This is a genomic window from Nonomuraea sp. NPDC050383 (assembly GCF_044459125.1).
In the GTDB taxonomy this organism is placed as follows: Bacteria; Actinomycetota; Actinomycetes; order Streptosporangiales; family Streptosporangiaceae; genus Nonomuraea.
The window spans coordinates 169,253-224,206 of record NZ_JBITIP010000007.1 but is presented as its reverse complement, the minus strand read 5'-3'; the positions used below and the strand labels follow the sequence as shown (position 1 = coordinate 224,206).

At 72.3% G+C, this 54,954-nt stretch carries 52 protein-coding genes and 1 pseudogene (2 of these 53 only partly in view); 26 read left to right on the top strand and 27 right to left on the bottom strand.

The window, feature by feature from the left end; genetic code table 11:
• A protein-coding gene (locus tag ACIBG4_RS19630; protein ID WP_397202960.1) for a BTAD domain-containing putative transcriptional regulator crosses the window boundary here: on the top strand, window positions 1-2,439 show its 3' portion. It extends 1,014 nt beyond the left edge of the window; only the last 2,439 of its 3,453 coding nucleotides appear in the window; its start codon lies off the left edge, out of view; it ends in the stop codon at window positions 2,437-2,439.
• Between the two features lie 4 nt (window positions 2,440-2,443).
• On the opposite strand, the gene ACIBG4_RS19625 is transcribed toward ACIBG4_RS19630, so the two are convergent.
• Window positions 2,444-4,822, bottom strand: a complete 2,379-nt coding sequence (locus ACIBG4_RS19625) for a DPP IV N-terminal domain-containing protein (RefSeq protein ID WP_397202959.1) — start codon at window positions 4,820-4,822, stop codon at window positions 2,444-2,446.
• Window positions 4,823-5,068: 246 nt separating this feature from the next.
• Between ACIBG4_RS19625 and ACIBG4_RS19620 the strand changes: the two genes are divergently transcribed.
• On the top strand, window positions 5,069-5,530 hold the full coding sequence (locus tag ACIBG4_RS19620) for a pyridoxamine 5'-phosphate oxidase family protein (protein ID WP_397202958.1): 462 nt from the start codon (window positions 5,069-5,071) through the stop codon (window positions 5,528-5,530).
• A gap of 48 nt (window positions 5,531-5,578) precedes the next feature.
• Complete coding sequence (locus ACIBG4_RS19615; protein WP_397202957.1) at window positions 5,579-6,430, top strand: alpha/beta hydrolase; 852 nt, start codon at window positions 5,579-5,581, stop codon at window positions 6,428-6,430.
• Here ACIBG4_RS19615 and ACIBG4_RS19610 read toward each other — a convergent pair.
• Window positions 6,412-7,728, bottom strand: a complete 1,317-nt coding sequence (locus ACIBG4_RS19610; RefSeq protein ID WP_397202956.1) for an FAD-dependent oxidoreductase — start codon at window positions 7,726-7,728, stop codon at window positions 6,412-6,414. The two genes, ACIBG4_RS19615 and ACIBG4_RS19610, sit on opposite strands and share 19 nt — an antisense overlap.
• 96 nt (window positions 7,729-7,824) lie before the next feature.
• On the opposite strand from ACIBG4_RS19610, the gene ACIBG4_RS19605 reads away from it, so the two are divergent.
• Window positions 7,825-8,316 carry a MarR family transcriptional regulator gene (locus ACIBG4_RS19605; protein ID WP_355448669.1) on the top strand — a complete coding sequence of 164 codons (492 nt, stop codon included), beginning with the start codon at window positions 7,825-7,827 and terminating at the stop codon, window positions 8,314-8,316.
• Window positions 8,317-8,378: 62 nt separating this feature from the next.
• On the opposite strand, the gene ACIBG4_RS19600 is transcribed toward ACIBG4_RS19605, so the two are convergent.
• Window positions 8,379-8,888, bottom strand: a complete 510-nt coding sequence (locus ACIBG4_RS19600) for a MarR family transcriptional regulator (RefSeq protein ID WP_355448672.1) — start codon at window positions 8,886-8,888, stop codon at window positions 8,379-8,381.
• Window positions 8,889-8,944: 56 nt separating this feature from the next.
• On the opposite strand from ACIBG4_RS19600, the gene ACIBG4_RS19595 reads away from it, so the two are divergent.
• Entirely contained in the window at window positions 8,945-9,664 is a 720-nt protein-coding gene (locus ACIBG4_RS19595) for an SDR family NAD(P)-dependent oxidoreductase (protein WP_397202955.1), read from the top strand.
• Between the two features lie 36 nt (window positions 9,665-9,700).
• Here the strand turns inward: ACIBG4_RS19595 and ACIBG4_RS19590 are convergent, their stop codons facing one another.
• The 3 genes from ACIBG4_RS19590 to ACIBG4_RS19580 form a co-directional block, all read right to left on the bottom strand.
• On the bottom strand, window positions 9,701-11,977 hold the full coding sequence (locus ACIBG4_RS19590; RefSeq protein WP_397202954.1) for an ATP-binding cassette domain-containing protein: 2,277 nt from the start codon (window positions 11,975-11,977) through the stop codon (window positions 9,701-9,703).
• A gap of 98 nt (window positions 11,978-12,075) precedes the next feature.
• The gene (locus ACIBG4_RS19585; protein WP_310715260.1) at window positions 12,076-12,537 is read right to left on the bottom strand and encodes a MarR family transcriptional regulator; all 462 of its coding nucleotides are present in this window, start codon (window positions 12,535-12,537) and stop codon (window positions 12,076-12,078) included.
• A 41-nt stretch (window positions 12,538-12,578) separates the two neighbouring features.
• Window positions 12,579-13,922, bottom strand: a complete 1,344-nt coding sequence (locus tag ACIBG4_RS19580) for an NAD(P)/FAD-dependent oxidoreductase (RefSeq protein WP_397202953.1) — start codon at window positions 13,920-13,922, stop codon at window positions 12,579-12,581.
• Between the two features lie 195 nt (window positions 13,923-14,117).
• On the opposite strand from ACIBG4_RS19580, the gene ACIBG4_RS19575 reads away from it, so the two are divergent.
• The 5 genes from ACIBG4_RS19575 to ACIBG4_RS19555 all read left to right on the top strand — a co-directional run bounded on the left by ACIBG4_RS19575 (window position 14,118) and on the right by ACIBG4_RS19555 (window position 22,637).
• Window positions 14,118-16,190, top strand: coding sequence for an ATP-binding protein (locus ACIBG4_RS19575; protein WP_397202952.1), 2,073 nt, complete (start codon window positions 14,118-14,120; stop codon window positions 16,188-16,190).
• On the top strand, window positions 16,187-18,775 hold the full coding sequence (locus ACIBG4_RS19570) for a LuxR C-terminal-related transcriptional regulator (RefSeq protein ID WP_397202951.1): 2,589 nt from the start codon (window positions 16,187-16,189) through the stop codon (window positions 18,773-18,775). Before ACIBG4_RS19575 ends, ACIBG4_RS19570 begins: the two co-directional genes overlap by 4 nt.
• A 96-nt stretch (window positions 18,776-18,871) precedes the next feature.
• Window positions 18,872-20,389, top strand: coding sequence for a sugar ABC transporter ATP-binding protein (locus tag ACIBG4_RS19565; protein WP_397202950.1), 1,518 nt, complete (start codon window positions 18,872-18,874; stop codon window positions 20,387-20,389).
• Complete coding sequence (locus ACIBG4_RS19560; protein ID WP_397202949.1) at window positions 20,389-21,411, top strand: ABC transporter permease; 1,023 nt, start codon at window positions 20,389-20,391, stop codon at window positions 21,409-21,411. Before ACIBG4_RS19565 ends, ACIBG4_RS19560 begins: the two co-directional genes overlap by 1 nt.
• Window positions 21,408-22,637 carry a substrate-binding domain-containing protein gene (locus ACIBG4_RS19555; RefSeq protein ID WP_397202947.1) on the top strand — a complete coding sequence of 410 codons (1,230 nt, stop codon included), beginning with the start codon at window positions 21,408-21,410 and terminating at the stop codon, window positions 22,635-22,637. Before ACIBG4_RS19560 ends, ACIBG4_RS19555 begins: the two co-directional genes overlap by 4 nt.
• 61 nt (window positions 22,638-22,698) lie before the next feature.
• Here ACIBG4_RS19555 and ACIBG4_RS19550 read toward each other — a convergent pair whose 3' ends face one another.
• Window positions 22,699-23,592 (bottom strand): hypothetical protein, encoded by an 894-nt coding sequence (locus ACIBG4_RS19550; RefSeq protein ID WP_397202946.1) that lies wholly within the window; start codon window positions 23,590-23,592, stop codon window positions 22,699-22,701.
• 232 nt (window positions 23,593-23,824) lie between these two features.
• On the opposite strand from ACIBG4_RS19550, the gene ACIBG4_RS19545 reads away from it, so the two are divergent.
• On the top strand, window positions 23,825-24,166 hold the full coding sequence (locus ACIBG4_RS19545; RefSeq protein WP_310709211.1) for an STAS domain-containing protein: 342 nt from the start codon (window positions 23,825-23,827) through the stop codon (window positions 24,164-24,166).
• A 106-nt stretch (window positions 24,167-24,272) separates the two neighbouring features.
• Window positions 24,273-25,394: a glutamate--cysteine ligase gene (locus tag ACIBG4_RS19540; protein ID WP_397202945.1), complete on the top strand. Its 1,122-nt coding sequence runs from the start codon at window positions 24,273-24,275 to the stop codon at window positions 25,392-25,394.
• Between the two features lie 267 nt (window positions 25,395-25,661).
• Here ACIBG4_RS19540 and ACIBG4_RS19535 read toward each other — a convergent pair whose 3' ends face one another.
• The 4 genes from ACIBG4_RS19535 to ACIBG4_RS19520 all read right to left on the bottom strand — a co-directional run bounded on the left by ACIBG4_RS19535 (window position 25,662) and on the right by ACIBG4_RS19520 (window position 28,258).
• Window positions 25,662-25,838: a hypothetical protein gene (locus tag ACIBG4_RS19535; RefSeq protein ID WP_397202944.1), complete on the bottom strand. Its 177-nt coding sequence runs from the start codon at window positions 25,836-25,838 to the stop codon at window positions 25,662-25,664.
• A 97-nt stretch (window positions 25,839-25,935) separates the two neighbouring features.
• A complete protein-coding gene (locus ACIBG4_RS19530; protein ID WP_397202943.1) occupies window positions 25,936-26,742 on the bottom strand; it encodes an LLM class flavin-dependent oxidoreductase in 807 nt (268 codons plus the stop codon).
• Window positions 26,743-27,172: 430 nt separating this feature from the next.
• Window positions 27,173-27,697 carry a tetratricopeptide repeat protein gene (locus ACIBG4_RS19525; protein WP_397203138.1) on the bottom strand — a complete coding sequence of 175 codons (525 nt, stop codon included), beginning with the start codon at window positions 27,695-27,697 and terminating at the stop codon, window positions 27,173-27,175.
• 147 nt (window positions 27,698-27,844) lie between these two features.
• On the bottom strand, window positions 27,845-28,258 hold the full coding sequence (locus tag ACIBG4_RS19520; protein WP_397202942.1) for an MFS transporter: 414 nt from the start codon (window positions 28,256-28,258) through the stop codon (window positions 27,845-27,847).
• Window positions 28,259-28,786: 528 nt separating this feature from the next.
• Here ACIBG4_RS19520 and ACIBG4_RS19515 point away from each other — a divergent pair.
• Complete coding sequence (locus ACIBG4_RS19515; RefSeq protein ID WP_397202941.1) at window positions 28,787-29,221, top strand: DUF6196 family protein; 435 nt, start codon at window positions 28,787-28,789, stop codon at window positions 29,219-29,221.
• Window positions 29,222-29,694: 473 nt separating this feature from the next.
• Here the strand turns inward: ACIBG4_RS19515 and ACIBG4_RS19510 are convergent, their stop codons facing one another.
• The 4 genes from ACIBG4_RS19510 to ACIBG4_RS19495 form a co-directional block, all read right to left on the bottom strand.
• A complete protein-coding gene (locus ACIBG4_RS19510) occupies window positions 29,695-30,051 on the bottom strand; it encodes a YybH family protein (RefSeq protein WP_397202940.1) in 357 nt (118 codons plus the stop codon).
• 564 nt (window positions 30,052-30,615) lie between these two features.
• Window positions 30,616-31,776 (bottom strand): epoxide hydrolase family protein, encoded by a 1,161-nt coding sequence (locus ACIBG4_RS19505; RefSeq protein WP_397202939.1) that lies wholly within the window; start codon window positions 31,774-31,776, stop codon window positions 30,616-30,618.
• A 61-nt stretch (window positions 31,777-31,837) separates the two neighbouring features.
• Window positions 31,838-34,051, bottom strand: coding sequence for an HAD-IA family hydrolase (locus ACIBG4_RS19500; RefSeq protein ID WP_397202938.1), 2,214 nt, complete (start codon window positions 34,049-34,051; stop codon window positions 31,838-31,840).
• 504 nt (window positions 34,052-34,555) lie between these two features.
• A complete protein-coding gene (locus ACIBG4_RS19495; protein WP_397202937.1) occupies window positions 34,556-36,010 on the bottom strand; it encodes an MFS transporter in 1,455 nt (484 codons plus the stop codon).
• A 129-nt stretch (window positions 36,011-36,139) separates the two neighbouring features.
• On the opposite strand from ACIBG4_RS19495, the gene ACIBG4_RS19490 reads away from it, so the two are divergent.
• Window positions 36,140-36,493, top strand: a complete 354-nt coding sequence (locus tag ACIBG4_RS19490) for a helix-turn-helix domain-containing protein (protein WP_310709176.1) — start codon at window positions 36,140-36,142, stop codon at window positions 36,491-36,493.
• A gap of 296 nt (window positions 36,494-36,789) precedes the next feature.
• On the opposite strand, the gene ACIBG4_RS19485 is transcribed toward ACIBG4_RS19490, so the two are convergent.
• From ACIBG4_RS19485 to ACIBG4_RS19470, 4 genes are all read right to left on the bottom strand, one after another.
• Entirely contained in the window at window positions 36,790-37,266 is a 477-nt protein-coding gene (locus ACIBG4_RS19485; protein WP_397202936.1) for a MarR family winged helix-turn-helix transcriptional regulator, read from the bottom strand.
• 155 nt (window positions 37,267-37,421) lie between these two features.
• Window positions 37,422-37,775: a pentapeptide repeat-containing protein gene (locus tag ACIBG4_RS19480; RefSeq protein WP_397202935.1), complete on the bottom strand. Its 354-nt coding sequence runs from the start codon at window positions 37,773-37,775 to the stop codon at window positions 37,422-37,424.
• 23 nt (window positions 37,776-37,798) lie between these two features.
• Window positions 37,799-38,020, bottom strand: coding sequence for a hypothetical protein (locus ACIBG4_RS19475; RefSeq protein ID WP_397202934.1), 222 nt, complete (start codon window positions 38,018-38,020; stop codon window positions 37,799-37,801).
• A gap of 189 nt (window positions 38,021-38,209) precedes the next feature.
• Window positions 38,210-39,124, bottom strand: a complete 915-nt coding sequence (locus tag ACIBG4_RS19470) for a DMT family transporter (RefSeq protein WP_397202933.1) — start codon at window positions 39,122-39,124, stop codon at window positions 38,210-38,212.
• Between the two features lie 73 nt (window positions 39,125-39,197).
• On the opposite strand from ACIBG4_RS19470, the gene ACIBG4_RS19465 reads away from it, so the two are divergent.
• Window positions 39,198-40,226, top strand: a complete 1,029-nt coding sequence (locus ACIBG4_RS19465) for a LysR family transcriptional regulator (protein ID WP_397202932.1) — start codon at window positions 39,198-39,200, stop codon at window positions 40,224-40,226.
• A 169-nt stretch (window positions 40,227-40,395) separates the two neighbouring features.
• On the opposite strand, the gene ACIBG4_RS19460 is transcribed toward ACIBG4_RS19465, so the two are convergent.
• Window positions 40,396-40,707, bottom strand: a complete 312-nt coding sequence (locus ACIBG4_RS19460) for a LysR substrate-binding domain-containing protein (protein WP_397203137.1) — start codon at window positions 40,705-40,707, stop codon at window positions 40,396-40,398.
• Between the two features lie 10 nt (window positions 40,708-40,717).
• Here ACIBG4_RS19460 and ACIBG4_RS19455 point away from each other — a divergent pair, with 10 nt between their 5' ends.
• Entirely contained in the window at window positions 40,718-41,305 is a 588-nt protein-coding gene (locus tag ACIBG4_RS19455) for a hypothetical protein (protein ID WP_397202931.1), read from the top strand.
• A gap of 357 nt (window positions 41,306-41,662) precedes the next feature.
• Window positions 41,663-41,878 (top strand): hypothetical protein, encoded by a 216-nt coding sequence (locus tag ACIBG4_RS19450; protein ID WP_397202930.1) that lies wholly within the window; start codon window positions 41,663-41,665, stop codon window positions 41,876-41,878.
• A 151-nt stretch (window positions 41,879-42,029) separates the two neighbouring features.
• Here ACIBG4_RS19450 and ACIBG4_RS19445 read toward each other — a convergent pair whose 3' ends face one another.
• Window positions 42,030-42,410, bottom strand: a complete 381-nt coding sequence (locus ACIBG4_RS19445) for a winged helix-turn-helix transcriptional regulator (protein WP_397202929.1) — start codon at window positions 42,408-42,410, stop codon at window positions 42,030-42,032.
• Between the two features lie 83 nt (window positions 42,411-42,493).
• Here ACIBG4_RS19445 and ACIBG4_RS19440 point away from each other — a divergent pair, with 83 nt between their 5' ends.
• On the top strand, window positions 42,494-42,928 hold the full coding sequence (locus tag ACIBG4_RS19440; RefSeq protein ID WP_397202928.1) for a nuclear transport factor 2 family protein: 435 nt from the start codon (window positions 42,494-42,496) through the stop codon (window positions 42,926-42,928).
• Here the strand turns inward: ACIBG4_RS19440 and ACIBG4_RS19435 are convergent.
• Window positions 42,918-43,157, bottom strand: a pseudogene (locus ACIBG4_RS19435) (transposase); the annotation flags it as partial. The gene ACIBG4_RS19440 and the pseudogene ACIBG4_RS19435 sit on opposite strands and share 11 nt — an antisense overlap.
• A 201-nt stretch (window positions 43,158-43,358) precedes the next feature.
• On the opposite strand from ACIBG4_RS19435, the gene ACIBG4_RS19430 reads away from it, so the two are divergent.
• Entirely contained in the window at window positions 43,359-43,526 is a 168-nt protein-coding gene (locus ACIBG4_RS19430) for a hypothetical protein (protein ID WP_397202927.1), read from the top strand.
• Between the two features lie 64 nt (window positions 43,527-43,590).
• Here ACIBG4_RS19430 and ACIBG4_RS19425 read toward each other — a convergent pair whose 3' ends face one another.
• On the bottom strand, window positions 43,591-44,070 hold the full coding sequence (locus tag ACIBG4_RS19425) for a MarR family winged helix-turn-helix transcriptional regulator (RefSeq protein ID WP_397203136.1): 480 nt from the start codon (window positions 44,068-44,070) through the stop codon (window positions 43,591-43,593).
• A 69-nt stretch (window positions 44,071-44,139) separates the two neighbouring features.
• Between ACIBG4_RS19425 and ACIBG4_RS19420 the strand changes: the two genes are divergently transcribed.
• The 5 genes from ACIBG4_RS19420 to ACIBG4_RS19400 all read left to right on the top strand — a co-directional run bounded on the left by ACIBG4_RS19420 (window position 44,140) and on the right by ACIBG4_RS19400 (window position 49,731).
• Window positions 44,140-44,943 carry an NAD(P)H-binding protein gene (locus ACIBG4_RS19420; protein WP_397202926.1) on the top strand — a complete coding sequence of 268 codons (804 nt, stop codon included), beginning with the start codon at window positions 44,140-44,142 and terminating at the stop codon, window positions 44,941-44,943.
• Window positions 44,944-45,595: 652 nt separating this feature from the next.
• Window positions 45,596-46,534 carry an endonuclease/exonuclease/phosphatase family protein gene (locus ACIBG4_RS19415; protein WP_397202925.1) on the top strand — a complete coding sequence of 313 codons (939 nt, stop codon included), beginning with the start codon at window positions 45,596-45,598 and terminating at the stop codon, window positions 46,532-46,534.
• 143 nt (window positions 46,535-46,677) lie between these two features.
• Window positions 46,678-46,977 (top strand): hypothetical protein, encoded by a 300-nt coding sequence (locus ACIBG4_RS19410; RefSeq protein ID WP_397202924.1) that lies wholly within the window; start codon window positions 46,678-46,680, stop codon window positions 46,975-46,977.
• 788 nt (window positions 46,978-47,765) lie between these two features.
• Complete coding sequence (locus ACIBG4_RS19405; RefSeq protein ID WP_397202923.1) at window positions 47,766-48,746, top strand: zinc-binding dehydrogenase; 981 nt, start codon at window positions 47,766-47,768, stop codon at window positions 48,744-48,746.
• 76 nt (window positions 48,747-48,822) lie between these two features.
• Window positions 48,823-49,731, top strand: coding sequence for an NmrA family NAD(P)-binding protein (locus tag ACIBG4_RS19400; RefSeq protein WP_397202922.1), 909 nt, complete (start codon window positions 48,823-48,825; stop codon window positions 49,729-49,731).
• Here the strand turns inward: ACIBG4_RS19400 and ACIBG4_RS19395 are convergent.
• Window positions 49,679-50,224 (bottom strand): DUF2637 domain-containing protein, encoded by a 546-nt coding sequence (locus ACIBG4_RS19395; RefSeq protein ID WP_397202921.1) that lies wholly within the window; start codon window positions 50,222-50,224, stop codon window positions 49,679-49,681. The two genes, ACIBG4_RS19400 and ACIBG4_RS19395, sit on opposite strands and share 53 nt — an antisense overlap.
• Before the next feature lie 125 nt (window positions 50,225-50,349).
• On the opposite strand from ACIBG4_RS19395, the gene ACIBG4_RS19390 reads away from it, so the two are divergent.
• On the top strand, window positions 50,350-51,024 hold the full coding sequence (locus ACIBG4_RS19390) for a response regulator transcription factor (RefSeq protein ID WP_397202920.1): 675 nt from the start codon (window positions 50,350-50,352) through the stop codon (window positions 51,022-51,024).
• Between the two features lie 40 nt (window positions 51,025-51,064).
• Here ACIBG4_RS19390 and ACIBG4_RS19385 read toward each other — a convergent pair whose 3' ends face one another.
• From ACIBG4_RS19385 to ACIBG4_RS19375, 3 genes are all read right to left on the bottom strand, one after another.
• Window positions 51,065-51,766, bottom strand: a complete 702-nt coding sequence (locus ACIBG4_RS19385; RefSeq protein ID WP_397202919.1) for a carbon-nitrogen hydrolase family protein — start codon at window positions 51,764-51,766, stop codon at window positions 51,065-51,067.
• Window positions 51,767-51,835: 69 nt separating this feature from the next.
• Complete coding sequence (locus tag ACIBG4_RS19380) at window positions 51,836-53,500, bottom strand: serine hydrolase (RefSeq protein ID WP_397202918.1); 1,665 nt, start codon at window positions 53,498-53,500, stop codon at window positions 51,836-51,838.
• A 56-nt stretch (window positions 53,501-53,556) separates the two neighbouring features.
• Window positions 53,557-53,985: a VOC family protein gene (locus ACIBG4_RS19375; protein ID WP_397202917.1), complete on the bottom strand. Its 429-nt coding sequence runs from the start codon at window positions 53,983-53,985 to the stop codon at window positions 53,557-53,559.
• Window positions 53,986-54,081: 96 nt separating this feature from the next.
• Between ACIBG4_RS19375 and ACIBG4_RS19370 the strand changes: the two genes are divergently transcribed.
• Window positions 54,082-54,954: the 5' portion of a helix-turn-helix transcriptional regulator gene (locus tag ACIBG4_RS19370; RefSeq protein WP_397202916.1), read on the top strand. 108 nt of this gene lie beyond the right edge of the window; only the first 873 of its 981 coding nucleotides appear in the window; its start codon is at window positions 54,082-54,084; the stop codon falls past the right edge of the window.

The window sequence follows — 54,954 nt, the reverse complement described above, 5'->3', positions numbered from 1 at the left end:
GTGCGGGAGGAGGCCGAGGTTCCGCGGGCTGTGCTGGCCGCGCTGCGGATCGGTGAGCAGGCGTGGGGAGGGCCCGTGCCCGAGGGCGACCCTGCCGACCGGCTCGTGGCCGCACTCCGAACCCGGGACCTGCTGCTCGTCCTGGACAACTGCGAGCACCTCGCCGACGCGGTGGCGGCGCTCGCCGACCGGCTGCTCGGCGAGTGCCCGCAGCTGCGGATCCTGGCCACCAGCCGTGAGCCGCTGGGGCTGACCGGCGAGGCGCTGTGGCCGGTCGAGCCGCTCGCCCTGCCGCCGGAGGGCGCGGGTGCCGCCGAGGCGATGAGGTACCCGGCGGTCAGGCTGCTGGAGGAGCGGGCGCGGGCGGCGAACCCCGGGTTCGAGGTGAACGAGGGCACGGCGGCGGCCGTGGTGCGGATCTGCCGGGCGCTGGACGGCATGCCGCTGGCCATCGAGCTGGCGGCGGCACGGCTGCGCACGATGACCGCCGAGCGGCTGGCCGAACGGCTGGGCGACCGGTTCCGGCTGCTCACCGGCGGCAGCCGGGTCGCGCTGCCCCGGCACCGTACCCTGCGGGCGGTGGTGGACTGGAGCTGGGACCTGCTCTCGGACGAGGAGCGGGCGCTGCTGCGGCGGCTCGCCGTCTTCTCCGGCGGCGCGACACCGGAGGCCGCCGAGCAGGTCTGCGCGGACGACGGCACAACACCCGAGGCCGCCGAGCAGGTCCGCGCGGACGACGGCACAACACCCGAGGCCGCCGAGCAGGTCCGCGCGGACGACGGCACAACACCCGAGGCCGCCGGGCGGGTCCGCGCGGACGACGGCCTCGTCACCGGGCGGGCGGCGGGAGAGGCCGGGGGTGGGGAGCGGGTGCTCGGGCTGCTGTTCGGGCTGGCCGACAAGTCACTGCTGGTGGTCTCCGACGACGAGGGGCCGCGGTTCGGGATGCTGGAGACGATCCGGGAGTACGCCCTGGAGCGGCTGCGCGAGGCCGGCGAGCTGGAGCGGGCGCGCCGCGCCCACGCGGCCTGGTTCGCCGCGTTCGCCGAGGCCGCCGACCCCCGTCTGCGCCGCGCCGGCCAGGCCGTGTGGCTGCGGCGGCTCGCCGCCGAGCGCGCGAACGTGGACGCCGCCGTGCGCGACGCCCTCGCCGCGCGCGACCACGCGACCGCGGTACGGCTGGTGGCGGCGATGGGCTGGTGCTGGTTCCTCGACTGGTCGCTGAGCGGCCACAAGGCGGAGGGGGCACGACTGGCCGCCGAGGTGCTGGCCATGCCCGGCCTGGGCCTCCCGTACGAGGGCCCGGTCGAGGGAGCGGTGGAAGGAGCGGTGGAAGGAGCGGCGGACGGCAGGGTCGTGGCGGCGGCCTGTGCCGTCGCCGCACTGTTCGAGCTGAACGGGCACGGTGACGAACGGCGGGCCGGGGAGTGGATCCGGGCGGCCGAGGGGATCGCGGCGCGGACGTGGTGTCCCCACCCGCTGGCCCGGCTGATCGGGCCGCTCAGCCGCATGCCGGCCGACTCCGGCGCCTTGGCGGCGGGCGCGCTGGAGGGGCTGTTCGCCGACGAGGACCCGTGGGTGCGGGCCATGGCGCGGATGAACCAGGCCCTCACCTGGATCGAGGCCGGGCGCCGGCACGGTGAGGCGGAGGCGGCGCTGGAGAGCGCCCTGGCCGGGTTCCGGGCGATCGGGGAGCGGTGGGGCGTCTCCTCCGCGCTCACGGCGCTGGGCGGGCTGGCCTCCTGGCGGGGCGACCTGGAGGAGGCGGCGGGTCGTCACGAGGAGGCGATCGCCGTGGTCACCGAGGTGGTGCCCGGCGAGGACGTGTGGCAGATGCGGCTGAAGCTGGCCCACCTGCGGTGGCTGGGCGGCGACGCGGACGGCTGCGCGGCGGCCCTGGCGCGGGCCGAGCGGGACACCGAGCGGATCGGGCTGCCCGACGGGCGGGTGGCGGTCGCGTACACCAGGGCGGAGCTGGCCCGCTGGGCCGGTGACCCCGGCGCGGCCCGCGCGTACCTGGCCCGGGCCGAGGACCTGGCGCGGGGCATCCCGGTGAGCTGGGGGTTCCGGGCGATGGTGCTGGACTCGCTGGCGTACCTGGACGCGCTGGCCGGTGACCTGGAGTCGGCGCGCGCCCATCGCGCCGCCGCGCTGCCCTGGGCGTTGCGGTCGATGAGCGCCCCGGCGGTCGGGCTGCTGCTGGTGGGCGTCGCCGACCTGGCCCTGCGGCGCGGGCGGCCGCGCGAGGCGGCGCGGCTGCTCGGGGCGAGCCGCGCCGTGCGGGGCACGCCGGACCTGTCGCAACCCGACGCGGCGCGCGTGGAGGCGGCCGTCCGGGACGCGCTCGGCGACGCGGGGTACACCGAGGCCGAGCGGGACGGCAGGGACGCGACGTTCGCGACGGTCCGGGAGCTCGTCGAGCCCACCCTGACCCCTTGAGAGGCTAGCTGCCCGGGGGCACCGGGGTGAGGCGGTGGTCCCGCGGCGGCTCGACGCCGAGCAGGTGCCGTACGAGGAAGTCCCACTTGCGGCGGTTGACGTAGTGCTCGTACCCGGCGAACACGTGGTCGGCCCCTGGCACCACCAGCAGCTCGAAGTCCTTGTCCGCGGCGATGAGCCGCTCGGCCAGGCGCAGCGTCTGGTGCGGTGAGACCTGCGTGTCGAGGCCGCCGTGGACGAGCAGCAGCCTGCCGGCGAGCCGGTCGGCGAGGTCCACGTTGGACGCGGCGGCGTACGTCTCCTCGTCGTACGGCCCGTTGTACGCCTCCGTCGTGCCCGGATCGCCGAACCGGGCGTCGTGCGGACCGGCCTCGGCCACCCCCACCGTGAAGACGTCCGGATGGCCGAGCATGGCCCGGACGGCGGCGTGACCGCCCGCGGAGATGCCGAACACCCCCACCCGATCGAGGTCCATCCACGGGCGGTCCCCGCCGAGCTCGCGCAGGGCAGCGACGTGGTCGTCCAGACCGCCGTCGCCGAGCCGCCGGTACGACGCGTCGTGGAACTCCTTGCTGCGCCCCGGCGTCCCGCGCCCGTCGAGGGCGATCACGACGAACCCGAGCGCCGCCACCGCCTCGGCGTCGTAGCCGTGCCAGCCGGGATCGAACGAGGGGCTCACCCGGGTCACGGCCGGGAAGGGGTACAGGTGGTGCAGCACCGGATACCGCCGGGCGGGGTCGAACCCGTGCGGCCGGTGCAGCACCCCGTACACGTCGGTCCGCCCGTCCGCCGCCTTGACGCGGAACCGCTCGGGCGCGCTCCAGCCGGCCGCGACGAGCCCGGTGATGTCGGCGCGCTCCAGCTCGACCAGCACGCTCCCGTCCCGGCCGAGCACGCGGGTCACAGGGGGCGTGCCGGTGGTGGAGGCGGTGTCCACGACGTACCCGCCGCCGGGCGGCACGACGGCCGCGTGGTCCAGGTCGTCGCCGGTGATCCGCTCCACGCCGGAGCCGTCCAGCCCGGCCCTGCACACGGTACGGCGGTACGGGTCGTCGGGGACGAGCCCGGAGGCGGTGAAGGTGACGACCCGGCGCGCCTCGTCCACGTGCAGGATCTCCTGGACCGCCCACTCCCCCGACGTCACCTGGTGGCGGAGCTCGCCGGTGCGCGCGTCGTACAGGTAGAGGTGGCCCCAGCCGTCACGCTGCGAGTACCACAGCACCTCGTCCCCGCCGGAGCCGCCGCCGAAGCCGCCGCCGAAGCCGCCGCCGGAGTCCCTGCCGGAGTCCCCGCCGGACAGGACGCGCACGAGGTGGGGCCGGTCGAGCCGCTGCGACGGCTCCACCCGCGTGGCCCCGCTCTCCTCCACCAGGGTCGTCACCTCGCCGGTGGCCGGGTCGAGCCGGCGCAGCCGCAGGGTCCGCGCGTCCCGGGAGCGGCTCAGGTAGTGGACGGCCGAGCCGTCCTCCGACCACCACGCCCATCTCAGCAGGATCGGCGACATCGTCGGCATGGCCTCAGGCTCCGCGCGGGCGGGCACGGCCGCGCCCGTGGCCACGTCGAGCACGACCAGCTCGGCCTCCGGAAGCCTCTCGTCACCGGGGTACGGCTGGCGCAGCGTCACCAGCCGCGGCTCGCCGCCGTCCGCCGGCGCTGCCTCGACCAGGTGCGTGAGCCGTACGCCGTCCTGGACGGTGCGGTGCGTCAGCACGCGGGTGGAGTCGGGGGACCAGGCCACCGCGGGAGGCGCGTGCGGCAGGCCGAGGCGCTTCAGGAACGGGGAGTACATGAAGAAGTCGGGGCTCGCGCCGTAGTCGTGGTCGGCGTCGCCGTCGGAGGTCAGCGGCCGTTCCCCGCCGTCCTCCAGGGAACGCACCCACAGGTCGTGGCCGCGGCGGAACACCGCGAGCCGCCCGTCGGGCGAGCGCGCCTCCAGGGGGCCGGTCGGCGGCGGGCCCGGGACGCGCTCGCACGCCGAGCCGTCGGCCCGGCACCGCCAGCGCTCCCCGAACGCGTCGAACTCGACATCCCCGCTCCCCCCGCTGTCCCCGCCCGGCGGGCCGGTGCGGACGTCGAGGGCGGCGATCGGCAGCGCGCGGGCGTCCACCTGCTGTCCCGACGCCTCCGCGAGCGCGGCCGCGACCTTGTCGTGGTCGAACGCGGGCTCCCGCGTGCCCGCCTCCGGGTCCACGAGGACGAACCGCGCGCCCTCGGCGGCGTCCACCGCGTACCAGAAGCGGGCTCCCCCGTCGATCCACCGGGGCGTGATCTTGCCGCCGCGGACGAGCCGGCGGCGGTTGTGGCGGAGCAGCAGCTCGGCGGCCCGGTAGGCGGACGCGTCCAGGCGTGCCGGGGTGCCGGGCGAGATGTGGGGCGGCGTCATGGCGGTCGTTCCTCTCCTGCGGGACCGCGTCGTGTCCGCGGCCCCCTCTGGCGGGTCACCGTGATGCTCGCGGAGGCCGCCGACAGCCGCCTGAGCGATCGTTGACAGATCGCTGACACGCTCGCGCGGACGGCGGGCGGGGGCCGTCACATGCGCTCGCGCGGACGGTGAGCGGGAGCCGTCACATCCGCCCGCCCGGATGTGCCAGAGTCATGACGGCACACGCGCGTGAAGGAGAACACACCGATGACCCCGGCTCCGCCCCGTACCGCACTCCGGCGCAAGCAGGACGTCCTCGACCGGCTCGCCGGTGACGTCGACGCCTGGGTGTCCACCGCCGGCCCCGACGGCTGGCAGCCGCACCTGGTGCCGCTGTCGTTCCTGTGGGACGGCGCCACCCTGCTCCTGTCCACGGCGGCGGACAGCCCCACGGGCCGCAACCTGCGGCACAGCGGGCGGGTCCGGCTCGGGCTCGGCCACACCCGCGACGTGATCGTGATCGAGGGGTCCGTCGAGACCGTGCCGCCCGCCAGGCTGCGGGAGGAGGAGGGCGACGCCTTCGCCGTCAAGACGGGCTTCGACCCGCGCGCGCTCCCGACGCCGTACCTCTACTTCCGCGTCACGCCGCTGCGGATCCTGGCGTGGCGGGAGGAGAACGAGCTGAAGGGCCGCGAGCTGATGCGCGAGGGCCGCTGGACCGTGACCTGAGGCACCGTACCCGCATCTCCCGGGCGGCGGCCTCTAGGATGGCGCGTCATGACCGTTCCAGACGTCTCCCAGCTGCGCAGGGACTCGGCCCTGCGGGCGGCCCGGCGCCCCCGGGGGCCGGAGCTGGCCGCCGTCGGCGACATGGAGGGGCCCGGCGGGCTCCGGCTCCGCCACTACCGGCCCTCCCCCGAGGCACGGCCGCTGGTGGTGTTCCTGCACGGCGGGGCCTGGGTGATCGGCGACCTGGACACCCACGACCGCACCTGCCGGCGCCTCGCCGCGCGCTGCGACGTCGAGGTGCTGGCCGTGGACTACCGGCGCGCCCCCGAGCACCCCTACCCCGCGGCCGTGGACGACGCGGTCGCGGTCCTGCGGTGGGCCCGGCCGGCGGCGGTGGCCGGTGACAGCGCGGGCGGGTACGTGGCGACGATGGCGTGCCTGCGGCTGCGGGACGAGGGCGGGCCGCTGCCGGCCGGGCAGATCCTCATCTGCCCGAACACCGACCTGACGCTGTCGATGCCCAGCGTCGCGGAGAAGGGGTCCGGGTACGGGCTCGACGCCGGTTTCCTGTCCTGGGCGGTAAGCCAGTGGACGTCCGGCCCGGAGGTCCGTGACGACCCGCGGGCGAGCCCTCTGACGGCCGCGGACCTGCGCGGCATGCCGGACAGCATCGTCGTCACGGCCGAGCACGACCCGCTGCGCGACGAGGGCGACGCGTACGCGCGGCGGCTGGCCGAGGCAGGGGTGCGGGTGACGCACCGGCAGGAGCCGGGGCTCGTCCACGGCTTCATCCAGAACATGGACCTCACCTCGCCCGAGGCCGCCGCCGCCCACGAGCGGCTCTTCCAGGACATCGCCGGCATGCTGGGCGGCCGGGAGGGTCACTCGGCCCCGCGGTAGGCGTACAGGTCGTCGACGAACTTGCGCTTGAGGGCCGGCACGCGGTCCACCACGGTGAAGTAGCCGCGCATCCCGGCCAGCAGGGCGCGGCCGATGACCGGCTTGTGCGCGGCGCCGTCGCCGTCCATGCGGCTCAGCGAGTCCTTCACGCGGGCGAAGCCGTACGGGATCATCTGGCGTTCGTAGGCGGCGACGGCGTCGAGCACCGGCTTGCCGCCGGCCAGCTCCCGGCACAGCAGCATGGCGTCGCGCAGCGCGGTGTTGGCCCCGACGCCCTGGCCGGGGGTCATCGTGTGGATCGCGTCGCCGAGCAGCGTGACGTTCGTGGTGGGCCAGGGGTCGACCGGGACGGAGGTGCGGATGTTGATCGGGAAGCAGCTCCCGGGGTCGGCCAGCGTGAACAGGCGGCGCAGGTCCGGGTGCCAGTCCCCGGTCATGCCGAGGGCGACGTCCACGAGGTCGGCGCCCCGCAGGTCCATGATCCCGGCGGGGAAGCGGGAGGCGGCGGCCGACAGGCCCCAGTTGATGTAGTCGCGTGTGTTGTCGTAGAGCAGGCCCGGCCAGCGCTCGATCAGCTCCCGTTCGCTGCCGCCCACGTCATGCTTGATCCCGCCCTCGCGGCCCCACTTGAACTCCATGACGTGCCAGATGCAGAACATGCCCCTGGGCGCGAACATCGCCGAGATGCCGTAGAACATCTCCGGCGTGAGCAGCCGCCGCGTCTCCTCGGTGATCGGCACCTTGGCGGAGATGGCGATGATGCCGCTGTCCTTGATCCGGGCGTGCGGGAGGTACTGCCGGCGCACGCGGGAGCCGGTGCCGTCGGCGGCGACGAGCACGTCCCCGGTCGCGCTGCTGCCGTCGGCGAAGAAGGCGGTGACGGTGCCGTCGGCATTGCGCTCGTAGCGGGTGAACTCCTTGCCGAAGTGGACGACGTCCTCCATGCCGGTCAGCAGCACCTGGCGCAGCGTCATCCGCGACACCGAGCGCTCGGTGTTGACCGGGTCGTCGTCCTCGGGGCGGAGCGGGAAGGACGCCGTGGTGCCGCGCTTCTCGGTGAGGACGTTGAAGAAGCGCGGGGCGCGGGCGCAGGTGGCGGCGAAGGTGTCGAACAGCTCGGGCGGCAGGCACTCCTTCAGCGCCCGGTTGCCGGTGGGGTCGATGCCGACGCGGTAGCCGTGCAGGCCGTCGGCGCGGGTGCGGTCGCGCTCGTAGACGGCCACGGGGACGCCGGCCCGGCGCAGGCCGTGGGCCAGGCACATGCCGCCGGTGCCGGCGCCGATGATGATGACACGCATGACAGGTCCTCTCCGAGGCACAAGGAAGGGATTCGTCTCGTTCGTCATGTATCTTGATGTTCGAGACGTCTTTATCTTGAAGTTCGAGAGGCTTGAATGTCAAGGAGAATTCCGGGCGAGCTCCGCGACGCCGTGGGCGAGGAGATGCGGCTGATGCAGGCCGCGGTCGACTCCTTCGACGAGGCGGCCGCCGGCGTCCTAGGCGTGAACCGTACGGACCTGAGGTGCCTGGAGATCCTCGCCCAGGGCCCGGTCATCCCGAGCGTGCTGGGGCCGGCGCTCGGCCTGACCACGGGCAGCGTCACCGCGATGCTCGACCGGCTGGAGAAGCTCGGCTACCTCACCCGCTCCCCCGACCCCTCCGACCGCCGCAAGGTCGTCGTGCGGATCACCGAGGAGGCCGGCGCCAGGACGTGGGACCTGTACGGCCCGTTCGTCGCCGAGGGCGAGACCATGATGGAGGACTTCACGCCCGAGGAGCTGGAGCGGGTGGCCGCCTTCCTGCGCCGCTCACGCGAGATGTACGAGCGGCACGTGGAGCGGGTGCGCGCCCAGCCGGTGGCCAGACGGCGGGGCGCGCGCCGGTAGCCGCACCACGCGGAGAAGGCGCGCCCTCGCGCCGGAATGGTGGTGGCCGGCGGCACGCCGCGCTACAGCCCCTGTCGTCGCCGCACGTCGGTCGTGAGCTTCGCCAGCAGGCGCACGAGCGTGGCCCGTTCGTCCTCGGACAGGCCCGCGACCAGGCCGGCCTCACGGCTGAGCACCGAGTCGACCGATCGCTCGATCAGCGCGTGTCCCTCGTCCGTCAGCGACACGTCGACGCTCTTGCGCCCCGTCGCGCCCGGTGCCCGCCGCACCAGACCGTCACGCTCCGCGCGGGCGACGCGCTGGGAGATCGCGCCGGCCGTCACCAGGGTGCGGCCGGCCAGCTCGCGGGTGGACAGCGTGTACGGCGGGCCGGAGCGGCGGATCACCGACAGCAGGTCGAGCGTGGCCGCGTCGATGCCGGCCGCGCGCAGGACACGGACGCGATCGTCGGCGAACATCTTCGCCAGCCGCCAGATGGGCGTGACGATCTCGATGGAGTCCGTGGGCGTGCCCGGACGCTCGCGCTGCCAGGCCGCCGCGATCTCGGCCGGCTCGGCCGGGTTGTCGGTCACTGTCCGCCCTCCGCTATGTTTAGATCTAAACGATAACACCGCCCGAGGGAGGAAGCGTGACCAGAACTGTCCTCGTCACCGGAGGCACCAGCGGCATCGGGCGCGCCGTCGCCGCGCTCTTCGCGGCCGACGGCGCGGAGGTCCACATCACCGGGCGGCGGCCCGACACCGTCGAGCCGGCCGCCAAGGAGCTCGGCGTGCACGGCATCGCCTGCGACGCGACCATGCCCGACCAGGTCGCCGAGCTCGGCGCGCGGCTGGACGGCCCGCTCGACGTGCTCGTCAACACCGCCGGTGGACTGCCGGAGACGCCGCCGGCCGGGATGCCGCCCCTGGAAAGGCTGGCCGCCGAGTGGCAGTCGAGCGTGTCGACCAACCTGTTCACCGCGGTCCTCACCACCGCCGCGGTCCGCGACAAGCTGACCGCGGGCTCCTCGATCATCAGCATCGGGACGATCGGTGCGGAACGCCGCGGCGGATCCTACGGCGCGGCGAAGGCGGCGCTGGCCGCCTGGAACGCCGCGCTCGCCGCCGAGCTCGGCCCGCGCGACATCACCTGCAACGTCATCTCCTCCGGCTACGTGACCGGCACCGGCTTCTTCGGCGGCGGCATGACGGAGGCGCGTCACCAGGCGCTCGTCGAGGAGACGCTGCTCAAGCGGCCGGGCACGCCCGGCGACATCGCGCAGACCGTCTTCTTCCTCGCCTCGCCCGGTGCGCGCCACATCACGGGACAGACCATCCACGTCAACGGCGGCGCCTTCACCACACGCTAGCCTCAGCCGTCAGCCGTTGATTGACGCCAGGGGGGCTCAGGACACGTAGAGCCGCAGGTGATCGGCCGTCAGGGAGGTGCCGGTGGCCACCAGGTCGGCCGGGGTCCCCGAGAACACCACCTGGCCGCCGTCGTGGCCGGCTCCCGGTCCCAGGTCCACGATCCAGTCGGCGTGGGCCATCACCGCCTGGTGATGCTCGATGACGATCACCGTGTTGCCGTCGTCCACCAGCCGGTCCAGCAGCCCGAGCAGCTGGTCCACGTCCGCCAGGTGCAGGCCGGTGGTCGGCTCGTCCAGGACGTACGTCGTGCCGTTGCGGGCCATGTTGACGGCCAGCTTGAGCCGCTGCCGCTCGCCGCCCGACAGGGTGGTGAGCGGCTGCCCGAGCGTGAGGTAGCCAAGGCCGGCGGCGGCGAGCCGGTCGAGGATCGTCCGCGCCTGGCCGGAGCCGAAGAACTCGAGCGCCTGCGCCACCGGCATGGCCAGCACCTCGCTGATGTCGCGGCCCCGCAGCCGGTACGCGAGGACCTCCGACGTGAACCGCCTGCCCTCGCACTCCTCGCACACCGACGCCACCTCGGCCATCATGGCCAGGTCCGTGTAGACGAGGCCGATGCCCTTGCAGGCCGGGCAGGCGCCCTCGGAGTTGGCGCTGAACAGGCTCGCCTTCACCCCGTTGGCCTTGGCGAACGCCGTCCGGATCGGGTCGAGCAGCCCCGTGTAGGTGGCCGGGTTGCTGCGGCGCGACCCGCGGATCGGCGACTGGTCGGCGACCACGACGCCCTCGCGTCCCGCGACGTACCCGTGGATGAGCGAGCTCTTGCCCGAGCCGGCAACGCCCGTGACGACGGTGAGGACGCCGAGCGGGAGGTCCACGCTCACGTCGCGCAGGTTGTGCCGCGTGGCGCCGCGGACGGGCAGGTGACCGGTGGGGCGGCGGGCGTCCTGGCGCAGCTTGACGCGGTGGCTGAGGTAGCGGCCGGTCAGCGTGCCGGAGGCGCGCAGCCCGTCGAGGTCGCCGGCGTAGCAGACGTGACCGCCCTGGGCGCCGGCGCCGGGGCCGAGGTCCACGACGTGGTCGGCGATGGCGATGGTCTCCGGCTTGTGCTCGACGACGAGCACCGTGTTGCCCTTGTCGCGCAGCCGCAGCAGCAGGCCGTTCATGCGCTGGATGTCGTGCGGGTGCAGCCCGGCGGTCGGCTCGTCGAAGACGTACGTGATGTCGGTGAGGCTGGAGGTGAGGTGCCGCACCATCTTGACGCGCTGGGCCTCGCCGCCGGACAGGGTGGAGGACTCGCGGTCCAGGCTCAGGTAGCCGAGACCGATCTCGACGAGCGAGTCGAGCGTCTCCAGGAGCGTGTCGAGCAGCGGCTTGACCGAGGCGTCCCGGATGCCGCGGACGAACGCGGCCAGCTCGTCGATCTGCATGGCCGAGCAGTCGGCGATGCTGCGGCCGGCGACGAGGCTGGCGCGGGCGGCGTCGTTGAGCCGGGTGCCGTCGCAGGCGGAGCAGGGGGCGAGCTTGACCGCCCGGTCGGCGAAGGCGCGCGCCGCCGTCTGCATCGACTCGCGGTCCTTGGCGAGGTACAGGCGCCGGACCTTGGTGACGAGCCCCTCGTAGGTGAACGTGTTGGAGCCCATCTTGATCTTGGTGGCGGGCTTGTGGAGGAAGTCCTCCCACTGCTCCGTGGTGTAGTCGCGCAGCGGGGCGTCCGGGTCGAACAGACCGGTCTTGGCGTAGAGCTGCCAGTACCACGTGTCCTTGGCGAAGCCCGGTGCCTTGATCGCGCCCTCGTTCAGGGACAGGTCGCGGTCCACCAGCTCGTCCACGTCGATCTGGGACGTCTTGCCGAGCCCCTCGCACACGGGGCACATGCCCTCGGCCCGGTTGAAGCTGAAGGCGAAGGGCGGGCCGGCGTGCGGCGCGCCGAGACGGCTGAACATGATCCGCAGCATGGTGTGGCAGTCGGTGGCGGTGCCGACGGTCGAGCGGGCGTTGGCGCCCATCCGCTCCTGGTCCACGATGATCGCGGCGCTGAGGTTGCGCAGCGCGTCGACGTCCGGGCGGGCCTGGGAGGGCATGAAGTTCTGGAGGAACGCGGTGTAGGTCTCGTTGATGAGCCGGCGGGACTCCGCGGCGATCGTGTCGAAGACGAGCGACGACTTGCCGGAGCCGGAGACGCCGGTGAACACCGTCAGGCGCCGCTTGGGGATGTCGAGGGAGACACCCGCCAGGTTGTTCTCCCTGGCGCCGCGCACCTGGATGACGTCGTGGCTGTCGGCGGCCAGCTTGCTGGGGAGGGAGGAAGGCATGCCTGCAAGTGTGTCATTGACCTCCCCGTTGAGACTTTCGGCGCGGGTACCAGGAGAGGCTGGTGCCGAACCCTCAAACCGGGGGACGCCGGGAAGAGTCAGGGCCTGAGACGGGCCAGGGAGTCGGGGGTGAGGCGGGCGGCGAGGGCCTCCAGCAGGGCCGTGACCTCCGTGACCTCGGTGTGGCCGGCGGGCTCCGCGCCGCCCAGCGCGAGCGCCAGCGCGGGCTCGATCGGCGCCGCGCGCACCTCGGCCACCCGGTCGGACAGCTGGGGCGCGTGCCTGATCACGGTCCTGCGCCGGTCGCGGGGGTCGGGCTCGGTCACCACGGCGCCCGCCTCGCGCAGGCGGGCCACAGAGGCCGACACGGCGCTCTGCGGCAGGCCGGTGCGGGCGACGATCTCGCCCACCGAGGTGTCGGGATGGCTCCGGACGTCGCTGACGACGATGAGGACGGTGCGCACGCTCGTGGTCTGCGGCCCGATCCCCTCCGTCGGCATGGCCTCCTCGCCGATCTTCATCAGCGTACGCCCCAGCAGGAACAGGTCCACAGCGTTCATGGCCCCACAATACATCAAATCTGATGGGTTGCCGCGTCCTGTCACGCCGGCGGCCGCGAGGGGGCGGGAGAGTGCTCGGGCGGCGGGTCGATGCCGAGCTGCTCGGCGCGGACGAGCCCGGCCGCGGCGTCGGGAACCAGGCCGAGGCTGACCGTGTTGCGGCCGAGCAGGGCGTTGAGCGCCCAGTCGGTGGCCACGCGCAGCCGGTTGCCCGCGCCGGGCAGGGCGTACAGGTGGTAGCCGCCGGTGACGGCCTTGGCCGGCGGACCGGTGACGGGCAGGCCGAGCGGCGCGGCGGCGGCCTGGGCCCCGCCGAGGTCCGCGACGGTGCCGAGGTCGCGGTGCCGGTACGGCCGGGCCCTGCCGTGTCCCAGGCTCGCCGCGACGTTGCGGGCCGCGGCCCGGCCCTGGCGCATGGCGTGCTGGGCCGTCTGCGGGCACACCGAGCCGGGGCGGCCGAGGTCGGGCACGGCCGCGGCGTCGCCCAGTGCGAAGACGTCCGGGTGCCCCGGCACGGCCAGGTCGGCGCCCACGGTGAGCCGGCCCCTGTCCAGGGGCAGCCCCAGGTCCTCGACGAGCGGGCTGCCGGTGACGCCCGCCGTCCACACCAGCAGCCGGCACGGCACCGTGGTGCCGTCGCTGAGGTGCGCGGTGTCGGGGGTGAGCCGGTCCACCAGGGTGCTCAGCCGCACCTCGACGCCGCGCGAGCGCAGCACGGCCAGCGCGTGGTGCGACAGGCGCGGCGGCAGATGCTCCAGGACGCCGTGGCCGTGCTCGACGAGGATCCAGCGGATGTGCTCGGCCCGCAGCCGCGGGTAGGCGCGCAGCGCGGACGCCACGAACAGCCGCATCTGCGCGACGTACTCCGTCCCGGCCAGCCCCGCGCCGACCACGACGAACGTGGTGCACGCCTGCCGCTCCGGCCCGTCGGGCAGGCCGTCGGCCCGCTCCAGCTGGGCCAGGACGCGGTCGCGCAGGTACACCGCCTCGATGACGGTCTTGAAGCCGTGGGCGTACTCGCGCAGCCCCGGCACGTCGCGGATGCGGGTGACGCTGCCCGGCGCGAGCACCAGGCGGTCCCAGGAGAGGGTGGACTGGCCGCCGTCGTGGTGGCGGACGGTCACCGTGCGGCTGCCCAGGTCGGCGCCGGTGACCTGACCGGTCCACAGGCGGGTGCGCCGCAGCGACCGCAGCGGCACGGCGACGTCCGCCGGGTTGACGGTCCCGGCGGCGACCTGCGGCAGCAGCGGCGTGTACAGGTGGTAGTCGGTACGGCTGACCAGCACCAGCTCGGCCGCGCCGGGCGGGAGCAGTCTCTCCAGGCCGCGCAGGGAGTGGTAGCCGCCGAACCCCGCTCCGACGACCACGATCCTGGGCTTGGGCATCGTTTCCTCCCTCCAGGTGCCTGGCCGTCCCGTGGCCGGTTCAACCCCGGCTTGGGGGGATCCATGGCGGCCGTTGGCGTTTCCGGGGCCACCCGCGGGAGGTGGCGACGGGCGGAGTTCTAGGCTGGAAGGCATCGGCCGGTCTGCTCAGCGGGAAGCCTTCCCGGAGGCGCCGGCCGGTGGAGCAGTCAATCCATGGCCGTGGTGAGCGAGTCCACCTTCGTCGGCCGCAGGCACGAGGTGGCCGCGGCTCGGAAGGCTCTTGCCCGGGCCCGGCTGCTCACGCTGACCGGCACGGGAGGCGTCGGCAAGAGCCGCCTGGCGCTCAAGGTCGCCGCCACCCTGCGCGGCGCCTTCCGCGACGGGGTCGAGGTCGTGCAGCTCTCCTCCCTGGCGGCCGGCGAGCTGCTGGCGCCGACGGTCGCCGCGGCGCTGGGGCTGCGCGACGGCGACTCCGACCCCATGGCGCTGCTGGAGGACCACCTGGCCGGGCGGCGGATGCTGCTCGTCCTCGACAACTGCGAGCACCTGCTGGAGGCGTGCGCCCGTTTCGCGGCCCGGGTGCTGCGCGAGGCGCCGAGGCTTCGGCTCCTCATCACGAGCAGGCAGAGGCTGGGCGTGTACGGCGAGCACGTGCTCCCGGTTCCGTCCCTGCCGGTTCCGGACCCGGGGCTGCCGCCGCACGTCATAGCCCGGCACGACGCCGTGCGGCTGTTCGCCGACCGGGCGGCCGACGCCTCGCCGGGGTTCCGGCTGACCCGGGAGAACGCCGCGGACGTGGCCATGCTCGCCCGGCGCCTCGACGGGCTGCCGCTGGCGATCGAGCTGGCGGCGGCCCGGCTGCGCACGGTGCCGCTGGACCGGCTGGCGCGCGAGCTGGACGAGCGTCTTCAGGCCGTGACGTCGCCGGCCACGCTGCCGCCGCGGCAGCGGACGCTGCGCGCGACCATGGAGTGGAGCTACCGCCTGTGCTCGGCCGGCGAGCAGCGGCTCTGGGCCCGGCTCTCGATGTTCCCCGCGGGGGCCGGCCTGGAGACGGCCGAGGCGGTGTGCGCCGGCGGCGAGGTGGACGGGTGCGAGGTGCTCGACCTGGCGGCGGGGCTGGTCGACAAGTCGATCCTCATCGGCGAGCAGGCGGAGGGCTGCGTCAGGTACCGCATGCTGGACACCATCCGCGCGTACGGCTGCGAGCGGCTGGCCGGCGACGAGGAGCGGGACCTGCGCGAGCGCTACCTCGGCCACCACCGGGACCTCGTGGCCCGCAACCGGATCCACGAGACGGTCCCCGACCAGCTGGAGCGCTACCGGCTGCTGCGGCGGGAGCTGCCCAACCTGCGCGCCGCGATCGAGACGTGCCTCGGCGGGCCGGGACCGCCCGCCGTGGGGCTGGAGATGACCGCGTCGCTGTGGTCGTTCTGGCTGCTGTCCGGCTCCGCCACGGAGGGACGGTACTGGCTGGAACGCGGCCTGGAGCGGGTGACCGCGCCGGACCGCGGCCGGGCGACGGCGCTGTGGGTGTACAGCATGCTGGCGCTGCGCCAGGGCGACCCCGCCGCGGCGGCGCCCCGGCTGGAGGAGTGCGGGGCGCTGGTCCGGCGCGAGGGGTTCGCGGACGTGCTCCCGTACGCGGTGCGGACCAGCGGCGTGGCCGCGTTCTCCACCGGCGAGCCGGGGCGCGGGCTCGCGCTGCTGGAGGAGTCGCTGGCGCTGCACAGGGCGGCGGGCGACCTCGACGGGGTGGCGTTCAACCTGTACTACCTGGCGGCGTACGGGGCGAGCCAGAGCCCCGGGCGGGCGGCGGAGTGCGGCGAGGAGATGCTGGCGCTGTGCGAGGAGCACGGGGCGCCCGTGACCCGCTCGTACGCGCAGCTCGTGCTCGGCATCGTGCTGTGGAACCTCGGCGACCTGCAGCGGGCCGAGGAGCTGGTGGGCGAGGCGGCGGAGTTCACCCGCGACATCGACGACAAGTGGTGCCTGACGCAGTGCGTGGAGGTGCTGGCGTGGGCGGCGGGCGCCCACGGCGACCACGGCCGGGCGGCCCGGCTGCTGGGCGCCGCGCACGCCCTGTGGCAGTCCGTGGACGCCTCCCCGTTCCGGCTGTCGTACCACGCGCCGTGGCATGAGCGGTGCGTGGCGCGGGCCCGGCGCGCCCTAGGGGTCCGGGCGTATCAGGCGGCGTTCCGGGAGGGCGCCCGGCTGGGTCTCGATCCGCGGCCCCTCGCAGGTTCCGGCAGGCCGGGGGCTCATCACGCGTCCGGGAGGGTATGACTGAACCCGACATGGCCACGGGGGCGACGACGCGACGGGCAACGGGGAACCTGCCCGTCGAGTTGACCAGTTTCGTGGGGCGCCGGCAGGAGCTGACCGAGGCGCGGCGCCTGCTCTGCGCTGGGCGGCTGCTGACGCTGACCGGCGTGGGCGGCGTCGGGAAGACGAGGCTGGCGCTGCGGCTGGCCGCCGAGACGGTGCGGAGCTTCCCTGACGGGAGCTGGCTGGCCGACCTCGCCCCGCTGGCCGCCGGGGAGCTGCTCGGCGAGACGGTCGCCCAGGCGATCGGCTGCCCCCGCAACGACCTGGAGGGGCTGCGCGAGCACCTGCGCGGCCGGCGGACGCTCCTGGTGCTCGACAACTGCGAGCATCTGCTGCCCGAGTGCGCCGCTCTGGTGGGCGAGCTGCTCGCGGCCGGGCCCGGCGTGCGGATCCTCGCCACCAGCCGGCAGCCGCTGCACGTGGCCGGCGAGAGCGTGCTTGAGGTGCCGCCGCTGACGGTGCCGGGCGCCCCGGGCGCCGTACCGGCTGCCCCGGGGGCCGCGCCGGAAGCCCTGGAGACCGTGCCGGACGAGCTGCCCGGTCCGGCGCTCACCCCCGTCGCTGGACCGGAATCCGGAGCGGCCCCCGAACCCGCGTCCGGCACGAGATCCGGAGTGGCGTCCGGAGCGGCGTCCGGTGGGCCCGGGGTGGTCGCGGCCGGCGCCGGGACGGACGGGGAGGCGGACCCCGGGCCTGGCCTCGGGCCGGCGCCGGAGGTGCTGTCGGAGGCGGTCAGCCTGTTCGCCGACCGGGTGGCGGCCGTGGTGCCGGACTTCACGGTCGACGCGGGCAACAGCGTGGCGGTGACCCGGCTGTGCCGGCGGCTCGACGGGATCCCGCTGGCCATCGAGCTCGCGGCGGTCCGGATGCGCGTGCTGTCGGTCGAGCAGATCCTCGACCGGCTCAACGACCGGTTCCGGCTGCTCTCCCAGGGCAGCCGGGTGGCGATACCGCGCCAGCGGACGCTGCGGGCGCTCGTCGACTGGAGTTACGACCTGTGCACGCCCGGGGAGCGCGCCCTGTGGCGGGAGCTGTCGGTCTTCTCCGGGGGCTGGGACCTGGAGGCGGCGCAGCGGGTCTGCGCCCCGGACGAGATCGCCGGGGCGGCCGTGTCCGACGTGCTGACCGAGCTGGTCGACAAGTCGATCGTGCTCCGCAGGGAGCAGGACCCGGGCTTGGCGGGCCTGCCGCCCGAGGAGCACGGGTACGGTGCCCGCTACGACATGCTGGAGACGCTGCGCCAGTACGGCGAGGAGCGGCTGGCCGAGTCGGGCCGGCGCACGGCCCTGCGGCTGCGCCACCGCGACTGGTGCCGTGAGCTGGCCGAGCGGGCCGAGGCCGAGTGGTTCGGCGAGCACCAGATGCGCTGGCTGGCCCGACTCCGCCTCGAACAGGCCAATGTGCGCGCCGCCCTGGAGTTCTGCCTGAGCGAGCCGGGGCAGGCGTGGGCCGCGCTGGAGATCGGCGCGGCGATGTGGAGCCACCGGCTGTCGTGGACGTCGCCGAGCGAGGGGCACCACTGGCTGGAGCGGGCACTGGCCGCCGAGACCGCGCCCGGCTCCGCGCGGGCCAAGGCGCTCTGGGTGGACGCCTGGCTGGTGCTGCTGCGGGGCGACCCCGCCGCCGCGCGGCCGCTGCTGGAGGAGTGCCGGGCGCTGTCCGAGCGGCTCGGCGACGAGGCCGATCTGGCCGGGGCGGTGCACATCACCGGATTCGCGGCGCTGCTCGCGGGCGCCTTCCCGCGCGCGTTCACGCTGCTGGAGGAGGCGCTGGAGCGGCGGCGGGCGCTCGGCCACCGGGGCCACGCCTGGGTCACGCTGCTCCAGCTCGCGATGGCCGCCGTGTTCATGAACGCTCCCCGCTCGTCCGCGCTGTGCGAGGAGGTCCTGGAGACGGCCCGGCGGGAGCGCGCCGAGTGGTCGGTGTCGTACGGGCTGTGGATCGTGGCCCTGGACCGGTGGCGGCTGGGCGACGCGCCGGCGGCCGCCGCCATGATGCGCGACGCGATCCGCGTCAAGGTGCGCTGCCACGACCACCTCGGTCTCGCCCAGTGCCTGGAGGGGCTGGCGTGGATCCTGGCCGGCGAGGGGGCGCGGCCGCGCGCCGCCGAGCTGCTCGGCGCCGCCCACATGGTGTGGCGGTCGATCGGGACGTCGCTGTCGGGGCTCGGCCACCTGGCGGGCCTGCATGACCGGTGCGAGCAGCTGCTGCGGCGCGGGCTGGGCGACGAGGAGTTCACCGCGGGCTTCCTGCGCGGCTCGGAGCTCACGCTGGACGCCGCGGCGGCGTACGCGCTGGAGGACGGGCTGCTGCTCGACACCGGTGACGCCGAGCAGGAGCCCGGTGTCGCGGCCGTGCTGACCCGCAGGGAACGGGAGATCGCCGAGCTGGTGGCGCGGGGGCTGAGCAACCGGCAGATCGCCGAGACGCTGGTGATCGCGCAACGCACCGCCGAGAACCACGTCGAGAACGTGCTGCGCAAGCTGGGCTTCACCTCGCGCGCGCAGATCGTGCGCGCCTGGAACACTCGTCAGGCCGGCTGAACAAGCCCTTGACCTTTGGTTCTGTACGATGAACGGAACATCGGACGGGCCGTCGCAGCTTGCCCGCCGGGCGATCCGAGCCCCGCGGAGGGGCCTGTGCACGACTGCGCCAGCCACGATCTCGGCAGGGCTGAGCCGGAGCCGCTTGTCCGTGTCCGCGGGCTGCGCAAGCGGTTCGGCGGCATCCCCGCGCTCGACGGCGTCGATCTCGACCTGGCCCGCGGCAGCGTCCTGGCGCTGCTCGGCCGGAACGGCGCGGGCAAGTCCACCCTGATCAAGATCCTGGCCGGGGTGCACCGCGCCGACGCCGGGGAGGTCACGGTGGCCGGGCACCCGCTCGGCGGCCGGGCCGCGGCCGGCCGGATGTCGTTCGTCCACCAGGACCCCGGCCTGGTCGACTGGATGACCGTCGCGGAGAACGTCGCCCTGGGCGCCGGTTACCCCCGCCGCGGCGGCCTCATCTCCGGACGCGGGACGCGCGTGCGCTGCGCGGCGGCGCTCGACGCGGTCGGCGCCCGGGTGGACCCCGGCGAGCGGGCGGGCGATCTCACCCGGGCCGAGCGGGCGCTGGTCGCCGTGGCCCGCGCGCTGGCCCGCGACACCGAGGTGATCGTGCTGGACGAGCCGACCGCGAGCCTGGGCGCGGCCGACCGCGACCGGCTGTTCGGCGTGCTGCGCGGGCTGCGCGACCGTGGCCGCGGCGTCGTGTACGTGAGCCACCGGCTCGCCGAGGTGCGCGAGCTGGCCGACAGCGTGGCCGTCCTGCGCGACGGGCACCTGGAGCGCGCCATCGTGGCGGGCGAGCCCATCGACCACGACGACCTGGTGCGCGCCATCGTGGGCGGCGAGCCCGCCGTTCACCGCCGGCCGCGCCGGGAGCCGGGTGAGGTGGTGCTGAGCGTGCGCGGCCTGCGCACCGCGCTGGCCGGTCCGGTCGGCTTCGACCTGCGGGCCGGCGAGGCGATCGGCCTGACCGGGCTCGCCGGCGCGGGACACGTGGACGTGGGGCGGGCGCTGGCCGGCGTGCGGCCCGTCCTGGACGGGCGGGTGCTGCTGGACGGGCGGCCCTACCTGCCGGCGTCGGCGCCGGAGGCCGTCGAGGCGGGTGCCGGTCTGGTCGCGGGCGACCGGCTGGAGGAGGGCGCCGCCCCCGGCCTCACCGTCCGGGAGAACGTCCTGGCCAACCCGCGCCTGCGCGGCGGCTCACCGCTGACCTGGATCGGGCCTCGCGAGGAGCGGACGCGGGCCGCGGGCCTGCTGGCGCGCCTCGGGGTCCGACCCGCCGACACCGAGCTGCCGTTCACCGCGCTGTCGGGCGGCAACCAGCAGAAGGCGCTGATCGGCCGCTGGCTGTGGACCGGACGGCGGGTGCTGATCCTGGAGGAGCCGACGGCCGGGGTGGACGTCGCGGCCCGGCCCGAGATCTACCGGCTGCTGGACGCCGCCCTGAGCGAAGGTCTGGCGGCCGTGCTGGTCTCGGCCGACGCCGAGGAGATCACACACGTGTGCGACCGCGCGCTCGTCCTCACGCGCGGCGCGGTGACCGCCGAGCCGGCCGGCGACGCCCTCACCGTCACCGGGCTCACCCGCGCCGTCACCGGGACGGACCGCTGATGGCCGCCGGAGGCCGGGCACCCCGGCGCCGGTCCGCACCCGGCAGGCTCGTCGGCGCCTACGGGCTGCTGGCGCTGGCGGTCCTGCTGTTCGCCGTGTTCTCCCTGGTGCTGCCCCAGACCTTCCCCACCCTGGCCAACCTGCGGGTGGTGCTGTCCACGAACGCGATCACCGCGATCCTGGCGCTGGGCGCGATGGTGCCGATCGTCACGGGCAAGTTCGACCTGTCCATCGGGTACGGGATCGGCCTCTGGCACGTCGTTACGCTGAGCCTCATCGTGTCGGCCGGCTGGCCGTGGCCGCTGGCCTGCCTCGGCGTCCTGGCGGGCGGGGCGCTGGCGGGGGCGGTCAACGGGCTGCTCGTCGAGTTCGCCCGCATCGACTCGTTCATCGCCACCCTCGGCACGGGCAGCGTGCTGTACGCGATCACGGGGTGGGTGACCGGGGGCGCGCGGATCGTGCCGGGCCCCGGGGGGCTGCCCGGCGGGTTCACGAGCCTGACCGACGCGACGGCGCTGGGGCTGCCCGTGCCCGCGCTGTACGTCGCGGCGCTGACGGCGGCGCTGTGGGTGATCCTCGAACGCCTCCCCCTCGGGCGCTACCTGTACGTCATCGGCTCCAACCCGCGGGCCGCCGAACTGGCCGGCATCCGCACCCGCCGCCACGTCTGCGCGGCCTTCACCGCCTCCGGGCTGGTGACCGGCTTCGCGGGCGTCCTGCTCGCCGCCCAGAACCAGATCGGCAACCCGAGCGTCGGGCTGGACTACCTGCTGCCTGCGTTCACCGCGGCGCTGCTCGGCTCGTCCGTGATCCGGCCGGGCCGGCCCAACCCGCTGGGCACGGTGGTGGCGGTCGCCATCCTGGCCGTCGGCCTGTCGGGGCTCGGGCAGCTCGGCGCGGAGTTCTGGGTGACTCCGCTGTTCAACGGGCTGACGCTGCTCGTGGCGGTGGGCCTCGTCGGCTTCTCGGCCCGGCGGCGGCTGCGCGCCCGTCCCCCGGCGGAGAGCCGGGGAGCCCCATGAGCCCCGCCCCGCCCGTGAGCGCCGGCTGTTCCAGGCGCGCCACCGCCCGGCCCGTACGCGCGACCACCCCGCCCGTACGCGCGACCGCCCCGCCCGTGCGCGCGACCGCCCGGCTCGTGCGCGCTGTGGCCGCGCTGCTGCTCGCCGTCGTGCTGACCGGCGGCTGCGCGGGCGGCGACGCCCCGGACCCCGGCCGGCCGGCGCGGCCGTGCCCCGCTGTGCTCGCCACGGCCCGGGAGGCCGTCGCCCGCGCCGAGCGCACCGCCCCCTGGGACGGGCCCACGACCGGGCCCCGGGCCGTCCCCGGCAGGAGCATCGTGTACGTGGCCGCCACCATGACCAACCCCGGCGTCGCCGGCACGGCCTCCGCCGTCACCGGGGCGGCCCGCTCGATCGGCTGGAAGGCGCGGGTGATCGACGGCCAGGGCACGCCGGCCGGCGTCCGCGCCGCCTTCGGGCAGGCGATCGCGTTGCGCCCGTCCGGGATCGTGATCGGCGGCTTCGACCCGGGCTCGGTCGCCCAGCAGGTGCGCCAGGCCGATCAGGCGGGCATCACGCTGGTCGGCTGGCACGCGACCCGCTCCCCCGGGCCCAGCGCGAGCCCGAGGCTGTTCGCCAACGTCACCACCCGGGTGGAGGACGTCGCCCGGCTCAGCGCGTACTGGATCATCGCGAGGTCAGGCGGGGGCGCGGGGGTCGTGGTGTTCAGCGACTCCTCGATCCCGTTCGCGCAGTACAAGGCGCGGCTGATCGAGAGGACGCTGCTCGGCTGCCCGGGCGTCACGCTGCTCGCTCGCGAGAACATCCCGCTGCCCGACGCGGGCACCCGCACGGCGCAGGAGGCGTCGTCGCTGCTGTCGCGCCTCGGCGACCGGTGGACGTACTCGGTCGCCGTCAACGACCTGTACTTCGCCGACGCCGCACCGGCGCTGCGCGCCGCGGGCCGGCCGGGCGGCGGCGCCCCGTACGCCATCGGCGCGGGCGACGGCGACCCGTCGGCCTTCGAGCGGATCCGCGCCCGCCAGTACCAGGCGGCGACCGTCCCCGAGCCGCTGGGCGCGCAGGGCCACCAGATCGTCGACGAGCTGAACCGGGCGTTCGCCGGCGTGCCGCCGAGCGGTTACGTCCCGCCCGTCCACCTGACGACGGCGACCAACGTGGGCACCGCCACGTCCTGGGACCCACCCGGCTACCAGGCCGCCTACGAGAGGATCTGGCGGCCTTAGTGGTCCGGCACCGGGTGCCCCGGCGACGGCGATGCGGCAGGTGCGTGCGAGGGACAGCGGTTCACCCCCACACGAGGTCCAATATCGACCCCGCGATGAACAGGACCAGGGCCGCCCATTTGACCGGATCGCCGGTGGCCTGCCGCCCGAGGAGGAACAGGCCCCAGGAACTCAGGACCCGTACGGCGGCCACGGTCACGCGCACATGAGTGTTGATTCTGACCCGCCGATGTTGCAGGGCCATCGCGAAGGCGCTTCCGGCGACGAAGACGGCCCACCCCACGACTGCCGGGATGACCTGTCGCAGGGCGAGGAAGAAAGCGGCGACCCCTGCCGCACCGAGCGTAACCATCAAGGGAATGATGCAGCCGGACAGACCCCCATCGGTGCCGTACCTGCTGTGTTGCGCGGTCAGGAAAGAATGCGCCTGCTCCGACAAGCCGAGCCGGCGAGCGACCTCCTGTACGGCTTCCGTCTCGATGAATATCGCCTGATCAGGGCATATGCGGTCGTCGTGCTGCTCGCTGCACGGGCATTCCGCTCTGATTCGAGTGCTCGCCCGTTCGATGAATTCCTTGACATCGGCGGCGGACAGCAGCGGCGGCACCGCCGCGGGTGGAGAAACGGAGAACCGATACCCCTTGACATGAGGAATGACAGATCCGTTGATAGGAATGGTGCCCGGGACGACGGTGGCCTCGATCGGTGCGCCCAGGATCGTCTCGGCCAGCTGTTTCGGTAGGTGGTCGTACTTCGCGAACTCCCGGATCTCACGAAGTAATGCGCGTTGTCGCGTTGCCCGCTTGTGGGCGCTCCGTAACCGCTCGCGACCGACAAGATCGAGTGCGACCGCCAGTCCGGCGAGAAACTGGAGCAGCTTTCCCGACTTGGCCAACCACCACGCCGCCGGATGCTCACCCGATGCTTGTGACAGTCCATACAGAAGGGTGGACACGCCATCGACCTTACCCAGACGCGCCTCTTGATCTGCCCCCTGCGGGCGTCTTCGGGAGCGGCTTCCGCGGGCTCGGTTTCGCCGCCCGCCACGGGGGTTCGTGGGGACCGTCGGCCAACGGAGGCGCGAATTTTACGGATCCGAGGGTGACAGCTGGGAGACGAATGTGGTGGCCTGCGGTGCAACGCGGCTTTTGTGGAGTCCGCGCCGGCCGATCCATCTGGAGGATGCGATGGAGTCGCTGAACGTCACCGTGGAAACCGAGACCAGGCGCACCGTCGCGCACCTGCGGGGTGAGATCGACCTCGCCACCGCCGAGCTTCTGAAGAAGAGCCTGAACACCATGATCGAGCACCAGTCCGTGTCCGCGCTGGAGGTCGACCTCAGCCAGGTGTCGTTCATCGACTGCTCCGGGCTGCGCGTGCTGATGGCGCTCAAACGATCGTTGCAGAGCAGGGGTGGCACCCTCAGCCTCGCTCATCTGTCCCCGTCGGCCGAGCGGCTGCTCGCCGCCGCGGGGCTGGACGACCATCTCTCGGCGCGCGAGCGCCGCGGCCCGCTCACGCCGGCCTGACGCCCCGGCGCAAAAGGGGGCACGCACCAGGGCGAGGTGCGAAAGCCGCGTTTTCGGGGAGATGACCGGCGCAACGACACGCCGACCAACCCCAGGAGTGGCCCCCATGACGAGTTCCGCACGTGAGATCGCCGTCGGAGTCGAGGAGGAGTTCCACATCGTCGACTCCGGCACCCGGCACCTGGTCTCCCGGTCCGGTGCCCTGCTGGAGCGGTTGCCGGAGGACCGGTTCACGCGGGAGCTCCAGCGGTCGGCCGTGGAGGCCAACAGCAAGCCCGTCACGAGTCTCCAGGACCTGGCGCGGGACCTGATCGAGCTGCGTTCGACGCTGACGGGCGTCGCCGACGAGCTGGGCCTGGGCATCGTCGCGGCGGGCAGCGTGCCGCTGGGCGACGCGGACCGGATGAAGGTCTCCCCCGATCCCCGTTACGAGCAGATGCTCGACGACTACCAGCTCCTCACCCGGGAGCAGCTCATCTGCGGCACGCAGGCGCACGCCGAGGTGGCCGACCGCGACCTGGCCGTGCTGGTGTCGCACCGGGTGACGCCGTGGCTGCCGCCGCTGCTCGCGCTCAGCTGCAGCTCGCCGTACTGGCTGGGGGCGGACACGGGGTACGCGAGCTACCGCACGATGGTGTGGCAGCGCTGGCCCACCGCCGGGCCGATGAGCCGGTACGGCTCCGCCGCCGAGTACGAGGGGATGGTGGAGGACCTGGTGCGCTCCGGGGTGATCAGCGACCCGGGGATGATCTACTTCGACGTCCGGCCGTCGGCGCACGTGCCGACCGTGGAGCTGCGGGTCTGCGACGCGTGCCCGCGGGTGGACGACATCGTGCTGATCGCCGGGCTGTTCCGGGCGCTGGTGGCGCGGGAGCTGGAGGCCGCCCGGCGTGACCCGCGAGGCGAGGTGCAGCTGGAGCCGGTGCGGGCGGCGACGTGGCAGGCGGCGCGCTCGGGCCTGGAGGGCGAGCTGGTGGACCCCGTCGAGGGCACGCCCCGGCCGGCCGGGGAGGTGGTGCTGCGGCTGGTGGACGACCTGCGCCCGTACCTGGAGGACGCGGGTGACAGGGAGCTGGTGTCGGGGCTGGCGCGGGAGGCGACGGCGCGCGGCAGCTCGGCCGCGCGCCAGCGCGAGGTGCTCGCCCGGCGGGGGCGGATGGAGGACGTGGTGGACTTTCTGATCGCGGAGACGCGGGCCGGCGCGGCCGCCCTGACGGCGGACGCCTGACCACCCGCGCCCCGGCTCGCGGACGCGGTTCCCGACGCCCGTGGGAGGGCAGCGGTGGGGGTCGGGCTCGGTCCTCGGACACGTACTCAATGCACATGTGGAGGTTCCGGTTCGATCCGGGCCTCCACATACTGCTTTTCAGGGTAGTACGTGAGCTTCAGGCCCAGCTGCGTACAGAGCTCGGCCTTATCGTCCGGGTCCGCTTCCGAGACCAGGCGCACCAGGTCGCCGACCTCCCGCAGTCGGCGGGACTCCGCCCGGCGTGGATCACACCTTGGGAATCGATCGTGCACTGAGAGCCAACGCTGATGTCTTCACCAAGGTGACATTGCGTTTCCACCAGGGGGACGTGAGCGCAGCCACGTGCTTCTCCACAGCGGCAATGAACTTCTCCTCCGCCGGCCCGAGGTCCGTAAGATCGACCCGGTCGAGGCCGATGCTCATGCTCTCGTCGTCCTCGAGCCCGAGGCCCTCCACGCCTCTCGCATACTGTGAGCTTGTGCGTCGAGCTGTCCAGAGCCAAGCGCGCATCGCAGGTGCTTCACACGGGCGGGCCCGCCTTGACGCGCCGCACCAGTCGTTCCATCGACCCCCGGTAGCTGTGAAGGTGCTCCAGCCACCACGTGGCGCCCGCGTCGGCGTAGTCCCGGACCGACGAGCCTGGCTCGCTCACCCCGATGACCGCCACGTCGAGGTCGCCCGCGTTTGCCCGGTGCCGGTACAGCTCGCTGGTTTGGGCGGCCAGGGAATCGGGTGAAAGCGTCATGCGCCCCTCCCGGTCATCACCGACGACGATCCAGCCGTCCCAACGGGCGGAACGCCGGCGGGCGGCCGGAACTGTGCCGCCGACCCACACCGGCACCCGGGGCCGCTGGAGGGGCAGCGGCGCGAGTCGCACCCCGTCGACGGTGTAATGAGCGCCCCGGTGGTGCACCTCCTCGCCGGACCAGAGCGAGACCATCACGTCGAGTGCCTCGTCGAGCACGACCCCGTCGGGACGCATTGAGCCGAAGGCAGTGAACTCCTGTCTCACGCCGCCCAGCCCGGCGCCCAGGATCGCGCGGCCGCCGCTCAGCCTGTCGAGCGTCGCCACCGTCTGGGCCAGCCGTTCCGGGCGGTGCCGGGCCACGGCCGTCACCGCCGTGCCCAGCTTGATGTGCGAGGTCGCCTGCGCAGCCGCGGCCAGCGTCACCCGCGGGTCGATCGATGGCATGCCCCAGGTGAAGGCCAAGTGGTCCCACACCAGCACGGCGTCCCACCCAGCGGCCTCGGCCTCCCCGGCGAGGGTGACCAGGTGTGCCGGCTCCGCGAGGTCACCGAGGATCGCGACGTCGATGCCGTAGCGCATGCCCCCCACCCAAGCACCCGGCACCGACAGTTCTGGGGTGCCGCGATCGCGCGGCGCGGCACCGACGAGCGGGTGAGCGCTGCCCAAGAGGAAGCCGTAGAGCAGATCTCGGCAGACCCGCGAGCAAGCCGACGCTGCTGTCGCCGAGCAGGATGTATGGAGTCAGGCAGCCGCCGTACAACAGCAAGCCGAACGAGACCCGTAGCGGTCAGGAGCGCGATCGCGATGAAGTGCTACGGGATGGACGCGTCCGTGCGCGCGTTCACAGGTAAAGACGTGTAGCACCCATCAAGGTGCAGGGAAGCAGCGATCACCACAGGTCGGCGCCGTGGAGCCAGGGGCGGGGACCCGGTCGGTGGCGATGACGATGCCGTCGAGGGCGACGTGTGCCAGGCCCATACGTTTACCAGCTGAGCCAATCTACAGATCATCATGTTGCTGTGAGCAACTGCCGCACGCGCTCCGTCGCTGCATGCTCGGTGCCATAGATTCGCTCAAGCTCGGATAGCAGTGCGGTGAGGGTGCGCCGAGCCCGTTCCAAGAGACCGGCGCTTAGCTCCAGCTCGCCAAGCTGGCGCCTGAGCTCCAGAGCTTGCGGGTCATCTTCTTCTGGAACGTCGGCCACCAGCGCCGTCAAGAGGTGCAGTGCCAGGTCAACGTCGCCTAGGTGAGCGTGACATGTGGCCTCCTGGAGCCGGTAGTGGAACGCCTGACCCGGCTCGCTCGACGCCGCCAACTCGCTGAATCCCTGCGCTGCTCGTCGGTAGTCACCTGCGCCCATATAGGCCTCGGCCAGTTGTTCCCGCAGTCCGGGCGCGTCGGGGGTACGGGCGAGGGCCTCCTCCAGCATCGAGGTGGCTTCGGTGTACCGCGACTCCCTGATCAGGGTTTGGGCGTTGCGGCGGGCACGACGGGTGCGGGACCCTACTCCTACGGCCGGGCGACCTAACGCCATCAACCAACGCGAATGTGATGGACGTAACCGTTCGTCGGGGTGGGCCATGTGCGGTCGGTGGCGCTCGCCCCTCGGACACGTACTCAATGCACATGTGGAGGCCGGGTTGAACCCGAGCCTCCACTAGTTGTTTCTGCGGGTAGTACGTCAGACGCAACCATGTGTCCACATCGGACAGGATTTCGGCCTCACGCAGGTAAACAGTCTTGGGATGATCCACTTCATGAAGGCGGCGGCGAGCAGGACGGGATAGGACTCGCTGAGTGCGAAGGCGACGCCGGCGACCGCCATCAGACATCCGCAGGTGATCAGTGTTCGCCGGCGCCCCCACCTGTCAGCGAACAGGCCGAGCGTCAGGCCGGCGACCACGGAGCCCGCGGACGCGAGGGACAGCAGGAGGCCGGTCTGCCAGGGATCGTCGCCGTCCTGGGCGAGCAGGTCGGCCAGGAGGACGCTGGTGCAGCCGTACCCGAAGGTCCGCAGCGCCCGCGCCGCCACGATCAACCGCCCGCTTCGCCCTGTCTCGGCCAGAAAACGGCTCATGGCCTGCGTGTTCGGCATGTGGCATCATCGCGCGCCCGGCGCGGCGGCCACGCGAGGAACACGACCAGCGCCTGAAAGATCTTCCTGGGCGTCGAGGTTTCCGCAGGGTCCGCGAGGCTCGGCGGCCGGTCATCGGAACACGCCTGTGTGGCCGAGGGAGTAGCGTCCGGGCTGGGGGAAGAAGCACAGGCCGTGCGGTCCCCGGCCGACCTTGATCGTGTGTTGCCGTCCGCCGACACGGGCATCCCACGGCGTCCTCACCGTCGCGGCGCGGATCGACAAGGTTGGTGGTTCATGTCGAGCTCGAAGCGGCCGTACCAGCGGGTCCAGCCGAGATACGAGTGAACCGGCCATGAGTCGATCTTGAGAATGTCAGCGCATACCTGACTCGCCGTGAAGGCGACGGGAATCAGCACGTCGGCGACGGAATCAGCACGTCGGCGGCGATGTTGTGAAGATCGTCGCCAGGGCCGGGAGGCCTTCTACCCAGGCGCGACCGCCAAGATCCCAGAGTGGATCAGCCACATGGAACGAGGAGACCCACCCATGGTCAGCGTCAGCGTGGAGACTGCGGAGCAGACGGAAGCACGCCTACGACGCGTGATCGCGGCAGCCCGGCTCGTCGTGCACAACGGCGTCTGGTGTTTCCAGGAGTCTCCGGCCGACCGCCCGCCAGCCCTTACCGGTGACACACTGGCGGTGGTCCGGGACAACGAGAGCTGGAGCGCCTTGGTCCCGTTCGCCCAGGAGCACGACGGTGTCGAACAATTCGGAGTCTTCTCCTTCCACTTCCCCGCCGACCTGGACAACAGTGGCTTCGTCGGCTGGCTGGCCACCCGTCTCAAAGTTCAGCTGGGGACCGGCGTATTCGTCATCTGCGGCAGCAACCGTGCCAGCGGAGGAATCTACGACTACTGGGGCTGCCCCATCGACCTGGTGGACGACGCTCTTGCAGTCATCAAGGAACTACGTGGCGACTGACAGTGATCCTTCGTGCACTCGCATCAGGCCATCGGGAGCGGGCTGCACATACGCGAGAAGCTGACCGCCCGCATCGATCCCCGCCGGCAGAAACCGCAGATACTTCGGCCGCGACAACGCGCCCACGATCGTCGGCGGCAACCCAGTCCTGCAGGCAGCACCACGACGGGAACTCCCCCACCGTCGCCGTGACCGCATTCGCGGCGGCTGGATCACGGCTACGAATGGGTGGGCGTCCACTGCGCGCCGGCGGTGTGGCAGGTCGACGGTGAGGCGGAAGCGCCGGCTGTCCCGGCCTCTCTGCTGCAGGACGTGCAACCCGTCGACGGGCACCCACGTGGTGGCCTGCCTGGAACGGATGGGGCTCCGGCGTCTGGATGGCGGGAAGGACCCGGATTTTCTCAGCGGCCCGTACATGATCTCGACGGCATGACCAGAGGCCCGAAGAGCCGTTTTCATCGTGACGAGTTGGATCATTGCTGTGGGCCTTCATAGAAGGCATTGACGCGGGCGGCGTGACCGTGCTGGTCCAGTTCGACGACATCGAGGACACGGTTGCCGTTCTCACGGCGGTAAAGCAGTGCGTAGCCGCCCGGGCTGGTCAGCAGCGCTTCCTCGGTGAAGGTCAAACCCGGGGCCAGTTCCAGTCCGAGCTCGAAGTGCCTGCGCAGCTCTGCCTTGCCATGCAATCGGCCATCGGCACGTCCCCAGCGGCGCACCACGGTAGGGGCGACAAAGTCCACGTTCTCCGCGTAGCAGGCCAAGATCGCATCGAGATCGCGCTGCTTCCACGCTGCCAGCCATGCGTCGGCATGGGCTCGAAGATCCATAGCGAAGTATCTCCTACGGGTGCCTGCGTGACTCGACGGGGCCAGTTGCTGGAGCATTCGCCCCCACCACTCGGTCGCCAACGAAGTCTGGGAACGGGGTCCACTGCCGCAGGCTGTAGACCGGACCGGATCGCCGAGGCGTTCCTGGCCGGGCGGGACGACGGCCTGCCGGTGTCCGGCGAAGGTCAGCACGCGCGAGCGGCGCGTGGCGGTTTCCTGCCCAGGTCGGGCAATGGCGGCTGCGTCGATGGTCAGGGGACTGGCTCCGTAGACGTTGGAGGGCCTGATTCGTTCGGTGGTTCCGCCGGCGCTGAGTCGGATGATCTGCCGCAGGGTTTCGGTGCTTCGGCCGGCGAAGCCTCCCGGGACCAGCTGGGCCGTACCAGGAGGTGCCGGGACGGCGGGCTGGGCAGGGGATGGCGAGCCGACCCGGGTAAGTCCCTGGGTGTCGACGGCGGTGCCGGTGTGGTCGAGGAGATGGTGAGCTGAGCTGCTTCGGTCGAGCCCCATGGATCCCAGCGGAGGCCCGCGGCGGTAGGCGTTCGCCACAGCAGCTGTTGGCGGTCAGCGGACCATGCGGAAGAAGGTACGTAGTTCCTCGACGAACAGGCCGGGTTGCTCGAACGCGGCGAAGTGACCACCCTTGTCCGGTTCGTTCCAGTGCAGGATGTTGGCGAAGCGTTTCTCGGCCCACCGCCGGGACGGCCGGGGGTTCTCCTTGGGGAAGATCGAGCATCCTGCCGGGACGGTCACCAGGTCCGTTGTCTCGGTGGTGAAGAGCCGTTGGACGGGCTTGAAGCTCTCCCAGTAGAGCCGGGCGGCGGATGCGCCGGTGCCGGGTAGCCAGTAGAACATGAGGTTGTCGAGGAGTTCGTCGCGGGTGAGGGCGTTCTCGGGGTGGCCGTCACTGTCGGTCCAGGCGCGGAACTTCTCGATGATCCAGGCGCACAGCAGTGCCGGTGAGTCGAGGAGTCCGTAGCCGATGGTCTGTGGCCGGGTGGACTGCTCCAGTGAGTATCCGTCCTCGCTCTCCCGGCCTCGTCTCAGGTCGGCGATGGCGGCCTGCTCGGCGGCGGTGAGATCGTCGAACGTGGCCGGATCCGGGGCCGCCAGCGGCGGGACGAGGTGGATGCCTGCCACGTGGGCGGGATCCCGCAGGCCGATGAGCGTGGTGATGGTCGTGCCCCAGTCGGAGCCCTGTGCGCCGTAGCGGTCGTAGCCGAGGCGAGCCATCAGCGTGATCCAGGCGTCGGCGATCCGCTCGACGCCCCAGCCACGGTGGTCCGGTTTGTCGCTGAAGCCGTAGCCGGGCAGGGATGGGCAGACGACATGGAAGGCGTCGCGGGCGTCGCCGCCGTAGGCGGTCGGGTCGGTGAGCGGTCCGACCACTTTGCGGAACTCCACGATCGAGCCCGGCCATCCGTGGGTCAGGACGATCGGCATCGCGTCCTGGTGTGGCGAGCGGACGTGAAGGAAGTGGATCCCGAGGCCGTCGATGGAGGTGCGGAACTGCGGCAGCGCGTTCAGGCGCCGTTCGGTGGCCCGCCAGTCGTACTCATCGGCCCAGTACCGGCACAACTCTCGCAGGTAGCCCAGCGGGACGCCCTGCGACCAGTCCTCGACCGTCTCCTTCTCGGGCCACCGCGTGCGCCGCAACCGTTCGCGCAGGTCGGCCAGTACGGGCTCGGGGACGTCGAGACGGAACGGGGTCACGTGGTCAGACATGCTGCCTTCCTCGTCGGATCATTCGGTGATGCGCATGGGAGCGGCGTCCAACATGTGGCGGTCATTCTCCGGCCAGGAGGAGCGCCTGCTGCGGCGCGAGGCGGGCGTAGCCGGTCCTGGGCCGGTCGGGGGTGACGCCGGGATCGTCGGTGTCGAACACCGCTGGGGCCGGCAGGTGCAGATCGGCGACAGGGGTGTCCCGGAGGTTCGCCACCGCCCAGAGTGCTCCCCGGCGGTAGGCGGTCACCGGTGCGGCGAGCCTGACTCTGCGCACGTCGTCGGTGGCGGCCAGCACGTGCGTCAGCCGGCGTCTGGTGGCCAGCAACCGGCCGAGGGTGTTCAGGTGCGATGTGGGGTCGTCCTGCTGTGCCGCCACGGTCTCGTCGTCGTCGCGCGCGCCGTCGGGAAGCCAGGGGTGCCCTGTGGTGAACCCCAGCCCCGGGCCGGGCCGCCACGGCATGGGGGTGCGCGCGGCGTCGCGGCTTTCCTCCGGCTGGGCCGCGCCCAGCGGATCGGCGCCGTGGCCGGGCGGCACCCGCCCGTCACCCAGGCCGAGCTCCTCGCCCTGGTACAGCCAGAAGGTTCCCGGCAGCAACGCCATGAGCGCGTGCAGCGCGAGTGAGCGGCGCCGTCCCCGCGGCCCACCGCCGAACCGGGTGACGGCGCGGGAACGATCGTGGTTGCCCTGCACCCAGGACAGCCGCGGCGACGCCAGCACAGCGCTCTCGATCATGGTGTCGATCCGGTCGGCGTCCCAATCGGTCTCCACCAGCCCGAACCAGAACGACGAGTGCAGCCGCTCGCCTTCCACGAAGCGCGCGAGCGCCCGGGGATCGAGCTCGTAGACCTCGCCGACCAGGAAGGCGTCGTGCCGGTCGGCGATCCGCCGCCACCGCTCGTGGATGGCGTGCACGCCGGGCTGGTGGATGTCATGGCGATGCTCCTGGCGGCGCCAGTCCATGGTCACCCCGCGTACCGGCAGGATCCGGCCGGCGGGCAGCGGCGGGTTGTCCCGCAGGTCCGCGTCCTTGACGAGGTAGCCGGCGGTGTCGATGCGGAAGCCGTCCAGCCCGCGGCTCAGCCAGTACTCGGCGATCGCGTCGATCTCGGCCGCCAGCGCCGGGTTGCGCCAGTTCAGGTCGGGCTGTTCGGGACGGAACAGGTGCAGGTAGTACTGGCCGGTCGCCGGGCTGAACGTCCAGGCGGGACCGCCGAAATGGGACAGCCAGTTGTTGGGCGGGCCGCCGTCCGGGGCCGGGTCGCGCCAGATGTAGTAGTCGCGGTGCGGGTCGGCCGCGCAGGAGGAGGCGGCGACGAACCATGGGTGGGCGTCGCTGGTGTGGTTGACAACCAGGTCGCCGATCACCCGCATGCCGCGCCGGTGCGCCTGCGCCAGCAGCCCGTCGAGGGCCGCCTGCCCGCCGAACGACGGGTCCACGGCCCGGTGGTCGGCGATGTCGTAGCCGTGGTCGCGCATCGGCGAGCGGTAGAAGGGGGTCAGCCACACCACCTCCACCCCGAGCCGTTCCAGGTGGTCCAGCCGCGCGCTCACCCCGGTCAGGTCTCCCCAGCCGTCACCGGTGCTGTCCGCGAACGACGGAAGGTACACCTGGTACCCCACGGCGTCGCGCCACCACGGCCGGACCCGCGAGCGCTGCAGCAGGTGAGCCAGCCGGCCGAGGCCGGGCAGGGACAGGTCGCCGTCCAGCCCCCGCAGGGCCGCGGTCGGCATGCCCGCCGCCCGGCCCGCGGCCAGCCCCGGCTCGGAGTCCTCCACCACCAGGCAGGCGGACGGTGCGACGCGAAGGCGGCGCGCGGCCTCCAGGTAGCCCTCGGGATCGGGTTTGCCCGCCCGTACGTCGTCGATCGTGAGCAGGACGGGCGGATCGATCCCCGCCGCGTGCAGGCGTGCCTTCGCCAGCCGTCCGTCGGCGCTGGTCACCACAGCCCACGGCAGCTGGAGCCGGTCCAGCGTGGCGAGCAGGAATCGCGCGCCGGGCGCCGCCGTGACGTCTGCCAGGTCTTCGTACTGCAGGGCGTGCTGCCGCTGCGCCGCTGCCATGACGGCCTCGTCGTCCAGGGCGGGAAGCAGCCGCCGCACCGTACGCGCGGCCGGGCTTCCGTGAGCGATGGCGAGTACCGCGCCGGGGTCGACGCCGTACTCCTCGGCCCAGATCGACCAGGCCCGCTCGACCGAGGCGTCGGAGTCCACGAGAGTGCCGTCCATGTCCAGCAGGATCGCTTCGATCGCCGCGAGATCCGTTCGTCGTGTCACAGCGTCCCCTTCGATTAAACTCGTGCATCGAGCATAAAGAAGGCGACAACACGTGGCAACCCCACGCAACCGGGCCAGGTCCGTGCGCGCCACGGATCTCCGTTGGCGCAGCGCCTTGGCCGTGCTGGACGAGATGCGCCGTGAGCCGGGTGTGACCAGGGCGGCCGTGGCGCGGCGACTCGGTCTCAGCACCGGCTCGGCCACCGAGATCACCTCCCGGCTGCGCGACCTCGCCCTGCTCGCCGAGACCCCCGCCGCCGCAACATCACGGGGCCGTCCGACGAGCGTGCTCGCCCCCCACCCGGACGGCCCCCTCGTCATCGCCGTGGACCTGCGGCACGAAGACTGGCGATGCGCAGTCGCGTCGCTCGACGGAAAGCCCGGCATCGTGGAAACCGGAACGCACCGCAGCCGCCGGGAGCGGCGAGCGTCCTGCACGTCACCGTGGACGTGGGCGTCGGCGGCACCCTGGTCGGAGCACCTGCGGACTGTGCCGTCGGATGCTCAGCCGGTGGCCGCGCGGGACGGCTCGGGTCGCTCGGTGCCGGGGACGTCGCGGCGCAGGCGTGGCAGGGTGAGAGTGATGAGCAGACCGGCGATCATCCCGGCGGCGGTGAGCAGGATGACGAGGAACTCGCCGTCGGCTGTGGCCGCGCGCAGAGCCTGGCCGGTCTTGCCGTCGGTGCCGAGGTCGGCGATGACGGTGAAGACGGCCAGGCCGATGGCGTTGCCGATGTTGAGCGCGGTGGAGGCGATGCCGTTGGCCACGCCCTGCTGATGGGTCGCGGTGCCGGTGGCGGCCGCGATCCACATGGCGGTCCAGACGATGCCCTGGCCGAGGCCGGAGACGATGAGGCCGGGCACCAGAAGCCAGTAGGAGGCGTCGGCGTCGAAGCCGAGTGCCAGGACGGCGGTGCCGGGCACACCGATGGCGAAGCCGATCAGCAGGGAGGCGCGGGTGCCGATCCGGGTGGCCAGCCGCTCGCCTGCCTGGGTGCCGGCGGCGATGGCCAGCGAGGGGATGAGGAAGGCGAGCCCGGTCTGCAGGGCGCTGTAACCGTGGATGCTCTGCATCAGCACGGTGAGGAAGTAGGGCAGGACACCGAAGGTGGCCATGTAGATGAAGGTCACCAGCATGCCGACGGTCAGGCTGCGGTTGCGGAACAGCCGGAAGGGCATGAGCGGGTCGGTACTGCGTGCCTCGACCAGCGCGAAGACCACCAGCAGTGCGGCGGCCAGCACGAAGGCGCCGGCCACCGGGAGGCTGCCCCAGCCCAGCTCGGGCCCCTCCACCAAGGCGAAGACCAGCAGGGTCGATCCGCCGGTGACGCTGAGCGCGCCGGGGATGTCGAACCTGCGCCGCTCCCCCCTGGCGGGGTCGCGGGGGATGACGGCCAGGGCGGCCAGCGCGACCAGCCCGGCCAGGGGGACGTTGACGAAGAAGACGGCGGGCCAGCCGAAGTGCTGGGTGAGCAGGCCGCCGAGCAGGGCGCCGATGGTCAGGCCGCTGGCGCCGGCGCCGCCCCAGACCGCCAGCGCCCGGTTGCGCTGCGGGCCCTCGGCGAACAGGCTGTTGAGCAGCGCCAGTGTGGAGGGCAGCAGCAGCGCGCCGCCGATGCCCTGGACAGCGCGGGCGGCGATGATGACGGCGGGGCTTGTGGCCAGCCCGCCGGCCAGCGAGGAGACGGCGTACAGGGTCAGGGCGAGCACGAAGACGCGGCGGCGGCCGAGCAGGTCGGCTGCCCGGCCGCCGAACAGCAGGAAGCCGCCGGCGAAGACGACGTACGCGCTGACCACGAGTTGCTGGGTCTGGCCGGGGAAGCCGAGGTCGGCGCCGATCTGGGGGAGCGCGACGAACACGATGTTCAGGTCGAGTGCGTAGATGAGCTGGGCCAGGGCGAGCAACGCCAGGGTCAGGCCGAGTCGCGGCCTGGCGTCGCCCAGGGACTGTGTGGACATGGATCGCCCTTCGGAGGGAGCCGGGTGGCGGGCATGCGGAGGCCCGCCCCACGCAACGACTGTACGAGTATTGGCGTACGATCGAACTATGCCACAAGAATCGTTCGAAAGTCGCGGTACAGTCGGACCATGGCCTTCCGTCATCCCGACCGCGAACAGATCCGGATCGAAGACGTGCTGTCGGCGCTGGGGAACGGCGTGCGCCTGGCCGCCGTGCGCATCCTCGACGCGGGCGGCGAGCACAACTGCACCAGCGTGCTGAACACGCTGGGGATCACCGCGAAGTCGACGATGACGCACCACTGGCGGGTGCTGCGCGACAGCGGCGTGATCTGGCAGCGGCCCGCAGGCAGGGAGAACCTGCTCGTCCTGCGCCGAGAGGACCTGGATGCCCGCTATCCCGGGCTGCTCGACGCCATCCTGTCCGGCGCCCGCACCGACGCCGCCCTCGATCGCAGTGACCGCACCGGATCGGCCACCTGACCAGCCGGCCCCCTCCTCTTCGCGCCCGGCCTGATCATCAAAGGGGCCGGCGGCAGCCATTGAGCTGCACAGTGCCCTGAGCCTGGGCGTCGCGGCCGACCAAATCTCATTCCTGGACGAGCCCGAGTGTTTCGGCGCCGTCTTCAGGCGTGCGGCAGTACGATGCCACGAGCCGAGAGGGTGTGGAGCAGCGGCGGCACCGGACTTCTCTGTGTCCGGGCTTCTCCGTGGCCGGACTTCTCCGTGGCCGCAGGTCTACGTCCCGGCGCGGACGGGGCGACGGAACCGTGACGGGCTCATTGCCCTTTCTTGATCGCTTCGCTGAGCGCGCCGAGGCTCGCGGCCAGCAGCTCGATGTCAGCCGGCTCCCAGCCCGCCAGCAGGGCGGCGACGGCTGCCGTGCGCGCCTTCCAGAGTTTGCTGATGGCGAGCTTCCCCGCCCGCGTGACGCTCACCAGTTGTGCCCGGGCATCGGCCGGATCGGGCCGCCGCTCGATGAAGCCGCGTGACTCCAGGCGTTTGGCCGGCGGTGACAGGGTGGACTTGTCCACCTCCATCAGCTCCGCCAGGACCGACAGCCGCACCGGCGCGTGCAGCGACACCTGGGCGAGCAGGGTGTAGTCGCCCAAGGACAGCTCCAGCCCGGAGGAGGCCATGATCTTGCGTCGCGTGGCGGGAGAGAACATCCAGTTGCCCACCGTGGCCAGCGCTGCCGCCACTCCGTCGACGGTCTCACGCTGAGAGCGGGAGAGACCGTCCTTGCCGGCCGACACGTGTTCCATCCTCACACCGTCTCCGAGATGGTTGGTTTGTCAAACCAAATATCTCGCATGAGAGAACTGGATGCAAGCGCATGAGCCCTCGATCTCAGGAGGCCCCTGGCTTGGCGACAGCCGACCGGTGCCGGGATGCCGGCCTGCACGCGGGGCTACGGCGTATCGGTGATCGCGCCATCCAGGCTGGAGCGCTTGAGATCCAGCCTGCTCAGGTCACATCCGTGCAGGTCGACGCTGGTCAGGTCACACTCACGGAACGACGTCTGGTCGAGGATTGCACCGGTGAAGACCGCGCCGGTCAAGGTCGCGGGCTGGATCATCGCACTCCCCAGCCGGGTGAAGGCGATGCTCGCGTTGACCATCTCGCTGTAGCCGAACCCCGCCCCGGTAAGGTCGGCGCCGGCCAGGTTGGTGTCGGTCAGGTCGGCGCCGGAGAAGACAGCGCCGCGTGCGGACACGTGCGACAGATCCTCGTACGGATACATCTCCGCCATCGCCTCCGTCATCGCGAGACGAGTGCTCAGCAGTTTCAGCGCGAGGGCAGCCCTGCTGCAAGCGCGGTTCCCGCGGTGAGGTCCAGAGGGTCCAGCCGTAGGACACCGAGGGGGTTGTCCGTGGCCGACGGCGGTAGCGGCATCCGGCTGGCCACCAGGACCTGGCCCCGAACGGCGGCCTGGCACAGCCGGTCGAACACCTCGCCGAAGCCGGGATCCAGGAAACCCGTGCCGCCCAGGTTCCTCTGCCCAGCCATCGGCCTGAAGCCGCAGCGCGGTCCGCACGTCGGACTCCCTGGCCAGGCCAGGCGATCCGAGCCGTCGCACCTCCGGGCTCATATCGCTTCCACAATCGTCCTCCAGCAGATATGGCGAATTTGATCGATCAAGCCCCATCGACTCGATGGACAGAGGCAGCGACTGATCAGGCGTTGTCCGTCCGCCGATTACTTCTCGGCCTTGTCGAGGAGCGGGGAGGGTGGCTCCGGAGCAGCGGCCGAACGTGCCGTGTGCCGGTGGATCAGGAGGACGCCGACCATGCTGATCAGTCCGCCGACGAGTTCGACCGGGCCCGGTATCTCTCCCAGCCACACGAACGCCACCCCGATGGCGAGCGGCGGAACCAGGTACAGGGCTGCCGTGGACTGCGCGATGGTGTACCGGGCGACCGCGTACCCCCAGGTGACGAAGCCGAGCGCGGATGGAAGCAGGCCCAGGTAGAGGGTGGACACGGCGGCATCGGCCGGGGCCTGGAGCAGGTCGTGCACGGCACCGGGCGCCAGCGGGGTCAGAAACAGCGTGCCCGCCCACATCGCGTAGCAGGCGACCTCCAGACCCGTATACCGCTTCAGCAGCGGCTTGGTGGCGAAATGGTAGACGCCTTGGACGACAGCCGCCGCGAGGATCACCAGCGCGCTGGTGATCCTCGCGGAGCCGGCGGCGTAGGCGATGAGCGCCACGCCGGCAAGGGCCGTGACAGTGCCGGCCACGATGGTCGTCGAGAGGCGTTCGCCGAGGAAGATCGAGGCCAGCAGCACGCTGAACACCGGCGCGGTGGCGATGAGCAGGCTGGCCGTACCGGCCGGGACGTGCACCTCACCCCAGTTGAGCAGCACCTGATAGGCGCTCATCCCGGTGAATGCGCACAGCGCGATCAGCGGAAGGTCGCGTCGGTGCGGCAGTCGGACCCGCAGGATCGGGCTGACCACGGCCAGCGCGACAGAGGCGACCGCCAGCCGCCAGAACGACAGCCCGCCGACACCCAGGCCGTCGACGCCGACCCGGATGGCAGGGAAGGCCGACGCCCAGAGCACAACCGTCGAGATCAGGGACGTCAGGCGCAGCGAGATCGGTTGCTTCACCCCCCGCAGCATTTAACGTAGGATCAGAAAGGTCCAGTTATTGTTTCCTCCTAAATCAAGAAGATGTGCTTACATGTTGGACCTTCGTCGCCTTCGCCTCCTGCGTGACCTGCAGATTTACGGCACCGTCACAGCGACGGCCGAGGCACGGCACCTCAGCGGACCGGCGGTGTCACAGCAACTGGCCGCGCTGGAACGTGAGGCTGGGCTGCCGCTGCTGGAAAAACAGGGACGGCGGTTGCGGCTCACACCGGCAGGCAGCCTGCTGGCCGAGCACGCCGAGGTCATCCTCGGTCAGATCGCCACCGTCGAGGCCGACCTGCGTGCGCTCCAGGAGGGCGGCCAGGGCCTGGTCCGGCTGGCGGTGTTCGCCTCGGCCGCCCGGGTGCTGATGCCCCGCCTGTGGCACCGGATGTCGGCTGACCACGCACCCACGCCGGAGTTGCGCATCACCGAGTGCGAGCCCGACCCGGCGGCCGAGGCGCTGCGCCGCCGGGAGGTCGACATCGCGATCGTCCACGCCTACAGCCTGCTACCGCGTGAACTACCGCCCGGATGCCGGCAGCACCACCTCATGGACGAGCCCGTGTTGCTGGCCATGCCCACCGCCCTGGCCTCCCGCCGCGGGCTGAGCCATGGGCAGTCGGTACACCTGGCCGACTTCGCGCACGAGCACTGGCTGATGCCTGGCACCGAGACCTCCTGTCACGAGATGACCCGCAGGGCCTGTGGCGCCGCCGGTTTCGTGCCCCGTCCCATCGTGACCGCCAACGACTTCTCCGTGTTGAGCGCGCTGGTGGCCGCCGAGGCCGGGATGGCACTCATCCCCCGCATGGCACTGCCCAGCGACGCCGAGGGGATCAGCCTTCACCCGCTGGCGGAACGCGTCGACCGCACGGTGTCGGCCTACACCCGGACCGGCGACGCCCGCCTGCCACGGGTCGCGCTCGTACTGGAGGCAATCCGCAGCGCCGCAGCCGACGTGACGGACGCAGCGGACGACAGAGCCGAGGCTCGGTGCGTGGCCTCCGCCCTCGACAACGTCGACGCCGCCCCGTCCATGGGAGCGGCCTTCCAGCAGGGAAGAGAGCGTCACGAGTAAAGAGCCGGCGCTTCACGTGGTGGCGTTGAAGGGTGCGCCCATGAGATGGGATCAGCGGCAGCTACAAGGGCGCGCCACACCGCCGTCCGCGAAGCGCCGCCTCGAGCAGTTGAGGCGGAGGCTTCTTCACGGGTCGGGTGATCCACCAGGTCGCCGTCGGCGCATGGCGTCAGGCGTTGCCTTGCGCCTGTTCGCGCAGCCAGGACACCAGCGCGGTCACGCGGTCGTCGCGAGCGGGCAGGGGCGTCATCAGCAGATAAGTGCTGCCGTCGGGACGGAAGCCGAGCGGCGCTGTCAGCCGGCCGGCCTCCAGATCGTCGTGGACCAGGGCCCGCGGCCCCATGGCCACGCCGAGCCCGCTGGCCGCGGCCTGCAGGCTCAGGTAGAAGTGCTCGAAGGTCTGTTCAGGTGCGGGTGGAAGGGGCGTGGGGTAGTTCTTCGCCCAGTCGGCCCAGGCTGAGGGCCGGGTGCTGGTGTGCAGTCACGTCGGTGTGGACGCCGCCACCCTCACCGCCCTGCACCGCCGTATCAAGGACACCGGCGCGATCAGCTACCTGGAGGTGGTCAGCACCGACCGGAAGCGAGCTCTCGACTCGGCCCGCATGGCCGCCGACCTGGGGGTCGACTACCTCATGGGCGGAACCTGGGTGAGCGAGACCCTGGAACTGCTCGACGGGACGCCGGTCGGATACTTGCCGTTCCCCGGTACCCCGATCGGACACCCGACCCAACTGGGCGGCACACCCGAGCAGGTGGCCAACCAGTGCCGCCGCTTCGAGGAGGCCGGTTGCGCCGGCGTCGACCTGCTGGCCTACCGCGCCACCGAATCCGCTCCCCTGGACCTGGTGCACAGCGCCCGCCAGGCGACCTCCGGCCGTCTGGTCGTCGCCGGTGACATCGACCGTCCCTCGCGAGTGCGCCGGTTGGCCGAGGCCGGAGTGGACGCGTTCACCGTGGGATCTGCCGCCCTGGCCGGCACCTTCGCACCACACCTGCCGACACTTCGCGATCAGCTCACCATCATTCTCCAGGCCGCGGACCACACCACTCCCGCGGACGCAACCCGAGAGGACCTGTAGCGCTTCAAGAGTCCTAGCAGGGCGCATGACCTGCGGATCGACCGTTCTCCGGGATCTTCACCCCGTTGGAGCAGCCACCCACTCGTCCGTGGTTTCGCCGATGTGTCATCCAGATGGTGGAGAGGCTTGAGATTACCGCAGGTCACAACCTTAGCTCGGGGCCAGGATCGATCAGTGAGCCCTTTTCATCCTGAGTACGCGGCGCCTCATTGCCGATCGTCGAGGTCACCCAGGGATGAGGATCGGACTCGCCATGGCTCAGCGCGCTCAGTCCCCCGAGAGCATGCACGCCGCCCGGCGCGCCGGCGATCCCGACGCCGTGAGTGCTCTGCTCGACCGCCTGACGAGGGCAGAGATGTGGGGGCGATCGCCACGCTGCCGGCGCGCGACCCTGCCGGGCAGGCCGCCTTGGAGCACGCCGCTCACGTAGCCGATCTGCTGATCAGGCTGCACGACGTCGGCGGACGCGACCAGGTCATCAAGCTGGCCGGCCGTGCCGCCGCGCGTTCCCCCCTTGATGACGAGCACGCCCTGGTCGCGTTGCTCAGGGCATATGCGGGAGCTCGGAGCTGATGCGCCGTCATGGTGCTGGCCGATTGGGCCGCCGCTCGCGTACCGCAGGAGGAGCCGTCACGGGTAGCCAACCTGCTGGCCAACCCCGTTTCCGCACGTGGGTGATCGTCTGACCTTCCAGGCCACGGAGTTTTGTGGGCGGTGGCTACCGTCAGCCCTTGTTCCCGTGATCGTAGGCGGCCTGGGCGGCGGCGACGGCGGCGCCGTGTCGCTTGGCCCAGTCGGTGAGCTCCAGCAGCGACTTGTGGAGTTCCTGGGCCATCTCCGTCAGGGTGTACTCGACCTTGGGCGGAACGACCGGATGGACGGTGCGTACGAGCAAGCCGTCCCGCTCCAGCTTGCGCAGCTTGAGCGTGAGCATGCGCCTGCTGATTCCTTTGATCGTACGTTCCAGCTCCGTGAACCGAACCGGACCCTGCGCAGCGGCTACCAGGATGCCGATGCTCCACTTCCCGGAGACGTGATCGAGAACCTCCGAGACCGGGCACGCCTCGCTGGCCAGGACTGACACATCGATGTGACTCTGGGACATGAAAGTGCCTTCTTCCGCTGGGCTCGACAGTCACCAATCATGTACTCCGTATCAAATCGTGCACCAAACCGGAAGGCGGCCCAATGCTTCAGGAACTCGCAGACCGCACCGCGATCGTGGACGCCGTCATCGCGTATGCGACGGCCCTGGACACCAGGGACTGGGAGACCCTGGGCGCGCTGTTCACCGACGACGCCTGCTGGGAGTACAGCGGTTCAGGCGAACGGTTGTACGGGCCTGACGCGATCATTGCCAGGATCAGTACCAGCCTGGAGCGATTCGACGCCACCCATCACCTGAACGGCAACCATGTCACCACAGTGCACGGCGACGAGGCCGAGCACACGTGCTACTACCAAGCCCAGCATGTCCGCCTTGGTCTGCCCGACGGCGAGAAGTTCCTTGGCGGGGGTCGATACGACGACCGGCTGCGCCGCACCCCGGACGGCTGGCGGTTCACCCACCGCAGGATCACCAGCGTCTGGAGCGAGGGAAACCCCGCCGTGATCACGTCCTGACGGCAGGCCAATGATCGTCAGCGGAGTTGCCGGCCTTGTCCGCGGCCACCGCAGCACCGCGGGTCCGGGGCCGGCCCACCGATCCGGCCACGCGGATCTTGCTCAGGACGGTGGTGAATCGTGGGCAGTCGGCGGCTTGCCCGGGCGTGAGCACGAAGATCAGCGGTAACCCTGTGCCATCGACCGCGGCATGGATCTTGCTGCTCAGTCCGCCCCGGGATCGGCCGAGCGCGGCAGCCTGCGCCCGAGCCCAACGGCGTCGCCGGACAGTGGCTTGATCGTGCGCCGGCGTCGCGTCGAGATCGGGTGGGCCTGCTCACCATCACCCGCAGCACTGGCGGCTGCTCCGGAAGCAGAGCCCTCTTCTCCTCGATCAGCGCCTGCTCCAGTGCATCCAGGGTCTCTCCGGCAGGGCATCGTCTGGACCGCCATGTGGATCGCGGCCGCCACCGGCACCGCGACCCACCAGCAGGGCGTGGCCAACGGCATCGCCTCCACCGCGCTCAACATCGGCAACGCCATCGGCCTGGCCGTCTTCACCGTCATCGCCGAGCTCGGCACCGAGCGACCCGAGCCGTCCCGCGCGGCCACCGGCTGAGCATCCGGCGCCACAGTCCGCAGGTGCTCCAGCCACCTCCTGGCCAAGTTGGCAGGGTCCGGCGTCACCAGTTGCGCACCGCCCGGGCCCAAGCTCTCAGCCCGGCCACGAAGCCCTGCCGGTCCGCGGGCGAGAGGTTGTCCAGGACCTGCAGCAGAGGCGCGGCACGCAGTGCGACGAATCTCTCGACCATGGCCCGATGACGAGGAGCCAGCGATACCAGGGTGCGGCGGCGATTGGCGGGATCCTCCCGGCGCTCGACCAGCCCGGCCCGGCCGAGGTCGCTCACGAGTTCGCTCGCGGTCGTCAGCGACATGCCCATCCTGGCGGCCAATTCGCTCACGCTGAGTGACGCTTCGACCGTCAGCTGGGGAATGACCGCGCCGTGCCTGGCGGTGAGCCCATGTCTGCGAAAGATCTCCCGCAGCTCGTCCGGCATCTCGGCCTGGGCTCGCCGGAAATAGGCCTCCACCAGGGGCACGAAGCCAAGGGCCTCCTTGACCTCCTCCGACCGTGGCAGTCGAGGGGCTGGGGCGTCATCCATCACTCCCCAAGGATACAGTTCCTCTATCCAAACAGTTCGGATATCCGAAGTGAGGTAGACGTGATACTGGTGACAGGGGCAACGGGCAACGTCGGCCGCCATCTGGTGAGCCTGCTGCTCCAAGCGGGCGAGCAGGTCCGAGCGACCAGCCGCGACCCCGGGCGGGCCGACCTGCCCGGCGAGGTGGAGGTGATCAGAACCGACCTGCCCCGTGCCGCGCTGCAGGGAGCGGACAGCGCGTTCCTGTTTCCGGCCGCCGGTCAGGTGCGTGGCTTCCTGGACGAGGCCGTCAAAGCCCGCCTCAGGCACGTGGTGCTGCTGTCCGCGCAGGCGGTGACCATGAAGGAGGCGGGTGCGCTCGGCAAGGTCCACGCCGAGTACGAGCGGGCCGTGGCCGGATCGGGGCTGCCGTGGACCTTCCTGCGCCCCGGCGCGTTCATGGCCAACGACCTGCGCTGGGCGCCCAACGTCAAGAACGACGGCGTGGTACGCACTCCCTTCGCCGAAGCCGCGACCGCCCCGATCGACGAGCGCGACATCGCCGCGGTGGCCGCGCGGACGCTGCTCGACGACGGGCACGCGGGCCAGGCGTACGAGCTGACTGGGCCCGCCTCGCTGACCACGGTCGAGCGGGTACAGATCCTCGGCGAGGTCCTCGGCCGCGACCTGCGCCTTGAGGAACTGTCTCCCGAGCAGGCCCGCGAACAACTGCTCACGCAGGCCCCCGCGGCGCTCGTGGACTCCCGGCTCGCGCTGTTCGCCTCGTTCGTCGGCAGGACCGCGGACGTGTCGCCGGTCGTACGGGAGCTGACTGGCAGAGCTCCGCACACCTACGCAGACTGGGCGGCCCGGAACGCCGCGGCGTTCCGCTGACAGACGAGGAGGCGCCAGCGGATCGCCGCCCGTTCGGGCAGTCGGCCTGATAGTTCTCGCTCTGAAAGGCCGCCCGACGGCGTCGCCCCGAGCGCCAGGCTTCATCGGGCAGACCGGGGGCGGACAACCCTGGAGACGGTCACGACCTCGATGCTGAACGCCCCTCCGGAGGCGTTGCCGCTGCTGGGGCTGACCGGGCGTGGCTGTGGAACGTCGCCAAGGACGGCGGGGTGGCCCTGCTACAACGCCACTGGCACCGCCGTCCACGAGCAGGGCGCCGCTGGTTGTTGGACGGCTGCCTGACCATGCATGACGCCTCGGCCGAGCAGGGTGCGCCGCCGACGGCATCGCCTCCGGCGATGATCGCTGGTTCGCTGATCACGCTCATCTTGCCGTACCGGGGGCAAGGCGCCTCACGCTGACCACACCTCCAGGGCGGCGGCCATGCGGCTGACGGCCTCACTGAGCCGTTCGGGGGCGGTGGCGAAGTTGAGACGTACGAACCCCTGTCCCTCCGGCCCGAACCTCAGGCCGCACCGCAGCGACCAGGATCCGGGTCAGATGTACAGGCGGACCGTACCGCTCGGGTGAGAAACCCCCTGGCCTCAGCCTCCGCCACTCCGGTGGCGGGCGCGCCGATCAAGCAGGCCGCATGCGCCTTCGGTCGCCGGATGTTCGTTTCCGGCATCTCGGACGCTTCTGCGCCCGCCTGCGTTCCGTCCTTTCTCGGCGGGAACCGCACGCCGGACCTGCCTCGGCCCTCGGAGCCGGGCTTGATCTAGGGTCCGTGCCTGTGCGAATAATCTCTCTCAACGCCTGGGGAGGCGCGATGTTCGACGAACTCGCCCCCTGGCTCGACAGCTGCGACGCCGACATCCTGTGCCTGCAGGAGGTGACGCGCACTCCCGGCGCCGGCGGCTGGACGCGCTTCGACGACGCCGAGCGATCGCTGCCGCAGCGAGCGGACCTGCTCGCCGATGTCCGCTCGCGCCTCCCCCGCCACCTCGGCCTGTTCACGGCGAGCGACTCTGGACCGGTTCTGGACCACGAACACGCCTCGCGCCGGCAGGACTTCGGGCTCGCCACCTTCGTCGCCGAGACCTTGCCGATCGTCGGCATGCGATCGGAATTCGTCCACGGGAGTTACGCCGAGCATCACGACAGATGGCCGGCGGACGGGCGGCCCCGCGCCGCTCTGGCCGTACGAATCTTCGACCGCAGCGCCCGGCGGTTCGTCACCATCGTCAACCTCCACGGCCTGCGGGACGCCCAGGGGAAGGCCGACACCCCTGCCCGCCGCGCCCAGGCCGAACGGCTCGCGGACCTCGTCGCCGACGTGTGCCAGGAGGGCGACCTGACGGTGGTGTGCGGCGACTTCAACGTGCTGCCCGGCAGCGAGACGTTCCGGATCCTCGCCAAACTCGACCTGACCGACCTGGTACGGGACGCCGACACCAGGACCTCGCGCTATCCCAAGCCGGTACGCCATGCGAGCTACCTGCTCGTCTCCGACCCCGACGCCGTCCGGCGGTTCGAGATCGTGACCGCGCCCGAAGTATCCGACCACCGGGCCTTGACGCTGGACATCTAGCACACGTCGCTACCCGCTGGGATGGCACATCACGTCATGCGCCCGCCCTCACTGCTGGTGGCCCAGCTCGATCCCCAGTTCGCCGAGTACGGTGACCGGGTCCTGGCTTTCTCTCGCCCCGCAGCGAGAGGAAGCACAACCACATGACCCGGCCCCCGACGCCGCGGCGCTCCCGCCGTACAGCGGCCTGGAGCTTCTGCCCGAAGTGCGGATGGATCGGCGCGACCCTCGAGCACCGGCCAGCGCGGGGTCCGCTCGTCCTCCCGTGGAACCCCGACCGGCTCATGGACGTCGCCCGGCCGGAACGGCTCGCACGTCACTGCACCTCGTGCGGCTGCCACTGGGGCGAGACCCCGCTGGACGCGCCCGCCATGGCGGCGACCTCCATCGTCCCCACGCCCGGCGACGCCGACGAGGGCCTGGCCGAGGAAGGGCACTCCTGATGGCCGATGCGCACATCAGCATCAAGCCGCCTCAGAAGAGGACGTACCCGTTCGGTCAGCCACACGGCCGATCATGCTGAGCCGGGAGCGTCCGCGCCTGACCTTCGAGGCGACCCTGTACGACCGCCGGACGGTGACGGTGGTGCGACGAGCAGATGGCGAGGCGCATGCACTTGCATCTAGTCTCCTCATGCGACATAGTTGGTTTTGTCCAACCAACCTTCCGGGAACGGTGTGAGGATGGAACACGTATCGGCCGGCAAGGACGGCCTGGCTCGCCCGCAGTGCGAGGCCGTCGACGGGGTGGCGGCGGCGCTGGCCACGGTGGGCAACTGGATGTTCGCTCCGGCCACACGGCGCAAGATCATGGCGTCCTCCGGGCTGGAGCTCTCCGGCCAAACGCCTGGATTCACGCGGATTCATCGAACGCCAGCGCGGCCGCCGTCGCCGACCTGCCGGCGGACTGGGAGGCGACCGACTTCGAGCAACCGGCCGCAAGCCTCGGCGCTCTCAGCGAAGTGATCAAGAAATGGCCGTGAGCCCATCACGGTTGTGCCGTCCGTCCTCGCCGTGAAGTAGCACTGCGGCCACGGAGACGCCGGGTCCACACCCGCGTCGTGCTCTGCCGTACTCGCTACGGCACCGCACGTTCCCTCCCGGCTGATGTCCATCGACCGGGCCAGGGCCGCCGGGCCCGGTTCTCCCGCACCCGAACGCGGTGCGGCCGTCTGCGCATCCCCGTCGACGCGCACACCACGACTACCTATCCATCGAAGAAGTGATGTCACATGCGTGCCGTACTGCTGCACGAATTCGGGCCACCGGCCCACCTGCGCGTCGCGGACGTGCCCACCCCGAGACCGACGGCGGGCGAGGTCGCGGTGCAGGTGGCTGCGGTCGGTGTCCAGTTCCTGGAGACGCAGGTCCGCGCGGGGACGATGCGCGGCGCGCTCGGCGGCGCGCCGCTGCCGGTGATCCTCGGCAAGGAGATCGCCGGACGGGTCGCCGAGGTCGGTCCCGGCGGCGACACCGCCCTGATCGGCACGCGGGTCCTGGCCGGCACCCAAGGCTTGGGCGGGTACGCCGAGACCGCCGTCGTCCCCGCCGCCACCCTCATCCCGGTCGGCGACGGCATCGGCCTGCCGGAGGCCGTCGCCCTTCACCGCTATGGCGCCACGGCCCAGGGCCTGATCAGGGCGGCCCGCGTGAGCGCCGGTGACCGGGTCCTGGTGCTGGCGGCCGCGGGTGCCGTCGGCACGGTCCTGGTGCAGTTGCTCAAGCGAGCCGGGGCGACAGTCGTCGCTGCCGCGCGCGGCGAGCACAAGCTCGCCCTGCTGAGCAGGCTGGGTGCCGACCACGTGGTGGACTACACGCTCCCCGGCTGGACGGACCTGGCTGGTGAGCCGGTCGGCGGCTCGATGGACGTGGTCTTCGACCATGTCGGCGGAGCGCTCGGACGCGAATCGTTCGAACTGCTCACCCCGGGCACCGGACGGCAGATCACGTTCGGCTTCTCCAGCGGCACGCCGCTGGACATCCGTCCCATGGAACTCATCGGCCGGGGCCTGACTCTGGCCGGGTTCAGCGCGGGCCTCATCTGGAGCAGGCCCGCCCTCGCCCGCGAGCTGGTGACCGAAATCCTGGAGCTGGCCGCAGCCGGGCAGCTCACGCCGGTGATCGGCCAACGCTTCCCTCTGGAGCGGGCGGCCGACGCGCATGCCGCCATCGAGGCGCGTAGCACTGTCGGCAAGACCCTGCTCATCCCCTGACCACACCCCGACGTGCCCCTCACGGGGGTTACGCGTGAACGTCCACATTGGTTTCCGACAAGGAGTCCACATATCCATGTCCTCTTTCCCCAAGGTCTTTGTTGCCGGTGCCACCGGGCTGCTCGGCGGCCAGATCGTCCGAGCCCTTCTCGACCAGGGCGCCCCCGTACGGGCCCTGGTGCGGCCCGACACCAGCGAGGAGAAGAAGCGTTCACTGACCGCCCGGGCGGCCGGCGGTTTGGAACTGGTCGAGGGCGACATCACCGATCCGGCCGAGCAGCTGGCAGAGGCCGTCGGCGACGCCACGACCGTGATCTCGGCCGTCCAGGGCGGCCCCGAAGTGATCGTGGACGGGCAGGCCAACCTCGTGCGCGCCGCGGAGAAGGCCGGCGCCCGGCGGTTCATCCCATCCGACTTCGCCTTCGATCTCACCAAACTGGATGACGGCGACAACTTCATGATCGACTGGCGCCGGCAGGCCGCCGCCGCTCGCGCCGGCAGCCGCCTTGACGTGGGTTCCGTGCTCAACGGGGCCTTCTACGAGGTGATGACGGGCTTCATGGGGCTCATCGACTGGCAGCAGGGCACCCTGTCCCACTGGGGAGACCCCGACCAGCCGCTCGACCTGACCTCAGTGCCCGACACCGCCGCCTACACCGCCGCCGTCGCCCTCGACCCGTCCGCCACCGGCACCCTGCGCTTCGCCGGCGAGGTCATGTCGATGCGCCAGTTCCACGACGCGGTCCAGCGCGGCTCCGGCCGCCCGCTTGAACTGCGCCACCTCGGCACCGCCGACGACCTCCGCGCGGAGATCACCCGTCAGGCGGCGCTCACCCACAACCCGTTCGACTACGTGGCGCTGCAGTACCAGTGGTGCATGGTGACCGGCAAGGCCAAGTTCGACAGCCTGGACAACGCCAGATACCCGAACGTCACACCCCAGTCGCTGACCGACTTCGTACGCGCCACCACACCCGCGCACTGACACACCGTCCGACAAGCCGGTACGCGATCTGCAGCCCGCACGGTGGACCGCGTACCGGCTTTGCCTGAGGACCACTGGCCGTTGCGCGTCTGGATCGCTCGTGCCCACTGCCACGCCTCGCGTTGCACCGCACGATCATGCCTACGGCGCCACTTCGTCGCCGCGTCAGAGTCCTCGCCGCCTGCGATGGCTCAGCGATTGCGACGTTCGCCCCGAGGCTCGCCAGACCTGCGACCACCAGGAGCGTCCACGGGAGTAGGCCGCCTCGCGATCCGTACCGACTGGCCAGGAGCAGCGACATCGAGGCGGCCACGATGGCGCCGTCCACCGCCAGGGGAATGAGCGCCGCAGCAACCGGCTCCTCGCCGTGCTGGAGCGCGAGCCCGTACATGTGACGGAACGAGACCACGGCCGCGATGCCGGCGACCAGAAGCACACTCGCCGTCGTGGCCCATCGAATCCACTTCTCTGCGCGACATGGTGTGTTGGCCATCGGCGCTCACCCCTGGCCGAGCAGGAACCTGGTGCTCAACGTGAAGGCGTGTGCATTTGGTGCGAGTCCCCCGCCAGTGGGTGCGGGCCGGCGACGTTCGTGGTCCCTCCATCTAGGCTGGCCGCATGAGGGTGCTCGTCGTCGAGGACGACACCGCCCTGGCCGGCGTGCTGACGCACGGCCTGCGGCGGGAGAGCTACGCCGTGGACGTGGCCACGAGCGGCGAGGACGCCCTGTGGAGCGTGATGGAGCACGACTACGACGCCGTGGTGCTCGACGCGATGATCCCGCCGCCCGACGGGTACGAGGTGTGCCGGCGGATGCGGGAACGCGACCGGTGGGCGCCGGTCATCATGCTGACCGCCCGCGACGCCGTCCGCGACCGGATTCGCGGTCTCGACGCGGGCGCCGACGACTACCTGACCAAGCCGTTCGCCCTCGCCGAGCTGTACGCGCGGCTGCGCGCCGTGACCCGCCGCGACCAGGTACGCCGTCCCGCCGTGCTGCGGGCGGGCGACCTCGCCCTCGATCCGGGCACGCGGGCGGTGCGCCGGGGCGAGGTGGACGTCCCCCTGTCGGCCAAGGAGTTCGCGCTGCTGTACGAGCTGATGCGCAGGCCGGACGAGATCGTGACCCGGTCGTACCTGATCGAGCACGTCTGGGACTTCGCCTACGACGGCGGCTCGAACGTCGTGGACGTGTTCGTGCGGTACCTGCGGGAGAAGGTGGACCGCCCGTTCGGCCGGGAGACGATCGAGACGGTGCGGGGCGCCGGCTACCGCCTGTCCACCAGACGCTGACCCGCGACGCCCCACCGGGCGCCCGCCCCGGGCCGGGACCTCAGGTCAGCTTCGTGGTGAGGGTCGCGCCGGTCTCCGGACCGGCCTGGGCCACGAGGCCGCCGCCGGGCGCCCAGAAGCCGGAGCGGCCCGCCGTCTCGGCGAACCCGCCCCCCGTCGGCCCGGCGAAGCTCGCCACCGCGACCCACAGCCCGTGCTCGGCGGCGATGCGCCTGGCGCGCCCGGTCTGGAGCTCCGCCTCGGCGGCGTGCTTGACCGTCCCGGCCACGTAGGCGTCCACGCCGAGGGCGGCCGTCGCCGCCGCGTGCTCCGGGACGCCGGTGTCCTTGCAGACGGCCAGGCCGAGCCGCCACCCGTCCACCTCCAGCACCCCCGGCTCCGAGCCGGGCGCGAACCGCAGCGCCTCCTCCTCGCCGAGCCACATCTTGCGGTACGCGACGGTGAGGCCGGCCCCGTCGACGGCCAGCATCGCGATGTGCGGACCCCGGTCCCCGGCCACGGGCGCGCCGGCCAGCGCCACGGCCCCGGTCTCGGCGCACGCCGCCACGAGGGGCGCCAGCCGGGCGTCGCCCGGCTCCACGGTCGCGGCGTCCAGCTCGTACCCCGTGAGCGACAGCTCGGGGAACACGACGACCCGCGCGGCGGCCGACCGCACGGCCCGCGCGTGCTCGGCGGCGTTGGCGGCCACGTCGTGCGCGGCGGACAGCGGCTGGGCGACCGCGATCGTCAGCGGCTCGGGCATGCGACCTCCCTGGGCGACGTCTCCCCGGCGGGCCTGCCGGGGCCGGGACCGCCCCATCCTAGGCCGTGCTCAGGAGGGGGTCCGGGTGAAGGTGCCCAGACCGGTGTGGTCGAGGTTGTCCACGGTGACCTTGTCGGCCCGGCCGTCCGCGCCCGCCGCGAAGCGGACGCCGGCCAGGCCCACGGCGTTCTCCCCCGGGGTCCGGTAGGCGAAGGTGTCGCCCGCGTAGTGGCGCAGCGGCAGTCGGAGGGGCTCGGGCCCGAGTCTCATGACCAGCCCGCCGCCCTCCTCGGTGACGGTCAGCGGGCCGTAGTGGCCGTTGGCGTACACGCCGGTGTAGGAGCTCGCCGGCCGGGCCGGGGCGGCGTCCGCGGGCGGCCTGCCGTAGTCGGTGGCCGGCCGCGCCTCGCGAGCCGTCCGGGCCAACGCGTCCCCGGCCAGGCGCAGCCAGTCCACGGTCTGCCTTTCGTGCCCGGCGACGTCGAGGAAGGTCAGCGCCACGGCCTCGGCGGCGCCGACGGGCTGCCCGTTGGTGAGCACCACGACGCCGAGCCCTTCGGACGGCAGCATGGTCACGTTCGTGGCGGCGCCCAGCTCGAACCCGCCGGAGTGGCCCAGCCGCAGCCGGCCGAGGTCGTCGTAGCCGACGTTCCAGCCGAGCCCGTAGAAGCCGGGCACGCCGTACGGGGCGGCGGGCCGGGCCGAGAGGATGTGCGGCAGGTACGTCTGGTCGAGCGCGGACGCCGGGATGAGCCGCTTCCCCGCGTACACGCCGCCGCCGAGCAGGAGGCGCAGCCACGCGGTGAGGTCACGGGCCGTGGAGCTGGCGCCGCCGGCGGGTGACTGGGCCTGGGCGTCGCGGGTGTGGCGCGCCTCCCAGTGCCCGTCCACCCGGACGTGTCCCACGGCCCGGTCGCGGGCCTTCTCGTACGCCGAGAAGAGGGAGCTGGTGGAGCGCATTCCCAGAGGCTGGTAAAGGAGTGTCCGCGACAGCTTCGCCCAGCTGAGCCCGGCGGCCCTGGCCACGGCGAGCGCCGCCTCGGTGAAGCCGAAGTTGGTGTAGGCGTACTGCGCGCGGAACGGGCCGAGGGGCTCGTCGCGCAGGTGCCGCAGGATGTGGCGGCGGCCGTAGCCGAGGTCCTCCAGCAGGTCGCCCGCGTGGTCGGGAAGGCCGCTGCGATGCGAGAACAGGTCGGCGAGCGTCACGTGCCGCGTCACCCATGGGTCCTTGAGCGCGAACCCGGGGTCGTGCCGGACGACCGGATCGTCCCAGCCGACCGCGCCCTGCCCGACAGCGCCCTGCCCGACCCCGCCCGGCCCGACAGCGCCCCGGCCGATCACCCGGGCGACGACGGTGGTGGCGAGCGGCTTGGACACGGAGGCGAGCTGGAAGACCGTGTCCGGGCCGACCGCGCCGGGGCTGCCCGCCCGCCGCACGCCGAACCCCTTCAGGTACGCGACCCGGTCCCGGTACACGACGGCGACGGCCATGCCGGGCACGCCCGTCCTGCCCATGACGTCGCGCACGATTCCGTCGAGCCGCGCCACGGCGGTGTCCACGGCGGCCGGGGTGAGGGCGGGCGGCGCCTGGGCGGGGGGCGCGGCGGACAGCGTCGCCCCCGGCGTGCCCTGCCCGTACGCCGCCGGCAGGCGCGGGCCGCCCGTGGGCGCGGCGCCGCACCCGCACAGCAGCACCGCCGCCGTCGCGGCGACCGCCGCTGCTCCCCGCCTCATTCCCGCAGGTTAAGCCGGGCGCGGGCGGCGCGCCGGAGGCACGCCGCAGCGGCGGGTCAGGACGGGCGGGCCGAGGCGAGGACCTCCAGGTAGTGGGGGTTGGTCATGATGCCGAGGACGTTGCCGAACGGGTCCACCACGGACGCCGTCACGAACCCGTTGCCTCCGCGGTCCACGATGCCCTGGTGCTCCTCGGCGCCCATGGCGAGCAGCCGGTCGAGGGTGGCGGCCAGGTCGTCCACGGCCCAGTACAGCACGGCACCGGCCGGGGTGGCGCCGACACCGACGCCGTGCGGGGCGTACGCGCCACGGACGATGCCCAGCTCGTGCCGGTAGTCGCCCACCCGGAACTCCACGTACGCCGGCTCACCGTCGGGCCCCGGCCGCTCGAAGTACGGGGCGACGCCGAGCAGCGCGGCGTACCAGTCGCGGGCGGCGGCCAGGTCGTCGGCGAACAGGTTGACGGTGGCGAATCCACGCAGCATGCGAAGGCTCCTTCAGTTCCGGGGAGGGCGGTACGGGAAGAACGGTACGGACGCTTGAGGAAGGTGCGGTTCCTCAACGCCTGGCAGACTCGGGGCATGTTGGACACCTCGGTACGGCTGCTGCGGCTGCTGTCGCTGCTCCAGGCACGGCGCGCGTGGGGCGGGGCGGAGCTTGCGCAGCGGCTGGGCGTGACCACGCGGACCGTGCGCAACGACGTGGAGCGGCTGCGGATCCTCGGCTACGAGATCCACTCCGCGACCGGCACCGCCGGCGGCTACCGGATGGGGGCGGGCACCGCGATGCCGCCGCTGCTGCTGGACGACGAGGAGGCCGTGGCCGTCGCCGTCAGCCTGCACGCGGCCGCCTCGGGGTCGGTGACCGGCATCGAGGAGACGTCGCTGCGGGCGCTCACCAAGGTCCAGCGCATGCTGCCGTCGCGGTTGCGGCACCGGATCGAGGCGATGCGGGCCGCGACCGTCTCCGTGGCCGGGCGCGGCCCGACCGTGGACGCCGGGACCCTCACCGCGATCGCGGCCGCCATCCGCGACCACGAGCGGCTGCGGTTCGACTACGAGGGGCACGACGGCACGGCGAGCGTGCGCACCGTCGAGCCGCACCGCCTCGTCTACACCGGGCGGCGCTGGTACCTGCTGGCCTGGGACGGGGAGCGGGAGGACTGGCGGACGTTCCGGGCCGACCGGGTACGGCCGCGCACGCCGGGCGGGCCGCGCTTCACCCCGCGCACCCCGCCCGGCGGCGACGCCGCGGCGCACGTCGTGCGGGGCGCCGCCTCGACGGCGTACAGGCATGCGGCCCGGGTGCGGTTGCACGCGCCGGTGGAGGCGGTGGCCGGCCGGATCCCGCCCGCCGCCGGCCTGCTGACGCCCCTGGACCCCGCCGAGGGCGAGAGCGGCTGCCTGCTGGAGACGGGCAGCGAGTCGCTCCACGACCTGGCCGGCTTCCTGGGG

Bases quoted from the DNA above. Each gene is read 5' to 3' on its own strand.
- ACIBG4_RS19625 (WP_397202959.1), bottom strand. From the start codon at position 4,822: ATGACGCCGCCCCACATCTCGCCCGGCACCCCGGCACGCCTGGACGCG.
- ACIBG4_RS19620 (WP_397202958.1), top strand. From the start codon at position 5,069: ATGACCCCGGCTCCGCCCCGTACCGCACTCCGGCGCAAGCAGGACGTC.
- ACIBG4_RS19615 (WP_397202957.1), top strand. From the start codon at position 5,579: ATGACCGTTCCAGACGTCTCCCAGCTGCGCAGGGACTCGGCCCTGCGG.
- ACIBG4_RS19610 (WP_397202956.1), bottom strand. From the start codon at position 7,728: ATGCGTGTCATCATCATCGGCGCCGGCACCGGCGGCATGTGCCTGGCC.
- ACIBG4_RS19605 (WP_355448669.1), top strand. From the start codon at position 7,825: ATGTCAAGGAGAATTCCGGGCGAGCTCCGCGACGCCGTGGGCGAGGAG.
- ACIBG4_RS19590 (WP_397202954.1), bottom strand. From the start codon at position 11,977: ATGCCTTCCTCCCTCCCCAGCAAGCTGGCCGCCGACAGCCACGACGTC.
- ACIBG4_RS19585 (WP_310715260.1), bottom strand. From the start codon at position 12,537: ATGAACGCTGTGGACCTGTTCCTGCTGGGGCGTACGCTGATGAAGATC.
- ACIBG4_RS19580 (WP_397202953.1), bottom strand. From the start codon at position 13,922: ATGCCCAAGCCCAGGATCGTGGTCGTCGGAGCGGGGTTCGGCGGCTAC.
- ACIBG4_RS19575 (WP_397202952.1), top strand. From the start codon at position 14,118: ATGGCCGTGGTGAGCGAGTCCACCTTCGTCGGCCGCAGGCACGAGGTG.
- ACIBG4_RS19570 (WP_397202951.1), top strand. From the start codon at position 16,187: ATGACTGAACCCGACATGGCCACGGGGGCGACGACGCGACGGGCAACG.
- ACIBG4_RS19560 (WP_397202949.1), top strand. From the start codon at position 20,389: ATGGCCGCCGGAGGCCGGGCACCCCGGCGCCGGTCCGCACCCGGCAGG.
- ACIBG4_RS19555 (WP_397202947.1), top strand. From the start codon at position 21,408: ATGAGCCCCGCCCCGCCCGTGAGCGCCGGCTGTTCCAGGCGCGCCACC.
- ACIBG4_RS19545 (WP_310709211.1), top strand. From the start codon at position 23,825: ATGGAGTCGCTGAACGTCACCGTGGAAACCGAGACCAGGCGCACCGTC.
- ACIBG4_RS19540 (WP_397202945.1), top strand. From the start codon at position 24,273: ATGACGAGTTCCGCACGTGAGATCGCCGTCGGAGTCGAGGAGGAGTTC.
- ACIBG4_RS19535 (WP_397202944.1), bottom strand. From the start codon at position 25,838: ATGAGCATCGGCCTCGACCGGGTCGATCTTACGGACCTCGGGCCGGCG.
- ACIBG4_RS19530 (WP_397202943.1), bottom strand. From the start codon at position 26,742: ATGCGCTACGGCATCGACGTCGCGATCCTCGGTGACCTCGCGGAGCCG.
- ACIBG4_RS19525 (WP_397203138.1), bottom strand. From the start codon at position 27,697: ATGGCGTTAGGTCGCCCGGCCGTAGGAGTAGGGTCCCGCACCCGTCGT.
- ACIBG4_RS19520 (WP_397202942.1), bottom strand. From the start codon at position 28,258: ATGCCGAACACGCAGGCCATGAGCCGTTTTCTGGCCGAGACAGGGCGA.
- ACIBG4_RS19515 (WP_397202941.1), top strand. From the start codon at position 28,787: ATGGTCAGCGTCAGCGTGGAGACTGCGGAGCAGACGGAAGCACGCCTA.
- ACIBG4_RS19510 (WP_397202940.1), bottom strand. From the start codon at position 30,051: ATGGATCTTCGAGCCCATGCCGACGCATGGCTGGCAGCGTGGAAGCAG.
- ACIBG4_RS19505 (WP_397202939.1), bottom strand. From the start codon at position 31,776: ATGTCTGACCACGTGACCCCGTTCCGTCTCGACGTCCCCGAGCCCGTA.
- ACIBG4_RS19495 (WP_397202937.1), bottom strand. From the start codon at position 36,010: ATGTCCACACAGTCCCTGGGCGACGCCAGGCCGCGACTCGGCCTGACC.
- ACIBG4_RS19490 (WP_310709176.1), top strand. From the start codon at position 36,140: ATGGCCTTCCGTCATCCCGACCGCGAACAGATCCGGATCGAAGACGTG.
- ACIBG4_RS19480 (WP_397202935.1), bottom strand. From the start codon at position 37,775: ATGACGGAGGCGATGGCGGAGATGTATCCGTACGAGGATCTGTCGCAC.
- ACIBG4_RS19475 (WP_397202934.1), bottom strand. From the start codon at position 38,020: ATGGCTGGGCAGAGGAACCTGGGCGGCACGGGTTTCCTGGATCCCGGC.
- ACIBG4_RS19465 (WP_397202932.1), top strand. From the start codon at position 39,198: ATGTTGGACCTTCGTCGCCTTCGCCTCCTGCGTGACCTGCAGATTTAC.
- ACIBG4_RS19445 (WP_397202929.1), bottom strand. From the start codon at position 42,410: ATGTCCCAGAGTCACATCGATGTGTCAGTCCTGGCCAGCGAGGCGTGC.
- ACIBG4_RS19440 (WP_397202928.1), top strand. From the start codon at position 42,494: ATGCTTCAGGAACTCGCAGACCGCACCGCGATCGTGGACGCCGTCATC.
- ACIBG4_RS19430 (WP_397202927.1), top strand. From the start codon at position 43,359: ATGTGGATCGCGGCCGCCACCGGCACCGCGACCCACCAGCAGGGCGTG.
- ACIBG4_RS19425 (WP_397203136.1), bottom strand. From the start codon at position 44,070: ATGGATGACGCCCCAGCCCCTCGACTGCCACGGTCGGAGGAGGTCAAG.
- ACIBG4_RS19415 (WP_397202925.1), top strand. From the start codon at position 45,596: ATGCGCCTTCGGTCGCCGGATGTTCGTTTCCGGCATCTCGGACGCTTC.
- ACIBG4_RS19410 (WP_397202924.1), top strand. From the start codon at position 46,678: ATGACCCGGCCCCCGACGCCGCGGCGCTCCCGCCGTACAGCGGCCTGG.
- ACIBG4_RS19405 (WP_397202923.1), top strand. From the start codon at position 47,766: ATGCGTGCCGTACTGCTGCACGAATTCGGGCCACCGGCCCACCTGCGC.
- ACIBG4_RS19400 (WP_397202922.1), top strand. From the start codon at position 48,823: ATGTCCTCTTTCCCCAAGGTCTTTGTTGCCGGTGCCACCGGGCTGCTC.
- ACIBG4_RS19395 (WP_397202921.1), bottom strand. From the start codon at position 50,224: ATGGCCAACACACCATGTCGCGCAGAGAAGTGGATTCGATGGGCCACG.
- ACIBG4_RS19390 (WP_397202920.1), top strand. From the start codon at position 50,350: ATGAGGGTGCTCGTCGTCGAGGACGACACCGCCCTGGCCGGCGTGCTG.
- ACIBG4_RS19385 (WP_397202919.1), bottom strand. From the start codon at position 51,766: ATGCCCGAGCCGCTGACGATCGCGGTCGCCCAGCCGCTGTCCGCCGCG.
- ACIBG4_RS19380 (WP_397202918.1), bottom strand. From the start codon at position 53,500: ATGAGGCGGGGAGCAGCGGCGGTCGCCGCGACGGCGGCGGTGCTGCTG.
- ACIBG4_RS19375 (WP_397202917.1), bottom strand. From the start codon at position 53,985: ATGCTGCGTGGATTCGCCACCGTCAACCTGTTCGCCGACGACCTGGCC.